Source organism: Bradyrhizobium sp. CB1717 (genome assembly GCF_029714325.1).
Taxonomy (GTDB): domain Bacteria; phylum Pseudomonadota; class Alphaproteobacteria; order Rhizobiales; family Xanthobacteraceae; genus Bradyrhizobium.
This window is the reverse complement of sequence record NZ_CP121666.1, coordinates 4078916-4133331: the sequence shown is the minus strand read 5'-3', so window position 1 is coordinate 4133331 and position 54416 is coordinate 4078916. Positions and strand designations below refer to the sequence as shown.

Sequence of the window (54416 nt, the reverse complement as noted above, 5' to 3'; positions counted from 1 at the left end):
AGGTCGAGCGTGCAGATGTCGGGCTTGAGCAGCTCGATATGCTCGACGCGCTTTTCGGGCGGCAGCAGCGTCGTGCCGGGACCGGCGATGCGGGGATCCTCGACCGAGGGCACGAAGCGGCCGCCGGGACCGGTCGTCAGATTGATGACGAGGCTCTTGTTGCGGGCACGGATTTTTTCGACCACTTCGCGGTAGAGATCGATCGCCATCGAGGGCCGCCCCGTTGAGGGATCACGCACATGGATGTGGGCGATGGCCGCGCCGGCTTCGGCGGCTTCCAGCGCGGATGTGGCGATCTGCTCGGGGGTGATGGGGAGATACGGCGACTGCTCGGGTTTTGTGAGATTGCCCGTGATGGCGCAGGTGATGATGGTTTTGCCGGTCATGCGGTGGTTGTCCCGATCTCGCCGTGACTTTAGGAGCGCAAGCCTATCTTACCCTCCCCTGGAGGGGGAGGGTCGGCGCGAAGCGTCGGGGTGGGTGATCTCCCCACACGGGCACTGTTCAACGCAGAGAGACTGTCACCCCACCCCGCTGCGCATTCCGCTTCGCTGCATGCGCATCGACCCTCCCCCTCCAGGGGAGGGTAAGAGCGCTAGATAATCCCCTGCTGCTTCAGTTCCTCGATCTTCCCGGCATCGTAGCCGAGCTTGCCGCCGAGCACCTCCTGTGTGTGCTCCCCCAGCAGCGGCGGGGCGCGGTAGTTCTTGATCGGGGTCTCCGAGTAGGTCAGCGCATTGCGGATCAGCGACAGCTCCGGCTCGAACTTGTGCTCGGTCTTCACCCGCATGCCGCGCGACTGGACGTGCGGATCGGAGAACACCTGCTCGAAATTGTTGATCGGCCCCGACGGCACGCCGGCCTCCTCCAGCTTGTCCAGCCAGTAGGCCACCGGCTGCTTCAGGAACAGGCCGGCGAAGATCGCCATGATCTCCTTGCCGTGCACAACGCGGTCGTTGTTCTTGACGAAGCGCTTGTCATTGGCGAGCTCAGGCTCGCCGAGCACGGCACAGGTGCGCTGGAACTGACCGTCATTGCCGACCACCAGCATCAGCTCGCCGTCGGTGCAGCGGAATACGCCGGCCGGCATGCCGCCATTGCCCCAGGTGCCGCGGCGCGGCGGCGTCTTGCCGTTGACGAGATAGATCTGCAGCCAGTGCGACAGCGATGCGATCACGGTATCGAACAGGCAGACATCGATGTGCTGTCCCTGCCCGTCATTGGCGTCGCGATGGTAAAGCGCCGAGAGAATCCCGATCGAGGCATTCATGCCGGTCATGTAGTCGACGATCGACGGGCCGACCTTCATCGGGCCCTCGCCCGGCTCGCCGTCGATATGGCCCGTGACGCTCATCAGCCCGCCCATCGCCTGCAGGATCGCGTCATAGCCGGCGCGCGGCGCGTAGGGGCCGGTCTGGCCGAAGCCGGTCACCGAGCAATAGATGATGCCGGGGTTGATCGCCTTGATCGTCTCGTAGTCGAGGCCGTAGCGCTTGAGGTCGCCGACCTTGTAGTTCTCCATGAAGACGTCGACGTCCTTGGCGAGCTCGCGGATGATCGCCTGCCCCTCCGGCTTGGCAATGTTGACCGTGACCGACTTCTTGTTGCGGTTGGCGCAGAGGTAGAACGAGTTGTTGTTGTTGGCCCTGCCGTCGGGATCGGTCAGGTAAGGCGGGCCGAAAGCGCGCGCGTCATCGCCGGTGCCCGGCCGCTCGATCTTGATGACCTCCGCGCCGAGATCGCCCAGCATCTGGGCCGACAGGGGCCCGGCAAGGACGCGCGTGAGATCAAGGATCTTGATGCCTGAGAGCGGCAAGGCCGACATGTCGGTTTCCTCCGGGGAACTGGTGTTGGCGCGGTGGCTCCAGCCAGGCCGCGCTCATTGCGGATACACCATTTTCGCGCCCTGAGCACTGCGCTCCGGGCATAAGGGCATCCGCGCGCCGGCAGCGGGAGCGACCGTGCTGAGAATTTCCGTGTCGCGAATATAGCGTCAGGTCGCTGCTGCGGCCGCCACCTGCGGCCGCCGCCGGCCGAGCAGGACCAGGATCAGTACCGTTGCGCAGGAGCAGACGAAGGTGAGACCGAGCGCACTGCGGCTGCCGTACTGGGTGAGCAGGCCGGCCAGCAGCGGCGGAGACAGCGCGGAGGCGAGATTGAGCGGCAATGCGATCATCGACATCGCCTTGGCGAACTCGGCCTGGTCGTAGAACACCAGCGGGATGGTCGCCCGCGCCACCGCCATCGCGCCGCTGCCGGCACCGTAGAGCAGGATGAAGACCGCGACCGCCCAGGTCGCACCTTCGCTCATCATCAAAAGCAGCATGGCAACGGGAAGCGCCGTGCCGGCCACCAGCCCCGTCGTGATGCCGTCCCACCGCCCGCCGCCGAGGAAGTCGAGCCCGCGGGCGCTGACCTGGATGACGCCGAGCATCGAGCCGAACGCGACCGCCTGCGCCGGCGCCAGCCCCTCCGCCCGCAGCAGCTCGATGAACACGGCGCCGAGGCCGAAATTGACGAAGGCATTGAGGGTGATCGCGGAGACGACGAGTCCGAAGGTGCTGCGCGCAACCGGCGGCGCATCCGCGTGCCTTGCCGGCGCCGGGCCCTCGTCCTTCGCGACGCTCCGGCGCGGCGCGGCCAACGCATAGAGCGGGAGCGAGACCACGATCAGCATGGCGGCGTAGACGAGGCACGTCCAGCGCCAGCCGACGAGACCATTCAGGAACGATGTGGCCGGCCAGAAGATGCTGCTCGAAAGCCCCGTCACCAGCATGAGCGCGCCGATCGCGCTCTTGGCCTGCCGCCCGGCGACCTCGTTCAGCATGATATAGGCGCCGGTCGAGAGCGTGGCGCTGCCGGCAAGGCCGAAGACGATCCAGGCGGCGAAATAGAGGGCCGGGTCGCGCGCAAAGAACAGCAGCACGAATCCGGGCACGCTGACGACGGTGCCGATCATCATGACCTTGCGCGCCCCATGCCGCGCGAAAGCCTTGGCGAGCCAGGGCGCGCAAAGCCCCATGGTGACGTAAAGTGTCGAGGTGCCCGCAAACACCATCGGCAGGCTCATGCCGAGATCGGCGGCAAGGTCACGGCCGATGATGGGCGGAAGGCCTATCGTTCCCCATCCAACCAATTGGGTGATTGCAAGCACCAGCAGGACCCCGATGAGCCTGCCGTCAGATTTCAAGAACCGCATTCCAAACGTCGCCTGCCCCAGCTGCGTGCCTGTGCACAGACCCGTCATAGCGGGAGTCTTGGCGCAGCGGAATGCCGGCCACCGAATGGCAGTCGGCAGCCTTGAGCATGTCAGGGGGAGGCAGTAGCCCCTATCCCGCGAGCCCGAGCAAGGATCGCGCCTCGGCCGGGGTCGCAACGCGCCGGCCGTGGCGCGTGACAGCCTCGGCGGCGACGGTCACCAGCTCTGCGTTGCTGGCGGCGAGGCGCGTCTTGTCGATCCTGATATTGTCCTCGAGCCCGGTGCGAACTGCGTCGGCGCCCCGCGCGAGCGCCCAGCCCATGACCTCGGCTTGGTGGCGCCCGATCCCGGCGGCCGTCCAGGTCGCTTTCGGAATCAGCCGCCTGAGCTCGCCCAGGAGGATGTCGAGGACATGCTCGTCCGCCGGCATCGCGTTCTTCACGCCCATGACGAACTGCACGTGCGGACGTGAATCCATCAGCCCCGCCTCGATCAGGCGACGGGCGCCATGCAGATGTGACAGATCGAAGATCTCGATCTCCGGGCGGATGCCATTCGCCTTCATGCCGGTGGCGAGAGTCTCGACCAGGGCGGCGCCGTTCTCGTAGACGATGGTCGGAAAGTTCACCGACCCCGTGGAGAGCGAGGCCATGTCCGGCTTGAGATAGAGCGATGATCCGCGCGCCGAGGGATCGCGCCCTCGCCCGCCGGTCGAGAACTGAACGATCATCCCCGGACAATGTATCCTGATGCCCTCCTGCACCAGGGCAAAGCGCTCGGGATCCGAGGACGGCGTCTCGTCATCGTTGCGAACATGGATATGGGCAGCGTGGCACCGGCCTCGAAGGCCTGGTGGGTCGATTCGATCTGTTCAGACGGCAGGATCGGCACCGCCGGATTGTCCTTCTTGCGCGGAACGGAGCCGGTGATGGCGACAGCAACGACGACGGGGTTCATCCCTGGACCTCATGATGATCGCGCTCGCGCGCAAAAGCAGGTTCGAGTGGGTTATCACGTAACGCGTCGAGCCTGCCGCTGCAAACATCATTGCTCGCAGCGGCATGGCTCGTTGCGTTTCCGTCAGGTCTGAACTGCGGCCGCTCCGCTCGCAGCTTCCGCACGCTGCCGCTCATAGTCGGCCTGTGGCATCGGAACGGCCTTGGGGTTGCCGAGATCGTCGATGCGGATCCGATAGGTTTCCCGCGCCGAGACGGCCGCCAGCGCCGCGATGACCGTGATGCCGAAGGCGATCGCCCCCACCGTCAACGGGATGTTGTCCGAGCCGGGAGGTGCCACGGTCGCGAACAAGGCGGGAAGCAACGCGGTGATGGTCGTACCGATGTTCTGCGAGATCGCCATCGCCGACACCCGGGTGCGGGTCGGAAACAGCTCCGGGTAGAAGCTCGGGAAGATCGCGTTGTAGCCCTGGTAGACGACGCCCCACATCAGCAGCGACAGCAGGATCGCAAGCGGCACGTTCCTGATGCTGATCGCATAGAGATAGCCGAAGGCGAGCAGGCCGGAGAGCAGCGCACCCACGATGATCGGAGGCTTGCGGCCGACCTTGTCGGAGAGATTGCCGACAAAGGGAATGACGAATATGGCCAGCATGTTTCCGAGCACCGGGATCCACAGATAGACGTCCTTGGCAAAACCGATGCCATAGGCCGGCTGCACCGCATAGGCCGCACCGAAGATGGTCGCAACGACGGGGATGACGTTCATCAGGGCCATGCAGATGACCCTGAGCATGTCGCGCCAGCTCAGCTTGATGGCCTGAACGATGGGCGACCGCGGCGTTTCTCCCCGCTCGCCCTCGCGGGCGAAGGCGGGGGTTTCGTCGACTTCGCGGCGAATGATGTAGCCGGCGACGATGACGAAGAAGCTGAGCAGGAAGGGAATCCGCCAGCCCCAGCTGTTGAAGGCCTCGGTCGGCATGTAGGCGGCCAGCGGCAGGAAGACGGCCGCCGCGAGAATCTGTCCGGCCTGCACGCCCTGAAGCGCGAAGCTCGCATAGAAGCCGCGCCGGCCGAACGGCGCGTGCTCCAGGATCATTGAGCTCGCGCCGGAGATTTCACCGGCAACGGCAAATCCCTGCACGAGCCGCAGGATGACGAGCAGGATCGGGGCGAGGATGCCGACCTGCTGATAGGTCGGCAGAAAACCGACCGCCATGGTCGAGATGCCCATCAGGAACATGCAGACGATGAGCACGGTCTTGCGGCCATGGGTGTCGCCCCAATGTCCGAGCACGAAGGCGCCGATGGGACGGGCCACATAGCCGACGCCATAGGTCGCCAGCGATGCGACGATGGCGACGGTGGGATTTTCCGACGGAAAGAAGATTTGCGGGAAGATCAGCGAAGCGGCAGTCGCGTAGATGAAGAAGTCATAATATTCGAGAGCCGAACCGATCCAGCCGCTCGCAGCAGCCTTCTTGGACTGACTCCTGTCATGGATCGCGCGTGTCGTGGTCATCTCAGAAATTCCTCCTCTGGGTTTCTCGACGTCCCGTTGGCGGGCTTCGTTCGACATCGGACAGCACTCTCCGGGCGCTCTGCGGGGCTTCGCGGAGCGCTTGTCATTGCCGATGGCTGTCTGATTGGTCGCAACAATAGGCTTTCGCCGGGCTAACACAATTACCCAGTTATGCGATAAACCTAACATGATGTTATTTTACGCGGCGGGACGTTTGAAGCCCACCGCGGCTCAAAGCGCCTTCCTCATCGTCACTCGCGTTGCGCTTCGCCCGGTCACTCAGTTTGCGACCGCGCCCTCGGCCGCCGCCCCTTGCGCACGATCCGGCATGGGTCCTTCACCCGCCAAAGCACGAAGCCAGCGGCGATACTCCACGCCGAGAAGATCGCTTCTCAGGTGTATCTCGTCCTTGGGTTGAAGCGGCAAAGTCTTCGGGCGTTGCGACTCGACGATCACGCGATCCTGCTCGTACACCTTGTCCAGGCGCGCCACGATCTGCTCGACGCCGACATCAAAGCCGTAGTTGACGGCGGCGGTCAGATGCAGCACGCAGTTTTCCAGATCGATCGGCGTGACGGCCATGAACGTGCAGAAGCGCTCAACCTCGCCGGTCTTCTTGTCGAAATAGGCCGTCGTGGGGCGGAAGCAGTAGTAATGATAGCCCGCCGTGATGGGAATGCCGCGATGATCGCCGTAGGGCTGAAACAAGGTGATCTCGCTCGTGCGCAAGCCTTCATCCGTCAACACGACATCGTAATCCACGAGTTCGTCGGGATCATCGGGGTTGCCATTGAGGTTGGCGTGCACGAACGGAAAGTGCGCCGGGTCCAGGAAGTTCTCCACGGCACGAAGAGCATTTGCATTGTAGTAGTACGGCCCGGCCTGGACCTTGCGATAGGTCGCATCCTCCCAAACGGGAAACGGAGGAACAGCGGCGACTGGATTGCCCATGCAGACCCAAATGTATCCATACCGCTCGACCGCCTGATGGCGGAATGCCGCGGCTCGGCTCGTCGGGCGGGTCGTCGGATGAGCCGGGTAACGGCGGCAGGCTCCATCGGTGCCGTATTCCCAGCCATGGTAGGGGCAGACGACGCAACCGTCCTTCACCCAGCCGAGCGACAAGCGCGCACCGCGATGACGGCAATAGTCCTTCCAGGCGTGAACCTCGCCGTCGTGGCGCCACAGGATGATGTCCTCGCCAAGCAGGCGCGCCGGCACGATGGCGCCTTCCGCGACCTCCTCGCTCCGGCGGACCACGTGCCATTCGTTGACGATGGCGCGATAATCGGCTCTCTCGGTGTCCCAGGTTGACGCGATCACCATGACCTCACCTCACTCGCCACTGGTCCAGCCGGACAGGCGGTCATCACGCATGCGGTCGCGCGGAGTGACAGGTGGGCTTCCCTCTCCCGCAAATTCATGCTCTGAGGCTCAATACAACCCCTGGATGCGCACACGTCAACCAGAATATCGAGATTGTACGACTGCGAATGAGTTTTGAAGCATACGAGGTCCGGCGTCGTCCCTGCCCGTCGCTTGCGAGCCGCGATAGGCCAGCGATCAAGTGGATGCGGCCGCTGGATTCGTCGATCGTTTAAACAATCGTTGCGGCCGCCACGCCTCAGCGCGGACGGTCGATTGCACCGGGCGGCGGTTGTCAGGTCCTGACCTTGTTCAGGTCACACGACGATGAAGCTAAATTCCCAGCGCATTCTCGCCGGCTTCGCGACCGGGCACGCTGACATGCACCTCATGTCCCTCGCGCAGCGCCAGCGACGCTGCCGCGACCGCCGACTCGAAGGCGGCTTCCTTGGTGGCGTATCTGCTCTTGACGTCGCCGTCATGCAGCACGCCCCATTCGTCCTGCACCGGCACGATCGCGTATTGAGCAAGGCCCATGGTCTCCTCCTCCAGCTCTCCAATATCCAGGCACTTATCGCTGCGTGAGCTGCGGATGCGTCGCGCTCACCCGCCACACCGTGTTGCCGCTGTCGTCGGCGACCAGCAGCGCGCCGGTCTTGTCGATGGCGACGCCGACAGGACGGCCGCGCGCGTGGTTGTCGCTCTTCAGGAAGCCGGTGACGACGTCCTGTGCCGGCCCGCTCGGCTTGCCGTCGCTGAACGGCACGAACACGACCTTGTAGCCGTTCAGGTTCTGCCTGTTCCAGCTGCCATGCTCGCCGACGAAGGCGCCGCCGCGATAGGCGCTCGGCAGGCTTGTGCCGGTGTAGAAAGCCATTCCCAGCGGGGCGACATGCGAGCTCAGGGCGTAGTCGGGCATGATCGCCCTGGCGACGAGGTCGGGCCGCTCCGGCTTGACGCGGGGATCGACATGCTGGCCGTAATAGCTGTAGGGCCAGCCATAGAAGCCGCCGTCCTTCACCGATGTCATATAGTCGGGCACGAGGTCGGGGCCGAGCTCATCGCGCTCGTTCACGACCGTCCACAACGCGCCGGTCTGCGGCTCGAAGCTGAGGCCGTTCGGATTGCGCAGGCCGCTCGCAAAGATGCGCCAGCGGCCGCTGTCGCGGTCGACCTCGAGGATGGCGGCGCGATTGTGCTCGGCTTCCATGCCGTTTTCGGTGATGTTGCTGTTGGAGCCGACGCCGGCATAGAGCTTCGAGCCGTCGGGGCTCGCGACGAGGCTCTTGGTCCAGTGATGATCGATCGGGCCGCCCGGCAGCGGCGTCAGCACCGTGCCCGGCGCGGTGATCTTGGTATCGCCTTCGGTGTAGGGATATTTGACGATGGCGTCGGTGTTGGCGACATAGAGATCGTTGCCGACCAGCGCGACGCCGAAGGGCGAGTTGAGATGGTCGAGGAAGACGCTCTGCGTATCCGGCACGCCGTCGCCGTTGGTATCGCGCAAGAGCGTGATGCGATTGCTCTCGCCGGTATCGCCGCCTGACGTCGCCCAGGCTTCGACGTAGCCGATCACGATTTCCTTGGGCCGCTTGATCGGAGCCCCCTTGGGCGCCTTGGATTCCACCACCAGCACGTCGCCGTTGGGCAACACGTAGAGGAAGCGCGGATGCTGCAAGCCGGTAGCGAAGGCCTTGGCCTGCAGGCCCTGTGCGACCGAGGGCGTCTCGTCCTTCTTCCAGCCGACGATGCGCGCGATATGCATCGGCGGCAGCCAATATTGCTGGATCTCGGGGAGCTTCGGGTTGGCGCCGATCTGCGCCCTGGGATCGCCGCTGCCATCGTCGCAGCCGGCGAGGCACAGCAGCAAGGTGCACACAAGCGCGCGGGCAAGCGTGGACGTCATCGCGCAACTCCTACGCCGTGGCGGTAGACCATGGCCCAGCCGAGCCAGCCGGTGACCGGCAGGATCAGGACGGTGATGATCGACAGGATGAGCCCGGTCGGCCACACCGACGTCCAGCCATCGCGCGTATGGATCAGGGCATTGAGGGTGGCGAGGACCAGCGCCACCGCGTTACCGAGCAGATGCGGCCAGGCCGGCGGCTGCGCGCGCACCAGGCGGTTGCCGAGAAAATCGGTCAGGCCCGCAATCGCCGCCAGCACGCCGAAGATGACGCCGACGAGCAGCAGCCAGGCGGAGAAATTCGCCCACATGATCTCGGCGCTGACGACATAGGCAATGTCGGTCAGCAGCGCCCCGATGAAGCACGCGATCGGAATCGGCACCAGCATCGGATGAATCGGGTGGCCTGCGATTTGCGCGGTGCTGCGCACGCGCATGTCTTCCTGCACGGTCGACCTCGTATGGCTTTCGCCCTGCCCGACCGGCCAACTCGCGCTTGCGGCGAAGGTTCCTACTGCAGCGCGGTCACTGCGCGCCCGCCTGATACGCCGCATAGGCGCGCTTTAAGCCATCGTGAAGCGAGGTCGTCGCGCGCCAGCCGAGTTTTGCCAGACGGCTGACGTCGAGCAGCTTGCGTGGCGTTCCGTCAGGCCGCGACGTATCGAAGCTGATCTCGCCGCCATAGCCGACGATGTCGGCGACGAGGCGCGCGAATTCGGCGATGGCGATGTCCTCGCCGGTGCCGATGTTGACCAGTTCCGCGCTGGAATAGGTCTTCATCAGGTGCACGCAGGCATCTGCCATGTCGTCGACATAGAGGAACTCGCGCCGCGGCGTGCCGGTGCCCCAGACCACGACGCTCTTCGCGCCCGACACCTTGGCCTCGTGGAAGCGGCGGATCAGGGCGGCGACGACGTGGCTCATTTCGGGGTGATAATTGTCGCCGGGGCCGTAGAGATTGGTCGGCATCACGCTGATGAAATCGCAGCCGTATTGGCTGCGATAGGCCTCCACCATCTTGATGCCCGCGATCTTGGCGATCGCATAGGGCTCGTTGGTCGGCTCCAGCGGGCCTGTCAGCACCGAGTCCTCGCGCAGCGGCTGCGGCGCCAGCTTCGGATAGATGCAGGAGGAGCCCAGGAACATCAGCTTCTCCGTGCCGTTCCGATGCGCGGCCTGGATCACGTTCGCGGCGATCGCGATGTTGTCGTAGATGAACTCGGCGCGCAGCGTATCATTGGCGACGATGCCGCCGACTTTTGCGGCGGCAAGGAACACCACCTGCGGCCGCACCCTTGCGAACCAGTCGAACACCGCGGCCTGGTTGCGCAGATCGATCTCGCCCCTGGCGACCGTGACGAGCTGGACATCCTCCGCTCCGAGCCGGCGCACGAGCGCGCTGCCGACCATGCCGCGATGGCCGGCGACGTAGACGCTTTTGCCCTTGAGCTCAAACGGTAGGCTTGCCATGGCCTGCATCCCGCTTCGCCTCGGCCAGATCGCTTCTCATCATCTCCGCGACGAGCTCCGCAAACGTCCGCTTCGGCGTCCAGCCGAGCACCTCGCGCGCCTTGCTGGCATCGCCGATCAGGAGATCGACCTCGGTCGGGCGGAAATAGGTCGGATCGATCTTCACGACCGTCTTGCCGCTCTTCTCGTCGATGCCGGTTTCCTCGACGCCCTTGCCGCGCCAGACGACGCGGCGGCCGACCTGCGCGAACGACAGCTCGACCATCTCGCGCACCGAGTGCATCTCGCCGGTGGCGAGCACGAAGTCGTCAGGCTTGTCGGCCTGCAGGATCTTGTGCATGCCCTCGACGTAATCCCTGGCATGGCCCCAGTCGCGCTTCGCCTCGAGATTGCCGAGATAGAGCGTGTCTTCCAGACCCATCTCGATGCGCGACACGCCGCGCGTGATCTTGCGCGTCACAAACGTCTCGCCGCGGATCGGGCTCTCATGGTTGAACAGGATGCCGTTGGACGCGAACATGCCGTAGGCTTCGCGGTAGTTCACCGTGATCCAGTAGCCGTAGAGCTTGGCGACGCCATAAGGCGAGCGCGGATAGAACGGCGTCGTCTCCTTCTGCGGAATCTCCTGCACGAGACCGTAGAGCTCGGAGGTCGAGGCCTGGTAGAACCGCGTCTCCTTCTCCATGCCGAGGATGCGGATCGCCTCCAGCAGGCGCAGCACGCCGAGGGCGTCGGCGTTCGCAGTGTATTCCGGGCTCTCGAAGCTGACGGCGACGTGGCTTTGCGCGGCGAGATTGTAGATCTCTGTGGGGCGGATCTGCTGCACCAGGCGGATCAGATTGGTCGAATCCGTCATGTCGCCATAGTGCATCAAGAACGGCACGTTGCCGACATGCGGGTCCTGGTAGAGATGGTCGACGCGCGCCGTGTTGAACGAGGACGAGCGCCGCTTGATGCCGTGCACGACATAGCCGAGCGACAGCAGATATTCGGCGAGATAGGCGCCGTCCTGGCCGGTCACGCCGGTGATGAGAGCGATCCGCTCAGCCATATGTGCCACCCACTCCCAACACACCTCGAGGGGCCGCCGGCTTCCCGTTCCGGCCGCTGTCCTTCTCTGACAGATCGGCCGCCGGGGTCAACCCAATATGGGAAAAGGGTTACCGGCTTTGTTGGCCTGATGATGGTCCCGGATCGCCGCTTTCGGCATTTTAGAAGGGCTTCGGCGCGTGAGGGCGACCCGCAGGCTCACTGCGCGCCGCGACAGCCGCCACAGCGGGCGAGATCGCCGCCTTCGATGATGTGATGCTGATATTCGGAGATCGCGCGATTGGCCATCCGGATGCGATTGGTCTGTCCTTCGTCAACCATCGTGGCGACGCGCTGCGCGAGGAATACGCACGCCTCGAATTCATCCCGGATCGCCCCCGTGCGCGCGAGAAAGTCCCACGCGATGTCATATGCCTGTTCGGCGGCCGCATTGCGGTAGTCGCTGAAGATGATATGCGTCATCAAATCACACTGTCATTCGACTGCCTTCGTTGCCGCAACCGCAACCCGGCCCGATCGTTCCTAAAGCTGCCTCCGCCCTCAACCTCCATTGTCCCGCTGCAACCCGTGTGTTCCGAGCGTGGACCCAGCTGACGATTAGGAACGCCTCGCCGGTCCCCGCCGTTCAACTGGATGACGCGATATTCCTTCAAGATCTCGAACGACGGTGACTTCTCTGACAGCGAAGAGCTGCCCAATGCGCTCCGCACCGTGAGGGACATTGAATCCACGCTCAACCCCAACGGAGGCGATTGGTCCCTCGTTGTCCACCGGGAGGGTGATCCGCTCTACCGCATCGATGTGCGTGCCCAAAAGCTCAATTAAGTGCTCGGACTGAGATGCAGATAGGTCGGGTCGAAGCCCGCCAGCTCTTCCATCTCCCTGGGCTTGAGGATGTGAAACTCTGATCTGCTCACCGCTACCAATCCCTCCTTCCGGAGGTTTTGGAGCACCCGGTTGGTATGCACGACCGACAATCCCAGGCAATCTCCAAGGTCGGCCTGAGTAATGGGCAAGCCGAACTCCCCATTTCGCGTATGACCGATTGCCGTGAGCCTCCGATGCAGTTCAATCAACAGGTGGGCCATTCTCGGTGTCGCCTCCCTTCGTCCGACGTTGACGATCCATTCCCTGAAGATCGATCCATCAATCAGCGTTTCGCGCCAGAGGGCCGCTGCCAGGTTTGGGCGTTGCTGATTGATCGCTCTCAGATCGTCGTGAGAGATGAAGCCCAGGTTGCAACGGGTGACGGTGACAAGATCATGATCCATGACCTTGAGATGAAGGCTTTGAAGGTCAGGGATTTCTCCCGGGATGTGGATGGAGAGAACCTGTCGTTCTCCATCCGCCGTCGTCTTCGACCGGAACGCGAATCCATCCGCGATCAGGCAACAGTCAGTGGGCCGCCCTCCGTCGGCCACGATAATCTCGCCAGCGTCGAGATGCCGCTCGCGAATCCGAAGGCCCTGAATGGCGCGGATGTCGTCGGCATCCAGATCGTTGGACACGGTCAGCTTCGTGATTAGCGCGGAAGCGAGGTTTGCCGGCATCGGATGCTCCTTTTTGAGACCCGAATGTACAAACCACTCCGGCCTGTCAGGCGGGAGCGCTACACTCTCAGCACCGGCGCCCGAGAACTGTCTGCCGATGATGTAAGACAACGCAATGTTATAAGATCGTTCCAAAATGCCCCATCGAGCAAGTTTTGGAGCAAAATCATAACTTTGATCTGGTTCTGGCTAGGCCCCACCGAGCGTGTGCATGACCGGCCGAAGCTCGGCACCATCATCGAGATCGAGCGTCGCCAGCGTGATCGGGAGCTTGAAGCGTCTCGGCCCGGCGCTTCCGGGATTTAGATAGAGGACGCCGTCGGCCGTCCTGACGCTTGCGCGATGCGAATGACCGTAGATCACGGCATCGATGCCGTCGGGGGCAGGCTTGCTCTCGAGTTCGTTCAGATCATGCAGGACATAGAATAAGTACCGGCCGAGGCGCACGGTTTCCGTATCCCGATAGTTCCGTGCCCAATCGCCGCTATCGACATTGCCGCGGATGGCCGTGACAGGCGCGATCCTGCGCAGCCCCGCGAGCACATGCTCGGCGCCGATATCGCCGGCATGAATGATATGCGTGACCCCGGCAAAGTAGTACTCGACTTCCGGCCGCAGCAGCCCGTGCGTGTCCGAAATCACCCCGATCGTCGTCACAGCGCTCTCCTGGCGTCCTGCCGATGCCCTGCCCGCGCTTAGGAACCACGACAGCGCGCCCGCATTGCCCGCACATCTAACGGGAGCACGCGGATGGGCAATAGCGGCGTTGGCATGTTTTTGGGAGACGTCTCGGCCACGGCATTGTCGCTTTGGTTCATCGGCGCGTTCGTCCTTGGCGCTGTGATCTGGTACGCGTCAGACGATCGGGACATCTGCGCCGCAGCGAGCGGGCGCAACTGGACCGGAACACGGACGCGGCGCAGCGCCGCGATGATCCACAAAAGCCGATGGCAAGGTGATGGAGCCCCGAAGCCGGGGGCGGTCGATGCGTGAGGACTTGCGCGCGATCAGCCGTTATTTTTTGCGGTCAGCTCCCTCATCGCCGTTCAGTTTTTCGATCTTCGCTGGCAAGTTTGGATATCGGCCAACTCTGTAGGTAGCGTTCTCGCATTTGACGACCCAAACATCGTAGTCCGGCTTCGACAGCTTTTCGTCCCGCGTGGCTTGTTGCGGCTTGTCGCAAGTAAGGCCCTGATTGCGTATCTGGACCGCGATAACATCCGCGTCCGTTTCGGCATAAGCGAGACCGACAAGTCGTTCGCTGGCCGGCACGAGAGCTGCGGCTAGAAGCGCCGGGACCAGAACTGAGCGATTGAAGACGTTCACGGGTCAACCTCCTTCTAGGTGGTAGAATCCGGGGTCCCTCCCTGCGTCAAGAGAATATAGTCCTGCTCTGCCGCGCAGCAACGCGCGCTGCAGAGATGTCATGAGCGATGGAGTGATTGGGTGGGGTCGGCCTCTTTTTTCAAGCAAAGTCAGCTTGTCCGAACCGAAAGCGAGTTGCCCAACAAGTTCTTGAAAACATTGGAGCGGGTGAAGGGAATCGAACCCTCGTATTCAGCTTGGAAGGCTGCTGCTCTACCATTGAGCTACACCCGCGTTGGCGATCCCCTAACACGGCCGGGCGGCGGTCTCAACTGCCTCCGGACGGTCTTTCCCGCGTCGTGAACGCCTCTTGTTCCCGGCCTCTCGCCCCACCCCTTAACGGCCGGGCGATCCCGCCCTATATTGAAATCTCCCGAAACCAACGAAAGGAGGTGATCCAGTGTCTTATCTCAAGCGCTGTCACCTCGCTGGGATCGCCCGCTAGGCTTGAAAAGGGCTTGGCATCGGGGCGTTCTCAGCCCTGGACCAGCGAGCAAGAAATCGGGCGCGACGGGGCCTCCCCGCCGCGCCTTTTTCGTGCGCCGGCGCCGCTCAGGCCGGCGGCTCGCCCGCAAGGACCTCGCGAATCTTCTCCGAGAGCTCCGACTTCCTGTATGGCTTCTGAAGCAGCGCCACGCCGGGATCGAGATGCCCTTCATGAACGATGGTGTCGTCGGTATAGCCGGAGGTGTAGAGCACCTTCACCCCCGGCCGGCGGAGCCGGACGGCCTCGGCCAATTCCCGGCCATTCATGCCGCCGGGCATGATGATGTCCGTGAACAGGAGATCGAATTTGGCGCCCTGGTCGACCAGCGCCAGCGCGGATGCGCCGTCGCCGGCAGCGAGCGTGCGATAGCCGAGGCTGCCGAGCTGGGCGATGACATAGCCCTGCACCAGCGGATCGTCCTCGACCACGAGGATCGTCTCATGCCCGCGCGCTGCGGCGAGCGCGTGAACCGGCGCCGTCCTGGCCGGGGCCTCGCCCTCCGACCGCGGCAGGAACAAGCGCACCACCGTGCCGCGCCCCTCCTCGCTCTCGATCGCGACGGTGCCGCCGGTCTGGCGGGCGAAGCCGTAGACCATGCTGAGCCCGAGGCCGGTGCCGCGGCCGACGCCCTTGGTGGTGAAGAACGGCTCGAACACGCGCTCACGGATGTCGGCCGGAATGCCGTGGCCGGTGTCGCTGACTGCGACCATCACGAAGGCGCCGCGGACGACATCGCCCTGGTCGGCCCCTTCCGTGCCGTCGAGCTCCCGGTTCGCGGTCTCGAGCGTCAGCCTGCCGCCGCCGGGCATCGCGTCACGCGCGTTGACCGCGAGATTGACGATCGCGGAGGAAAGCTGCGACGGATCGACCATCGCCGACCAGGCGTCGTCCGCGAGCCGGGTCACGATCTCGACATGCTCGCCCAGGATCGGCTTCAGCAGCTTCGCGGTCTCCAGCACGAGGGCGTTGACGTCGATCTCGCGCGGCTCGAGCGGCTGGCGGCGCGCGAAGGTCAGGAGCTGCGAGGTGATCTCGGCGCCGCGTGTGGCGGCATCGTCGATGAGCTGCGCGATGGCGGCGAACTGGGGCCTGTCCGCGAGCCCCTCCTGGATGATCTCGATGGTGCCGGTGATGACGGTGAGCACGTTGTTGAAGTCATGCGCGACGCCGCCGGTGAGCTGACCGATCGCGTCCATCTTCTGGGATTGGCGAAGCCGCTCCTCGGTCTCGTGCTGCGCGGTGAGGTCGGTGGCGGAGCCGCGATAGCCCATGAAGCGTCCGTCCGACGCGAACACCGGCTGGCCGTTGACGCTGAAATGACGCATGCGCCCGTTCGCATCGCGACCGCGATATTCGAACTTCCGGAACGGCTCGTGACGATCCAGCGTCGCCACGTGCGTGCGCCATTTCTCCGGCTCGGCGTCATGGTCGAAAGCGGCGTCGATGCGGCGCTTGCCGATCAGCGCCTTGTGGTCCATGCCGAAGGCGCCGGCCCGCTCCGATATATAGGTGAACCGATGATCCGGTCCGGTTTCCCAGAACCAGTCGGACGCGGTCTCGGCATAGTCGCGGAAGCGCTGCTCGCTCGCGCGCGCGTCTTCTTCGGCGCTGCGGCGGATCTTCAGGTCACGCTCGAGATTGGCGTTGGCCTCGCGCAGCTCGCCATAAGCGCGCCCGAGATTGGTGCACATGGCATTGAAGGCAACGACCACCTTGTCGAGCTCGTCGGGATCGTAGGTCGGACGGCGCTCCAGGTGCAAAGCCGGCGGCGGCCGCGCCAGATTGTACTTGCTGACGAAGTCGGCGATGGCAACCAGATGCCGCGTCACCAGCAGATGGAACATGTAGATGATGAACAGCGAGACGAGAAACGTCTTCGCCGCCTGGCTCGCCAGGATGATCAGGGCACGGTTCATCAATTGCTGGTAGACTTCGCTCAGCGTCGCCTCGACGTGAAGCACACCGATGGTGCGCACGCTCCCCTGCATAGTGATGGTCAAAGGATAGTCGCGCGTCACGATCGAACGGGTGTTCGGCTCGCCGACCGCGACACGGATCGGATTGGGACGATCGGCGATCTCGCGCACTTCGGCGGCGCGGATGTCGGGCAGCCGCAGGATACCGTCGAGCAGGAGCCTGAGCTGGTTCTGATCGAGATTCCACAGGCTCTCGCCAAGGCTGCCGGTGGTGCTGCGGCCGATCTCGTCGAGCCGCGTCTCGATGACGCCGACCTCTCGGTTGTAGTCGAGATAGAGCTGAAGCGCGGTCAGCACCAGCGTGACGACCGAGGAGAACAGCAGCACGGCGGCCAGCAGGCGCGGCCCGACGCCGCTGCGTGACCAGTTGAAGATCCGCGACAGCAGCGTTCCGATCATCGCCGGCGCGAGTGCCGCGCCGATCCCGCTCAAATCCTGCTTCGCGGCTGCCGGGGCGACGGCGCGGCTGCGCTTGGAATCCTCGTCGCCTGACTTAACCATGCACCATGTCCCGGGAATGGCGGCACTGCTCCGGCCGGCCGGTCACGGCCGCGAGCAATTCGACAGTTGAGATTCTCTTCACGCGAGGCGCGTGGCGATCCTGTCGGCCCATGGGCGGCTTGAGGTCGGCAGGGTCATATCTTGCGCCCAGCAGCAGGATTCCCGCGCAAGCTACCACTTCGCGTGCTAAAATGACATCGATGAAAGTCCGGTGTCGCCTCACCGCGCAGGCGAGCGTTGGTCGTTACGGCCGGGCTCCCGCGCGACCCCCGGTAGATCGCGCGAGCCTCCGAATCCAGCGGTAGCAAGGCCCGACCAAGGAGAAGCGTGATGTGGCGGATTGCCGTTGCCTGGCTGTCTTTGCTCGCAGCCGCTCCATCGCAGGCGCAAGACCTGATCCGGCTGGCGCGCATCGCCGACATTCCCGATCAATATGTCGGCGGCGAGATGCTGCGGGCTGTCTACGCCAAGCTGAACATCAAGCTCGAATTCGAGGACGTTCCCGGCAAGCGGGCGCTCGCACTGTCGAGCGCGGGCGAGGTGGACGGCGAGATCCAGCGGATCGGGACGCTCTCCCGTGACTATCCGACGCTGGTCCAGGTCACGCCGGCGATCAACTACATCGAGCCCGCGGTATTCACGACGAAGCTCCATTTCGATGTCACCGGTTGGGATTCAATTCGAGACCACAGCATCGGCATCGTCCGCGGCGTCGGCTCATCGGAGGCCGGCACGCGCGGCATGGCCCGCGTCACGGCGACGACCAGTCTGGAGAGCATGATCAAGATGCTCGACGCCGATCGCTTCGACGTAATGGTCACCGACCTCTTCAGCGGGCTCGTCGCCGTGAGGAAGCTCAACCTGCAGGCCAGGATCTACCCGCTCTCGCCACCGCTCGAGCGCATCCACATCTATCACTATTTGCACGAACGCCATCGCGCTCTGGTGCCTGAGGTCGGCAAGGTGATCGCGCAGATGGAGGCGAGCGGCGAACTGGCAACGCTGCGTGAGAGGCTGGTCAAGCAGATCCTGAGCGCACCGTAACGGTGCCGGCTCAGGTTGCGCGAAGCCGTTCGCGAAAGGCGACGGCGGCAATCAGCACGCCGACGCACCAGGCCACCACTGCCCGGTGAGGCTCTTCGCCGAGCAGCACGGTGAATAGGCTGGTGATCAGGCATGGCGCGATCGCGCTACCATTCCGGCTCGCCAGCGAGAGCAGGAACGGCATCGCAGCCATCGAGATTTGCAGGACGCTCATTCGCGAAGCCTGTCTGCTGGAGACTTCAGAAGCCGCAGACATTGCGCGGGTGCTTGCCGCGGCGGCTCTCGACAATGCGCTCGCCACCATTCTCGGCCGAGCTGCCGTAATAGCGGTGGTGACCGCTCTGGTCGTGCAGATCGGCCGGCGCCGATTGGGCCGCCCGCCGCGCGTCGCAGATGATCTTGATGGACTGACCCGACATTGCCGCCTCCAAATTCCTCAGCCTTCTTGGTGGTCATCAGTCGCATCGGCTTCAGGCGGCGTTCACACCGGCCGGTCGCAATCGGGTTTCAGGATGGTTTCGTCGAGGCCTGCACGACGCAATATTTTGTTGAGGGGGATTGTCGGCTACGGGCATGGTGGTACGTCCTTTGGACGCGCGCAGCAAAATCAACGAGGTGACGATGTTTTACGCGATCCTGGCCTATCATGTGGAAGACGAGCTTTTGTCCTGGACGGCGGAGCAGGATGCCGCGGTGGTGGCCAAAGTCATCGAGGTTCAGGCGCCGCTGCGGGCCAGCGGCCACCTTGGGCCCGCCGCCCGCCTGGATGACACAAAAAAGGCTCGCACCTTGCGCGGCCCCGGCGCGGGCATGGTGCTGGACGGCCCGTTTGCCGAGACCAAGGAGCAGCTTCTCGGCTTCCACCTCGTCGAATACGACACGGATGAGGAGGCGATCGCCGCGGCGCGGAAGCTGCGCGAGGTCAACCCGACCGCGGTCTACGAAATCCGCCCGGTCAAGCTTTACGTGCCGTCCGATGGGTTCGGCGCGACAAAGGGGTGAGCCAGCGTCTTACACGTCCGTCCTGGCCGGCGCGGCATAGAAGCGCTGGATCAGCAGCCCGCCGAAAGCGATGAACCATACGAAAGGCGCGACATGCGGCGCGAATGCCGCCACGATCGTGCCCGGGATGAACACGAGCAGCGGAAACAGCGAGGCCATGATCTCGTGGCGCCAGCCGCCGAGAATGGTCCACCACAGCCAGGCATTGAGCCCGGCGATCACAGTCAGATGCAAACCGTAGAGCACGGCGACCGCACTGCTCATGCCGTAATTGGTGTAAAGGCCGTTGGTGACCGGCAGCAGCACGATCGAGAGCAGAAAGAACAGGTTGAGGATCACGCCGCCGCGGCTGCCGACCGGCTGGCGCGCCAGCCGGCGGTGATGGCTGATCCAGAACACGCCGGCGATGATGAAGCTGAGCGCGAGGCCGGCGAGCTTGCCGGAATAGACCTGGGCAAGATCGCTCCAGCCGGGTGCGCTGGTGAACACGGCGGCCTTGGGCAGATCGTAGGCCAGAAGCGTCATGGCGACGCCGAAAATGGTGTTGCTGAGCGACTCCAGCCGTCGCATCTCGAATTGGTCGGGCTTGAGCTCGGACATGCCGGGCATGCTCTTCTCGGGCTGGAACCTTGGGCCGCCTTTCCCCCTAAATCCTAATTCCGGTTCCGTCCAGCCGCATTGCGATTCGCGCCGGGATCGCCGACTCTTGGCCTTTCACCGGGGCGATTCGTGGCAACATATCTGGACACGCTCAATGCGGAGCAACGCCGCGCCGTCGAGCATGGCGTGGCCGATGGCGCGACCGTGGGGAGCCCCCTGCTCGTCATTGCCGGCGCCGGCTCCGGCAAGACCAACACCCTGGCGCACCGGGTCGCACATCTGATCGTTGCGGGTGCCGACCCGCGCCGTATCCTGTTGATGACGTTCTCCCGCCGTGCCGCAGCCGAGATGGCCGGCCGGGTCGAGCGTATCGCCCGCAAGGTGTTAGGGGAAAACAACGCCGCGATCATGCGCGACGCGCTCACCTGGGCCGGCACCTTCCACGGCATCGGCGCGCGGCTCCTGCGCGAATATGCCGAGCGGATCGGTGTCGATCCCGCCTTCACCATCCACGACCGCGAGGATTCCGCCGACCTGATGAACCTGGTCCGGCACGAGCGCGGCCTGTCGAAGACCGAGAGCCGCTTTCCGGCCAAGGGCACCTGCCTGTCGATCTACTCGCGCTGCGTCAACGCCGAGATGGAGATCGAGAAGGTGCTGGGGGTACACTATCCCTGGTGCGCCGGCTGGGCGGCCGAACTGAAGGGCCTGTTCGCGGCTTATGTCGAAGCCAAGCAAGCCCAGCACGTGCTCGATTACGACGATTTGCTGCTGTACTGGTCGCAGATGATGAGCGATGCGCTGATCGCCGACGAGATCGGCGGCCGCTTCGATCACGTGCTGGTCGACGAATATCAGGACACCAACCGCCTGCAATCCTCGATCCTGCTGGCGCTGAAGCCCGACGGCCGCGGCCTCACCGTCGTCGGCGACGACGCGCAGTCGATCTATTCGTTCCGCGCCGCCACCGTGCGCAACATCCTGGAGTTTCCGCAAAGCTTCTCGCCCCGCGCGGAAATGATCACGCTCGACCGCAATTACCGCTCGACGCAAGCGGTGCTGGCGGCAGCCAACGGCGTCATTGGCTTGGCGCGTGAGCGCTTCACAAAAAACCTCTGGACCGACCGCACCGCCGGACAGAAGCCGCAGCTCGTCACGGTGCACGACGAGGCCGACCAGGCCCGCTACATCGTCGAAGCCGTGCTGGCCAACCGCGAGCAAGGCGCGCTGCTCAAGCACCAGGCGGTGCTGTTTCGGACGTCCTCGCATTCCGGCCCGCTCGAGATCGAGCTGACCCGCCGCAACATCCCGTTCGTGAAATTCGGCGGGCTGAAATTTCTCGACGCCGCCCACGTCAAGGACGTGCTCGCGCTGCTGCGTTTTGCCGAAAACCCGCGCGACCGCGTCGCGGGCTTTCGTATCCTGCACCTGTTGCCGGGCATCGGCCCCGCGACGGCGCAACGCGTGCTCGACCAGATGGCGGAAAGCATGGACCCGCTGCACGCACTCGGCCAGCTCCCGGTACCGCCGCGCACAGGCGCGGATTGGACCGACTTCGTCCGCACGGTCGAGAATCTGCGCTATTCGGAATGGCCTGTAGATCTCGAACGCGTCCGGCTCTGGTACGAGCCGCATCTCGATCGCATCCACGAGGATTCCGAGACGCGCCGCTCCGACCTGATGCAGCTCGAGCAGATTGCCAGCGGCTATGCCTCGCGCGAAAAGTTCCTGACCGAGCTCACGCTCGATCCGCCGGATGCGACCAGCGACAAATCCGGTCCACCCTTGCGCGACGAGGATTATCTGATCCTCTCCACCATCCATTCCGCCAAGGGCCAGGAGTGGAAATCGGTGTTCGTGCTCAACGTCGTCGACGGCTGCATGCCATCCGATCTCGGCGCCGGCACCAGTGCCGAGATCGAGGAGGAGCGCCGCCTGCTCTATGTCGCGATGACGCGCGCCAAGGACGACCTCCATCTCGTCGTGCCGCAGCGCTTCTTCGTTCACGGCCAGGCCGCCAAGGGCGACCGCCACGTCTACGCCTCGCGCACCCGCTTCATCCCGGAATCCCTCGTCTATCTGTTCGAGCGCAGCGCCTGGCCGAAGGCCGCCCCGGGCGCGGCGCGCACCGCGGCGCAAGGGCCGAAGATCGACATCGGGGCGAAGATGCGCGGGATGTGGCGGTAGTTGGCGTCTTGTTTTGACGCGTTTTCTTCACGCGAACCGGTATCCACTTCGCTCGAAAACGCTTCAGGCTTTCAGCCTGTCGAACTGGACCTTGCCTGCCTTCATCACCAGCGGGATGTGCTCGCCCTGGCCGAGCAGGCAGGCGACATCGCGCAGCGGGTTGCCGTCGACCACCAGCAGGTCCGCGAGTGCCTCGGGCGCGATGCGGCCGAGCTTGCCCTCCATGCCGAGCACCTCGGCGCCGATCAATGTTGCGCTGGCGATGACGGCGCGCGGGCCGAGGATCTCGGCGCGGATGCGGAATTCGTCGCTCTGCAGGCGCTGCGACGGCCCGAGCAGATCGCTGCCGAACCCCATCTTCACACCGGCGTCGCGATAGATCGCGAGCGAGCGCAGGCCGGCATCGCGGACATCGGCGATCTTGGCCACGCTCTCCGGCGGCAGGCCATATTGGGCGCCCTCATTGGCCAGCGCCTCGTAGGTGACGAGCGTCGGCACCACATAGGCGCCCTTCTCGGCCATCAACCGCGCAGTCGGAGCATCAACCAGATTGCCGTGCTCGATGGTGCGCACGCCGCAGCGGACCGCGCGCTCGATCGCGGCAGCGGTGTAGGCGTGGGCAAGCACATAGGTCTGCCGCCCGCGCGCCTCCTCGACGATGGCACGGATCTCGTCCTCGGAGTAGCCGAAGGCGCCGACCGGATCGGTCGGTGACGCGACGCCGCCGGACGCCATGATCTTGATCTGGTCGGCGCCCATCTGCAGCTCTTCGCGCGCGGCCTTGCGCACACCGTCGACGCCGTCGGCAACCCGCGCCAGCGCGCCGACACGTACGCAGCACGGACATGGGGCGTCGCTCGCAAGGTAATCCGAGCGCGCCCGCATGTCGCCGTGGCCGCCGGTCTGGCTGAGAGCGCGGCCGGAGACGAACAGGCGAGGACCGTCGGTCAGGCCGGTGTCGATCGCCTGCTTCAGCGCGTGGCTGGCGCCGCCGGCATCGCGGACCGTGGTGAAGCCCCGCCGCAACATGCCGCGCAGCAGCAGCGTCGAGCGCAGCGTCACCAGCACGTTCGGCATGTGCACCTGTTGCGCCAGGTTGAGCTCGACCGCAATCGCGTGCACGTGCAGGTCGATCAAGCCGGGCATCAGCGTCTTGCCCTTGACATCGATGGTGCGGTCGGCGGTGACCTGGATCGGCCGGTCCGAGACTTCCTTGATCAGATTGTCTTCGACCAGCACGTGCTGTCCTTCCAGCAAGTCCGGCTGGAGCGGGTCGAGCAGAGCGGCGTTCTTGAAGAGGATGCTGGGCATCGCGACAGTCCTGTCAGAGATCGGCCGGCGCGAGCAGCGCCGGCAAAGTGAGCTGTGCAAAGGGAAGGCACGCGGCGACATCATCTTCGCCGTACCAGCCCGCCTCGTGAAGCAGATTGAGCGAGCCGAGCGTGCGCCCGCGCCAGCGCACGGGCATGTTGAGCACACTCTCGCAGCCCAGCGAAGCGATCAGCTCGTGGTCGGAGAAGACGGTGCGCAGATCGTCCTGGGTTCGGCCGATATAGGCCTCGCCGCGGTCGAGCACGGCTTCCGTCCACGGGCCCGGAGCGAGCCGCTTGCGACCGCCGGTCGGGTACGGCCCGGGGAGATTGGAGTAAATGCGAGCCAGTTCGCTGGTCGCCTCGTCATAGGTCAGGATCGTGAACAGCTTGTGCCCGATCGCCGACTTCACGGCCTGGTCCAGCGCCGCAAACAGCGCATCCGGCTGATCCGCCCTGCCCTGCGCCGCCGCGACGGCGCAGAGCCAGGGATCGGCCTTGGGTTTCGGCCGGGTCATGCCACCTCACCCGCCGCGATCTCTTCCAGCGAACGACCGCGGGTCGGCACGCCCATCAGCACGACGGTCACAGCCCCGAGCAGCAGCACGGTGGTGGTGACGCCGAACACGCCGGCAAAGCCGAAGTTCGGATAGAGATAGCCGACCAGGATCGGCGAGACGATCGCGCCGATACGGCCGATCGCGGACGCAAGTCCTGCGCCCGTGGTTCTCACGGGCGTCGGGAACACCTCGGCGGTATAGGCATAGACGCCCGCATAGGTGCCGTTCATGAACAGCGACAGGAAGATTCCCGCCGCCATGATCTGCTGGTCGCTCTCCGCGAAGGCGAGGCCAAGCGCGCTGATGCCGCCGAGCACCATGTAGGTCGCGATCGTCGCCTGCCGGCCGATGCGCTCGTTGAAATACGCGGCGCTGAAATAGCCGGGAATCTGCGCGCAATAGATCGCGATCGAATAGGCGAAGCTCTTGGTGATGCTCATGCCGTTCTGGACCAGGAGGCCGGGAATCCAGACGAAGAAGGAATAATAGCTGAAGGTGATCGCCAACCACATGATCCAGGTCATGATGGTGATGCGCGCCTGGCGGGCCGCAAGAAGCGCCGCGAAATTGGCAAGCAGCGTTCCACCGGTCCCGGTGGGCGCCGCGGCTTCGACGACCGGCGGCGGCAGCACGCGGCCTTCGCGGGCAAAGCTCGCCTCGATCCGGTCGAGCACGGCCTCGGCTTCCTTCTCCCGTCCCCGGCTTTCAAGCCAGCGCGGCGATTCCGGCAGCGCCCTGCGCCACCACAGCAGCATGACGACCGGCACTGCCGTGATCACCAGCACGATGCGCCAGCCGTTGTCGGTGGTGGGAACGATGAAGTAGCCGAGCAAGGCCGCGGCAACGAAGCCGAAAGAGAAGAAGCCGGCGAGCGCGCCGGTGAAGCTGCCGCGGTAACGCCGCGCCACGAACTCCGCGAGATAAGGTGCGATGATCGCGCTCTCCGCCCCAGTGCCCATGCCGGCCACGACGCGCGCGGCGAAGAAGGACGGCCAGGTGTCGACCATCGCGCTCACGATCGATGCCGCGCAATAGAGCGCCAGCGCCGACATCATCACCGCGCGGCGGCCGATCAGGTCGCCCAGCGTTCCCGCCAGCAACGCCCCGAACAGAAAGCCGATATAGGTGCTGCTGCCGAGCACGCCGATCTGCACGCTCGTCAGATTCCACGCCGTGCGCAGCACCGGCAGGATGAAGGCCAGCACCGCCGCGTCCATCGCGTCGAACATGTAGCCAAGCCCGCCCATCAGCAAGAGGTGCGTGTGGAAGCGTGCGAACGGAAGGCGCTCGATGCGCGCCGATATCATCGACATGAAAGTCCCCCTCTGACGTCACGGGCCCGGCGCGCCGCTCGGGAGGGAACCATAGACAAAGTGACATTATCGTCATAATTTATAATCATGATCTGATATATCACTATGGTGAATGTTCGTGTCGTTCCGCGCGCTCGACCTCAACCTCCTGAAAGTCTTCGAGGCGCTGATGACCGAGGGCAGCGTCACGCGTGCCGCAAATGCGTTGCGGATGACCCAGCCCGCCGTCAGCAACGCGCTCGCGCGGCTGCGCGACGCGCTCGGCGATCCCCTGTTCGTGCGAGCCGGCACCGGCATTCGCCCGACCCAGCGCGCCGTGGTGCTGTGGGAGCCGATCGGCGAGGCCCTGGAAAGCGTCCGCGGTGCGCTCGACGAGCAGGTGTTCGATCCTGCGCGTGCACAGACCGAATTCAGCCTGTCGATGTCCGACTACGTCTCCTCGCTGGTGATGCCGAACCTGCTCGGCCATCTCGGCAAGGTTGCGCCGAAGGCGCGCGTCCACACCGTGCCCAACACCGTCGTCGAGATCGCCGACCAGCTCGAGGACAACAGGGTGGACTGCGTGCTCAGCGTCTATGTCAACGAGGCGCAACAGCCGGCCGCCATTCGCTCGCGCTCGCTGTGGACGGTTGACTATGCCTGCTTCATGCGGCGCGGGCATCCGCTCGCCGCCCAGAAACGGCTGAGCACGCGCACCTTCCTCAACGCGGGACATGTCGACGTGAGCCTCGCCGGCAAGACCATGCCGTCCTACGACCTCTTCCTGGCCTCGCGCGGGCTGTCGCGCAATCTGGTCGCGACCGTCAATCATTACAGCGCCGCCTACGAGGTCGTGCGCCAGTCCGACCTGATCGCCGTGCTGCCGAGCGACCTGCGCTCGCAATCAAGGCATGCGCCGCTCCTGCATGCGATGCCGCTTCCGCTCAAGGCGCCGCCGCGGATCGTCAGCCTGTTCTGGCACCAGCGCAACGACACCGTGCCGGCGCAGCGCTGGCTGCGCGAAACCCTGGTCGAGATGTTCGCCCGATCCGACTGAGCCCGCCGGTTCGATGAAGAATCGGAAACGATGCCTTTCCCGGACCGGCATTGTCGGAGCCGCCTCCCCGCCATAGCTGCACGGCAACTATTTCCCTCCCATGACGGGCCTTTCGCGCCCCGCAGAGACCTCATCGATGACCGCACCGCTCGAATTCGGACTGGACACCTTTGGCGACGTCACCAGGGACGCCTCCGGCGCGATGCTTCCGCATGCACAGGTGATCCGCAACGTCGTCGACGAAGCCGTGCTGGCCGACGAGCTCGGGCTCGACTTCATCGGCCTCGGCGAGCATCACCGCGCCGATTTCGCGATCTCCTCGCCCGAGACCGTGCTCGCGGCGGCCGCGGCGCGCACCAGGCGCATCCATCTCGGCTCGGCCGTGACGGTGCTGAGCTCGGACGACCCGATCCGCGTGTTCCAGCGCTTTTCCACGCTGGATGCGCTCTCCAACGGACGCGCCGAGGTGATCCTTGGCCGTGGCTCCTTCACGGAATCCTTTCCGCTGTTCGGCTTTGACCTGCGCAAGTACGAAGAGCTGTTCGAGGAGAAGCTCGACCTGTTCGTTGCACTCTTGTCGCAGCAGCCGGTGACCTGGCAGGGCAAGCTGCGTCCGCCATTGAAGAACCAGCGCGTCTATCCCCCGGTCGAGAACGGCACCTTGAAGACCTGGATCGGCGTCGGAGGCAGCCCGCAATCGGTCGTGCGCGCGGCGCATTACGACCTGCCTTTGATGCTCGCGATCATCGGCGGCGATCCCGCGCGCTTTGCGCCCTACGTCGATCTCTATCACCGCGCTTTCAAGGAATTCGGCCGCCCGGCGCAGCCGATCGGCGTGCACTCGCCCGGCTACGTCGCCGAGACGGATGAACAGGCGCGCGAAGAGCTGTGGCCCGATTACAAGGCCATGCGCGACCGCATCGGCAAGGAGCGCGGCTGGCCGCCGATGGGCCGCGACGAATTCGTGAGCGAGGCCGAGCACGGCTCGCTCTATGTCGGCTCGCCGGAGACTGTGGCGCGCAAGATCGCGAAGACCGCGAAGGCGCTCGGGATTTCGCGGTTCCAGCTGAAATATTCGGCCGGGCCGTTGCCGCACGAGAAGCTGATGAAGAGCATCGAGCTCTACGGGCGGAAGGTGGTGCCGCTGGTGCGGGAGATGATGGAGTAGCCCTCGAGGCTACTTCATCAGCCCGAGCCGGCTTGCACCGACATAGAGCGAGAGCACGGCGGCGTTGGAGACGTTGAGGCTCTTGATCTCGCCGGGCATGTCGAGCCGCGCCACGACGCTGCAGGTCTCGCGGGTCAATTGCCTGAGGCCCTTGCCCTCGGCGCCGAGAACCAGCGCAAGCGGCTCGCGCAGCGCGACGTCCGAAAGGTTCTCGGTGCCTTCGCTGTCGAGGCCGACGGTCTGGAAGCCGCGCTCGTTGAGCGCGGTGAGCGCGCGGGCGAGGTTTTGCACGGTCACCATTGGCACGAGTTCGAGCGCACCGGAGGCGGCTTTTGCGAGCACGCCGGTGGCTTCCGGGCTGTGGCGCGCCGTGGTGACGATCGCCTTCACCGCGAAAGCTGCGGCCGAGCGCAGGATGGCCCCGACATTGTGCGGATCGGTGATCTGGTCGAGCACCAGCACCATGCCTTCCTGCTTCAGGGTCTCGATGTCGGGCGAAGGCAGCGGATCGGCTTCGGCGAGCAGGCCCTGATGCACGGCGTCGGGCGACAGCAGTCGGTCGATCTCCTGGGGCCGAACGATCTCGGGCGTGACGCCGGTCTCGATGTTCTCCTCCGCCAGCCGCCGGGCGGCGTTCTCGGTCAGCGTCAGCTTGCGGATCCGCCGCGCCGGATTGGCCAGCGCCAAGGTGACGGTGTGCCAGCCATAGAGAATGACGGGCCCCTCGCCGTGCGAATCGCGGTCGCGCCAGGCCGGGCGGCCGGCCGATTTTCCGGGCCTGTTGAAGGGCTTAGCCCCGCCGCGGGAGCCCTTGGGGGCGAATTTTTTGTCCTTCATGGGCTCGCTTGTGTCACGGGCGCCGGAATATGGCAATTTGGGTGCCTTCAGGGGTGATTTTAGCTGTTCGCCTCGGTTGACTTTGCCCCACCGCTTCGCCCATAAACGCGCCCGGTCGCGCCCCCATCCGGGCTGTCGCGGCCTTCACGTTCCATGGCCGTCTTCGGTCCGCCGGCAAGGTCCGGCCCGATTGTGCTGCCGTCGAGCGGGGGAGTGTCCCGAGTGGCAAAGGGAGCTGACTGTAAATCAGCCGCCTCATGGCTTCGCAGGTTCGAGTCCTGCCTCCCCCACCAGCCTTCGCTCGCTTCGCGAGCTTCGGCTTGGCAAGCCACCTCAGAACATCATGGCGCGAAGCTAGCGAAGGCTGCCACGGCGGACTGTCGATAAGCGCTCGCAGAATCAGTTCGCAGCAAAAAACAAAACGCCCGTCCGCATCACGCGAACGGGCGCTTCTGTAAATCTCAACCGATCAGGCGATCAGTAATAGCGGCGCAGCACGCGGTGACCGCCGTAATACGGCGCGTGGCGGTGGGCGTAGCCATAGCGCGGGCCGTAGCCATAGTGCGTGCGCGGCAGATAGCCGGAACGCGGGCCGTAGCCATAGCGATACGGACGGTAGTACGGGCGGTGATAGGGGGCCGCGCGATAGCCATAGCCGTAGCCGTAATTGGCGGGCGCGACGACCGCGTCCTCACGATAGGTCGGATACGGCGCGAAGGCGCCCGGGCCGGTGTAGGTCGGGCCCTGGTTGACGTAATAGTACTGCGTGGTCGGCTCAGCGAGACGCTCATAGGCGCCATAGCCATAGCCGTATCCATAACCATAGCCGCCGCAGCCGGTGTTGCAGCCGGTATAGACCGGTGCAACGGGCGCGCACGTGCTGAAGCCGCAAGCCGCGGCAGGCGCAGCCCCGACGAACATCACGGCAGCCGCCGCGACCAGTCCCGAAATCATTTGACGCATTACTCTCTCCTGTTTGATTTCCGTTTGTTGGATTTTGTCTTGGATGCTTGACGCTTCTTAACCCGGCGGCCTGCCGGGGATTTCTACGTGCGGCCGTGGCCGGGGACGCCGCGGACGGTCGTTGAATTCAGGTGCGTAGATCACCGGCGGCGGATCGACGGGCACGTCCATCTGCGCCGGCAACGGCGCGGACGACGCGCCCCAGCTCTGGTGGTAGCTCTCGGCGGGTTTTGGCAGTTTGCGGTTCGCAGGCGGCTCGACCTCGAGCCGGCCATAGCCCGGCCGCAAGCCGAGCGTCGGATAATAATGACCGACGTCGGAGGGCTGCCGCTCGGCGATATAGCGTCCGCCATAGATCGTCGGCTGCACCTGGATGTTCTTGCCCAGGCCCCAGACACCTTCGACGACGCTGTAGGACGCATCGATATTGTTGATGATGATGGGCACACCGGGTCGGCCGGGCACGACGATGTCGAAGCCGCCGCCGGCCAGCGCCGTCGCGGGCAGTCCGATCAGAAAGGCAGCGAGCGCCACAGCGCGCATGAGAAGGCCCCGGTTATCCGGAACACAACCTAACCGATCGCAACACCGAGAGGGTTAAGGCCTGCTCACCAAATTCCGGTAAGCCTAACGCGTAAGGATCGACAGCTGCTCAAATGCCGGAAGGCGCGCTAGCGAAGCGTTAACGCGGCGCAAACGCGCGGCACATGCCGGAGCGAGCAAGGTTGCGTGGCACAAATCTCACATCCTGGGCGGGCTCACGTCGATGTGACCCTTCGCGCGAGAATCCGCGGAACGACCGCCAGAGGTCGCACTTAGCACAGGTCTCAACAACATGGAGAAAATGCCATGACGAGCCCAAGGCTTCTTGGCTTGGCCGCAATCGTCGCGTCCACGCTGGCAACACCGGCCTTCGCGCAAACGACGGTCGACAATTCGGGCCGCTGCACGGGGCTATTCCAGGATCCCAATTGCCAGAATCTCGGTCCCGCCAATTCCACCACCGACCGCGCATACCGCCGCCGCCACATGGCCCGCAACCAGGTGAATCCGAACGATGGACGCCAATCGGGCTTTTGGCCGCTCGATACGGCGGGCGCAGTGGCTGGCGCAGCCGTCGGAACCGCGGCAACGGTCGCCGCCGCGCCATTCCAGGGCTGGGGCAATTCCTACGCGAGCTACGACCGCGGCGGCCCCGGCTGGAACGGCAATTGGGACGCCTATGCGGCCCGCAACGGCATCGTCTGCAGGCCCGGCACCTGGGTCAAGGGCGAAGACGGCCGGCGGCACCTCTGCCAGTAAGGCCCTCCTCCATCGGGTTGAACGATTTCAGGCGGCCCAATGGGCCGCCTGTTTCATGCCGGTAAGACGCCGCCTTCGGGTTCTGGCACTTTCCACCCAAGTCTGATATTGCGGCGCGCACAGGCGGACGGCCGGCGCATGCCGGCCCTGCCCGCTTCCCAGCGTCGCCGGCTTAGCTCAGCGGTAGAGCAGCGGTTTTGTAAACCGAAGGTCGGGGGTTCAATCCCCTCAGCCGGCACCATTGGTTGAGCCGACACCCCCGTCGTGAGCTGACGCAAGAACCAAATCATCAGTTCGGCGTTATCCCCTCACCATAGAGCCGTCTCGCGGAGGTCTAGCGATGGACCCGAATGATCGAGCAGCCTTAGCCCTATCCGCTGTCGCCTTGGCCATCGCCATTGTGGTTGCATCGACAGTCACGTTAGAGCGCGTCAATACCCGCACCGCCAGCAACGACGCACCTCCCGGAACGGTCGGACTCGCCAGGCCTCACCCGCCGCTGGACCGTGCTCCCGGTGAACCGATACAGACAACAGGAACGCCGTCCAACGCTAGGCAGCGCCCCTGACCGAACACCGGCCGCGCGGCGGCACCAGCGCCCGATGCGGGCGCCTCAGCCTGAACTCTTCCGTGCGCTGCTCTGTTCGAAGTGCTCGACACCCAAGCCGCCGATGTCGACCCAGGCATGTTTCGATTGCTCGAACACCGATTTGACGGGCGCCGGAAAATCCGGGTCCGCGATGGCGCCGACGGCAACGCCGATCATGTCAGGCAGATTGTCGGCCTTCCAACACACCGTCGAGCCGCAGTCCGAGCAAAAATAGAAGCGGACCCCGCCCCCGCTTGCGGCGGCGCGGACGTACTCCTTCGGTGCGCCGGAGATCGTGACGGCTTCGACCGGGTAGAACGCACCGACACCGAACGGTGCCCCGGTTCGCCGCTGGCAGTCGGTGCAATGACAGACCGCGACCAGCCTGGTCGGTCCCGGAAGCGAAAGTGAAACAGCGCCGCAACTGCATCTGGCATCGATCATCGAATTTGTCTCCCATTGCCGAATGCAAATTGAAAGAGCAGCGCCGCTCACCCTCCACCGTCGATGAGGCAAGCTCGAGCCGGGTCCCGGACGCAGCGCAGGGAAAGACTCCGTAACGCCCTCACTCCGTCCCCACCTCGAACGCCAGCAGCACGTTGCCGGCGACGCCGCTCCACTGGCCGTAGCCGGCATTGGTGTAGAGCATGCCGCCAGCGATGACCGGCCCGGGGCCGTCGATCGCGCCACCATGGGCGGGGACGCCGTTCACGGCCTTGAAATCCTGCGCGGTGTCGAACTCCCAAAGCAGCTTGCCGTCGGTGGCGTAGGCGCGCAGGAAGCCGCTGACGCTACCGGAGAACACCACGCCCGGGATCAGGCTCACCGCCGCCGAGAGCGCGGGACTGCATTGACGACGGTCGCCGCAAGCGACCGGTGGCACTTCCATTGCGATCTTCCCGCTGGCGAGGTCGAGGCCGAACAGACCTCCTCCTTGCGTGGAATCGAGTTGCCGCGTTCCGTCGCGGGTAAAGCGCACGTCGGAGTTGGCGACATAGATGCGCTCCCCATCCGCGGCCGAGCCCCACTCGCTGCCACCGAGCGCTCCGCCCTTCCCGATCCGCGTCTGCCACAGGATCTTGCCGCCGTCATCGGGATCCAGCGCGTGCACGACGCCGGATTTCTGCGCGATGGCGAGCACGCGCCTGCCGTCACGCAGGGTCGCAAGGATCGGCGACTGGCCGAAATCGTGATCGGGCCCGTGATCGTCGGGACAATTGGTCTTGTCCGCGCCGTAGCATGCCACGACATAGGCGTCCTTCGGCGTCGCCTGCTGCTTCCAGAGCAGTTTCCCGGTCCCGAGCTCGAATGCCAGGATCGCATCTGCGGTTGCGGCCGGCGGGTTCGAATAGGAATTGCTGGTGGCGACATAGACGGCGTTGCGCTTCGGATCGATCGTCGGCGCCGACCAGATGGCGGCGCCGGACGGACCGAACAGCTGCGTGCCCCTCGCATTCTTGCTCGTCGGATGCGGCACCTCGGGAATCGTATAGGCCTGCCACACCAGCTTGCCGGTCGCGGCCTGCAGCGCCACCACACTGCCGCGGAAGGTGCAGCATTCGTAACTGGGTTGCGAGCCGGCGGCTTCCTCGAGCGAGGACACCGGGACGTAAAGCACGCCGGAATGTAACGTCGGTGCGCCGGTGATGCGCGCGGCGGCATGCTCCTCGACCTTCATTTTCCAGATGAGCGCGCCGGTCAGCGCGTTCACGGCATAGGCGTTGGCGCGCAAATCACCGAAGAAGACCGCGAACTGATCCGAGCCTGGAAGTTGTCCAAAGCTGATCGCGGCGCGCACGGCCCCGTCTGTCGCGAACGTCCAAAGCGTGCAGCCGCTTCGCGCGTCGAGCGCATGTACCTTGCGATCGGTGCCGCCGATGAACAGCACTCCGCCCATGATGGTCGGCGGCGCAAAGGACACCGTGGCGCCGGGAAACGCATAAGCCCATTTCAGCCGCAGTTGAGGCACCTGCTCCGCCGTCAGCCCCGCCATGTCGGCGGGCTGAAAGCGGCTGTTGTTGAGGTCGACGCCCCACCCGTTCCAGTGCGGTCCATCGAGCGCCTGCGGAAAGCCGCTGAGTTGCTGCGCGCAGCGGCCTTCCGCGTCGGCTGCAACGCCACCACCTGCGGTCTTGCCGGTGACGAAGGCGGCAATCGCGCGGCGTTCAGCCTCGCTGCGGTCCTTCGCCATCGCCGCCATGCTGCCGGAGGTCAAGGTCCCCAGCACATGATCGAACGACATCGCCTGCATGGCGCTGCGGCCCGGTACACGGCTCTGCGCATCGCCCTCGTGGCACTGCGCGCAATGCGTGGCGTAGAGCGCGGCCCCATCCTGCTGCTGCGCCAGGGCCGGAGCGCAGCACCAGGTCAACAACGCGGCAAGGACGGCACTTGCTCTCATGGGTGAGCTCCCGCGGGGTCATCGCGATACGGGATCGCGGCACAACCGAAAGTCTATCGCCGGGACGATCACCTGCGCAATGGACGTTCGACCCGCGCCTGTCACACAACCGTGGCAATGCTGGTACGATCGGGCAGTCGATCGAGCTGCCAGAGGCCGAGGCTTTTGTCGCGCCAGCCGCCATTGCCCTCCTCGCAGCGCTCGTTGATCAGCTCGCGCGGCGACGGCCAGTTGAACGGCGCCTTCTCCATGTTCAGGGCGCGCCAGTCGCCGTCCTCGCAATCGCGATTGCCGTTCCATTCGGGAAACGTCGTGAGAAGCAGGAAGCGCGCGCCGCTCGCACGAAAATTCCGCAACGCCCGCGCGACGTTCGCGAAGCTCAAATGCACCAGGCAGTCGCGGCACAGGATCAGGTCGGCAGGCGGCAGCACATCGCGCGTGATATCCCGAACGTGGAAGCGACCGGAAAGCTCGCCGCGTGCCGCGCGCTCGCTGTTGGCCGCGATCAGCGACGACACGATGTCGATGCCGGTGTAGTCGAGATCGAGCTTCATGCGGCCAATCCAGCCCGCATCGCCGCAGGGCGCATCCAGCAGCGAACGCACGCCGAGCCGTTGCAGCAGCGGCGGAAGCGCCTCCTGGATCGCGCTCGTTGCGACATCCTCCGAGCCGAGACCGGACACCGAGCTCGCCGCGCCCCAAAGGTTGGTCCGCTCGATCCGCTCGAACCGCGCGGCGAGATCGAGGCCCGCGAAATTGTCACGGTCGGCGACGAAGCGTTCGTGGGCCAGCACGGGAGGACGATCGGGGATCATGAGAGGATTCCAAATCCAGATTCCATCGCGAGCGCAGTCTACAGATGAAACGCCGCGTCAGAAATCACCAGCCTCGCCACTCAAGCCGGCTTCTGCCACTCCATCATGTGAAAGTAGGGCACGCGACGATGTAAGGCGTTCCTGCCGGGGTCACCGCCTGTCGGCTCCGGCTCGACGAACAGGCGCAGCTGGAGCCCTTGGCCGAGCAGCAGCGTCATGTAGGTGCTGAGCGGACGATGCCAGTTCTGGATCCGGATTCCGCTCCAACTCACCCAGATCGGGCGCTCGTCCATGTAGTGATCGATGGCGAAGCGCATCTCGCCCTCGCGGTCGCGGGTCCAGCCGTCGGGCTGGCCCGCGGTGTTGAAGCTGGTCAGGTTGGCGATCAAGAGCGTGCCGCCCGGCCGCAGCGCTCTCGCCATCTTTGCGATCGCCGCGCCGAGATCGGGCATGTCGATCAGGCTGAGATAGCTGGCGACCAGATCGAAGGACGCTTCGAAATCCATCGTCTCGGCACGGCCGAGCCGATAATCCCCGCCAGGGTCGCGCTCCCTGGCGCGCACAAGCAGCGCCTCGGTCGGATCGATGCCGGTGGTGCGGATGCCGGCGCCCTGCATGATGCGGCAGAAGCGTCCTTCCCCGCAACCGACGTCGAGCGCATTGCGGAAACCGCGTCCCTCGATCCGGGCGCGCATCGGCGCATCCAGCACGAAGCGGCGACCGTAGTCGTCATCTTCGCCCTGCTCGATGATCCAGGCGGCCGCAGACGCGGCCCAGCCGTCGCCAACATCTTCGGTCATGGGCTGCCTTCGAAGGGGCGCGGTGCGTAACGCCGCGGGGACGGCTACTGACCACAGATTGGACCGAAGTTCAACATGAGGTAGCATGCAGGCCGCATGCGTCCCACCGCCCGAGAAAATGCCAGGATCGTCGCCGGCGCTGTGACGGCCGTCATCATGACGGCCGTCCTGTTGGTCATCGCACTTGCATTTCTGCTGGCGCGATAGATTTGGTCAGCGCAGCGGGACGGATGCCGCCGCGCTGAGCTTACGCCGCGCGGACCGTGCGCAGGAATTTTCCGACTTCGTCCTTCAGACGATTGCTGTCGCTCGCCAGCATCTTGGCGGTCGAGAGCACCTGCGAGGAGGCCGAGCCGGTCTCGGCGGCGCCGCGCTGCACATCGGTGATGTTCGAGGAGACCTGCTGGGTGCCGTGGGCGGCCTGCTGCACGTTGCGCGAGATCTCCTGGGTGGCCGCGCCCTGCTCCTCGACGGCCGCAGCGATGGTCGAGGACACTTCCGAGAGCCGCTCGATCGTCGCGGAAATGTCGCGGATCGCGTTCACCGATTCCTGGGTCGCGGTCTGGATGCTGGAAATCTGCTGGCTGATCTCGCCGGTGGCCTTCGCGGTCTGCTCGGCCAGCGTCTTCACTTCGGAGGCAACGACCGCGAAACCGCGGCCGGCCTCACCGGCGCGCGCCGCCTCGATCGTCGCGTTCAGCGCCAGCAGGTTGGTCTGGCCGGCGATGGTGTTGATCAGCTCGACGACGTCGCCGATGCGGGTGGCGGCGACCGAGAGCTCACTGACGCGCTCGGTCGTGGTGCGTGCCTGGGTGACGGCTTCGCCCGCCATCCGCGCCGATTCCTGCACCTGGCGGCTGATCTCGTTCACCGAAGACGACAGTTCTTCCGTCGCGGTCGCAACCGACTGCACGTTGCCGGTGGCTTCGCCCGAAGCGGCGACGACGACCGAGGTCAGCTCCTGCGCGCGATGCGCAGTGGTGGCCAGCGTCGAGGACGATGCCTCGAGCTCGGTGGACGCCGATCCCACCGTCTCGATGATCTCGCCAACCGCCCGCTCGAAACCGTCGGCAAGGCTGATCATGTCGCGGCGCCGCTGCTCGGCCGCCTGCTTCTCGGCTTCGGCCTGCGCCGCCTTGAGCCGCTCGACCTCGAGCCCGTTGGTCTTGAAGATTTCGACGGTCCTGGCCATGTCGCCGATCTCGTCGCGGCGCTCCTTCTCGGGCACCTCGATCTTGAGATCGTTGCGGGCGAGCCCCTCCATGGCGAGCTTGAGGCGAGCGATCGGCTGCGACATCGCCTTGAGGCCGATGAACAGCGCGATGGCAATTCCGAGGATCAGGCCACCGCCGCTGACGCCCATCACGGTCCAGGTCGCAGACCGGGCATCGCGGTTGATGGCTTCCTTGCGCTTGCCCGCCGCCTGCGCAGTGTCGGTCACGAACTGGACGATGCGTGCAAGCGCTGCGTCCAGCACCGGATCGCACTCCTTGTGCGCGCGTTCGGCAGCCTTGGCATTCTCCTCCACGCTGCTCGCCTGCGCGCCGGCCTGGAGCACCGGATCGCAGCTGACGAACGCGGCCTTGAGCTGATCCCCGATGCTCTTGATCTGGCTCGCGCGGGACGGATCATCCTTCTCCGCCGCGTCGAGGTATTGGGCGATCTCGTTGCGGTTCTGGTTCGCGGTCTTCAGGCGGGCGGCATTGCCCGCCTCCGTCGCCTCGGTGAAGACCGCATAGAGCGCCGCATGATAGGTCTCGGCACGGCGCTGGGCGCGGGTCAGGTTGAGGGCGGAGGATTGCGCGGCAGCGAGCTCGCTGAACCCGTCGACGGTCGCGGAGAGCTCGCGCGTGCCGAAGCCCGCGACAGCGATCATCGCGCAGCCCATCACGGCCACGATCAGTGCGACCTTCCACACGATCTTCAGATTGTTCAAAAAGCTCATCTCAGCCGTCCAATGATTTTTCGGGCAGGGCGTAATCCCAGCAACGTGCATTGGAACCCGGCGGACGTTAAAATTTGATACCAAATGGCCGGGTCGTCTTACGGAAAAATAACCTTCCGCTGCCCGCCCGTAAGCTTCGCGTAAGCTTGGGCGCATTTTGCCGGCATCTGGTGGCGCCCGGCCGACCGGAACCAATCCTCAGCGTCGATCGTTTTCGGCCCGATGCGAATCCGGGAAGAAGATCGAAACATGTTTCTGTTGGGAGCGGTGACGCTTTGCTGCGCCGTCGTGGCCGGCACACTTGCGCTGCTCGAGCCCGTCTTTGGACGGGCGCCGGAGAGGCGGGTCGCGGAGAGCAAATCTGCCGATGTCGCTGCGCCGCCGGCGGTCCGGGTGGTCGGCGCGCCCTTCGTGCCGAACGTCAAACCGCGCGACCGATAGCGCTCACCTCGCCGGCGTGCCTTCGGCCTCCTCGGCCTCGGCATGAATACGGGCCAGCTCCTCGACGAGTGCGATCACCTCCGCCCGCTTGTCGGGCGGCAGCGAGAGGAAGGCACGCACAAGCCTCAAGCCCTCCACTTCGAGCGACTCTTCTTCTTTCCCGGCATCCATCCGCCCACTGTCGGGCGACCGGGAAAAATATGCAATCCCCTTGCTGGATTACCTCCTTGATTCGACCCTCGAGCTTTGATGGAATGGCTCGACAGGGGTCGCCCATGAAGTGGATCGCGGAGCGCGACGCACTAATCGCGCAGACACTGGCCTTCGTCCAATCGGTAACCGGCAAGAGGGATGAGCTCCATCCGCCGGAGCGCCCGCCTGCTGCATTCGCGGTTACCACGGAGATCGTGACCGTGCAGGCTGTTGCGATCGAAACCGACCTGCCACCGGCCGTAGCTCCACCCGCCCCCAACCTCAGCCCGTCCAGATCCCGCCGCCCCGCCCCGGTGGCGATTTCCGCACCGAGATGCAGGCCAGGATCGCGAATTTCCGCAAGCATCAGGAGCGGTTCGAGCGCGAACGCGAGGAATATTGCGCGGCGACCCTGACAAAGCTTCGCGCCGCCCTCCGCGACGTCGGCCCTTCTCCGCCGGCCGAAAAGTAGGGCAGCGGCCGTCCTTCAGGGACTTACAGCCAGGACCACACCAGGCAGAGATTGGCTGCACAGGCGCCGAACAACGCCAGCGTCAACGGCAGGAGCATGTGCCCGCAGGAGGTTTTGAGGTCGCTCGTCATGGCCGAAACATCCGCTGATTCCGGCCGGAGAGTCCCAGGGATTCTTTTTTTGGGGATTCAGGACTCGTTTACGACTCAGGGCCTGACCGCCCCGATCACGGCTCCGTGATCGCGTTACCGGCCGGAACACCTCGCCGGGGAATTCGTTAATGCGCTTTCCGGGAGCGGAAAGAGAAATGCCCTACGCCCTGTTCTGCAACGACGCCCAAATCAGCAAGGCCTATCCCGACGAGTCCGACGTCTGGGGGTTGGCGCAGCGGAGTGGTCTGGTCGTGGATGTCAGCGCAGATGACGAGCGCGCCGGACCGCGCCGGGTGCTCGACAACGACTACGAGATCAAGCCCTGCCGCGCCGCCCAAGGAGAGGACCCCGCCAGGAACAAGGCCGAGGCCGAGCGCGAGTCCAGGATGGAGCTCGAGCTGAATTCCTGAGGTCGGGCGGAAGGCGGGAGGGATCAGGGCGTCGCGGTCGCGAGGGAGGCCTGCTCGCCAGCCAGCACCACGCAGGCCTTGCGGCGGTGCAGCCCGCGGATTGCGCCGGTGACCTTCAGCACCTTGCCGGACGGACAGGAGGCGTCCTTGACGAAGGCCACCTCATAGGGTGCCAACATCAGAGGCTCGGATTTGAGGATTGTTTGAGCAGAGCACGGCAAGGCGACGAAGCACGCAAGCCCTACTACCGACATCAAGATACGCATGACCGTCGTCCCACCAGCCCGGGAAGTCCCATAATAACGCGTTCCGGAGCGCGAGTTCCGTAAGCGGCAAAAATTATTTTTGCTTTACGCCAGCCCCATGACACGCATGAGAAAGCGCGTGCCGGAATGTTTGCTTGCAAATGACGCGCCAGATGGTTCACGCAAGGCAAACAGCGGACCGGCAAGCGGGAGCTGGCAAACGAAAGGCCGGCGGGAAGCCGGCCTTTGTCAGATCTGGGGATCGCCTTTGGCGGGTCAGTAACGCGTGGCTGCCGGACCGCCCCAGCCGAAGCGGTAGTTCACACCGACCTTGACGGTATGCTCGTCTTCCCGGCCGCGGACGCCGACGACGTCGGCCGGCCCGGAGGTGAAGGTCGTGCTGCCAAAGTTGTAGTACTGGTACTCGGCCTTGGCCGACCAGTTCGGCGCGAACATGTATTCGAGGCCGGCGCCGACGGTGTAGCCGTCCTTGTTGTTGCCGGTCGCGGTGAAGGTCTGCGGGACACCGGCGACGTTGACGCCAAGGCCGCCGTTGCGCCAGGCGTAACCGCCCTTGGCGTAGAGCAGCGTCGGGCCCCAGGTGTAGCCGATCCGGCCGGTCACCGACCCGAGCTGGTCGGTGTTGGATGTCACCTGCGTGCCCAGCGGGAACGTGACACCGTTGTTGTTGGTCGGCAGCCAGGAGTACTGGGCCTCGACACCCACGACCCAGTTGGGCGCGAACTGGTAGTCGAAGCCGCCCTGCACGCCGCCCAGGAAGCGGGCGTCGCTCGACTGGAAGCTGCTGTCGCCGGCAAACGCGCCGCCGACGTGGCCGCCAATGTAGAAACCGGTCCAGTTGTAGATCACCTGCGGCGGCGTGGGGGCCGGAGCCTTGGTATAGGGGCGCGGCTGCATGTCGGCCGCTGCGGCCGGCGCTGCCAGCGCAAGCAAGGCGACTGCGCCCAGCAAAATCGTCTTCATGTCCATCCCCGTTCTTTCAAAATCGACCCTCAGCAAACAACGTGGCGTGAATTTGGTTGCTTCGCGGCGATGCCGGAACGTTGATCGTTCGCAAACTGTGACGGGGTGGCAACATCGCGATTTTGTTCCGACGCCGCCTTGCACCGACCGATTTTGTCGTTTGCGCAAGGCCTGCCGTAACAATTAGTCGCAAGGCAAATCCGCCTCGTTCAAAGCTCGCCGAAATGTGATCCAGCGGCTCCGGCCACCCTCGTTCTAGCACCCGGCGATGAAGGCGGGCTTTGCGCTACCGCGTCATCTTTTCCAGTTCCGGAAAGGGTGCGTAAACCGCACCGGCGCAGAGCTCGCTGGCTTTGTCGACGACGCGATCAGCTCGTCCATTGACGAAAATCACCGCGCGCTCGCGTGCGCCCTTGTAGCTGCCGTCGGTCTCACGCGGGTTGAAGCGCAGGCAACTAATGTAGAACTGCCGGCCGCCGACCGGCCGTTGCACCGGCTCGGCCATGCTGGCCTCGCGCACGCCGACCGGATTGTTGAGATAGGTGCGCATCAAGGCGAGCGTGTCGCTGCGGAAATTGTCGGGAAAGGGCTGCGGTCCTCCGGCCTGGGTCCCATCCATCAGGCTTGGACGGTCCCCGTCGCTGCCAAAACACGCCGCGAGCACCAGCGGCAATGCCAGGACCAATGCCGCGCTCAGTGCACGTCTCGCCAATCGCCCCACAGGTCACGTTCTCCGCTCGCCCAGACTCGGAAAGACGTTCTAGCCCCAAGGTCGCGCGAAGGGAATTCGCCTGCAGGCGCACCGGCCCGCTGCCGGAGCCTTGCGCTATCACGCAAGACGCCGAACGGCGGGCCGGGCCTGAATTCCGCACGCGGCAGCAGGGCAATGCCAGGGATGCCGCCGCGCGGGATCAGTCGTTAGCTGCGCTTCTCGGTCGTCGCCGGCTTGGTGACGTCCGGCTGCGTCTTCAGCGACTTCTTCGCCGACAGATGCTTGTGGTGATGACGATGCTTCCGCACGGTCTTGTGCTCGTCGGGCGTGACCGCGGCGTTCGCATTCATCGCCTTCGACTTGGTGTCGACCTTGGCATCCGCCTTGACGTCGGCCTTCGCATCGGGAGCCTTGGCATTGGGAGCCTTCGCGTCGGAAGCCTTCGCGTCGGAAGCCTTGGCACCCGAAGTCTTGACGTCCGAGGTCTTGGCATCGGCCTTGATGCTGGCATCCGGTTTCACGGTGGACGATGCCTTGGTCTGGCTCTGGTCCGCCTTGATCACCGGCGCGGTCGTGGTGGTCTTGGCGGTTTCGGCGGCGAAGGCCGGGGCTGCGATCACGGAGGCGGCAAGCAAGGCTGCGGAAATGGTCTTCAACATGGTGTGTCTCCTCTTGGAAGGATCTTGAGGCGGCGCCCTCTCGCCGACCCTTCGATCGTAGGTGGGAGCCTAGGCGCCGCGCGCTGAACCCATTCTGAAGCCGATCGCAGGCTTCCGTTCATCTGGATGACAAGTTTGTCATCTGCGCCGGGGCGATTAGATCGTGCGAAGCTGGAATGTTTTCCCCTCCCGGGTGTTCCGGTCTTCGGGCAATCGTGTAGGATCGCCACGTTCCATACGGGAGAACTTAGATGCGCAAACTCTCAATGCTTGTTTTGCCGGGCCTCGTCGCCATGACGCTGGCGGCCGCGCCGGTGCTGTCCAGCGCCTACGCCGCTGGCAGCGACGAGCCGTCCTCGCCGCCGAAATCGGACTCCTCGTCCAAGAAGGGCAAGAAGAAGAGCTCCTCCGTCAGCGATCCCAAATTCCTCGCGGCCTATCGCACCGCCTACACCACGATCTACGACAATCACGACTACACCGGCGCGATCGACCAGCTGAAGTCGCTCAAGCGCGACGACGTCGCCGACGTCGCAAACCTGATCGGCTATTCCTATCGCAAGCTCGGCGACTATCAGTCGTCGAAGATCTATTACGAGCTGGCGCTGAAGGACGACCCGAACCACGTCCGCACCTGGCAGTATTACGGGCTCTGGCAGCTCGAGCAGGGCAATCGCGAGCAGGCGCAGTATCACCTCAACAAGATCGCATCGCTCGCCGGCACCGACAGCTCCGAATATCGCTCGCTCGCCGCAGCGCTCGACAAGCCGACCGGCGCGACGCTGGTCTACTGAAGACATCGCATCTTCGAACGAACGGGCACAACCCAGGGGTTGTGCCCGTTCTGCTTTCTCGGCTAGCCTTCGCGCACGAATCCTCCCTCACAATTGGTGCGCAATGGATACGTGGCTGCGATCCGCGATCGACTACATCGGCTCCTGGATCGAATTCCAGCAGACGACAATCCAGCAGCCCGGCGTCATCGTCGCCTTCGCCCATCGCGGCGAAATCGTCGCCGAGCACGCATTCGGCCTCGCCAATCTCGACACCGGCGAGAAGCTGACCCCGCGCCATCGCTGCCGCATCGCCTCGCACTCAAAGAGCTTCACCTCCGCCGGCATCATGAAGCTGCGTGAGCAGCGCAAGCTCCGGCTCGATGATGCGGTCGGCCAATATGTCGGCGGCCTGCACCCGCGCGTCGCCGAGACGACGATCGCACAGGTGCTCTCGCACAGCGCGGGGCTGACCCGCGACGGCGCCGATTCCGGCCAGTTCATCGACAGCCGCTCCTATCTCAATGCCAAAGAGCTGCTCGCTGAGCTGAAGCTGCCGACCGCGATCGAGCCTGGCACGCGCTTCAAATATTCCAATCACGGCTTTGCCCTGATCGGTCTCGTCATCGAAGCGGTGACGAAGGAGCCCTACCCGGTGTGGATCAAGCGCGAGATCATCGAGCCCGCGGGACTGCGCGAGACCGAGCCGAATGCGCCGCTGCCCAAGGGGGCGCTGTTTGCGCGCGGCCATACGCGAAAACTGCCATTCGGCGAGCGCTGCGTGATCCCCGGCGACAATCCCGCATACGCCATGGCCTCGGCCGCAGGCTTCGTCGCGACCGCCGCCGACACCGCCCGCTTCTTCGCGCAGCTTGCACCCAACGCGAAAAAGAGCGTGCTCTCGGTCGCAAGCCGCCGCGAGATGACGCGGCATCATTGGCGCATCCCGCAAAGCCTCGAGGCCTATTACGGTCTCGGCGTCAATGCCGGCAAGACCGACAGCTGGGACTGGTTCGGCCATAGCGGCGGCTTCCAGGGCTATATCTCGCGGACATGCGCGATTCCAGCCTGTGGGCTCGCGATCAGCATCCTCAGCAACTCCCTCGATGGCGCCGCGCCGTTATGGATGGATGGCGCGATGCAGATCCTCCGCGTCTTCAGGACCCGCGGTGCGCCCGACCGCCGCGTGCGCGACTGGCGCGGGCGATGGTGGACGATGTGGGGCGCGACCGATCTGGTGCCGATGGGCAACCGCGTGCTGCTCGCCAATCCGCAGTTCAACATTCCGTTCATGGATGCCGGCGAGATCGAGGTCACCGGCCGCGATACCGGCAAGCTCGCCTGGGCTGCCGGCTATTCGAGTCACGGCGAGCCGGTGCGCCGCGTGCGCGACAGGCGTGGCAAGGTCAGCGACATCTGGCTTGCAGGCGCCAACGTCAAGCCGGAAAAGGTCGTGGCACGCGAGATTGCGCACCGCTATCCGCCGCGCAAGCGGCGGCCTATTCCCGAATGAGCGCCTCGACCTCACCGCGCAAGGCCTGCCGCGAGCCGTCGCGCGAATAGAACATGTGACCGCCGGGATAGACGGCGAATTTCACGCGCCGGGTCGCGAATCCAGGCAATTGGTCAAGCACCCGCTTCGTTCCGAAATAGGGCGTGGCGAGATCGAAAAGGCCGTGTGCGACCAGCACGTTCAGCTTGGCGTCGGTGGCGAGGATTTGCCTGAGTTCAGACACCGATTGCGGCGGGTTGATGCCGCGGCCGAAATCCCAGCTGCCCTCGACGCTACCGTTCAGGACCTCGTAGGAGCCATCGGGCCGCCAGTTGAGCTTGCGCGTGAGGACATCGACCGCGGCGCTCGTCAGCGGCGCCTGGAGCGCATCGCCGGAAGGGTCGCCGAAACGGGAATTGCCCGAATCCGGATAGGGATCGTAGCCGCGCACCGAGCCGTCGTAACGTCCCGTCACCTTACCGTTCTTGCGGTCGAACTCGCGGCGGAATTCGCCGACGTCGAAGCGGCCGGCGAGCCTGCGGCTCACTGCCTGGTCGATGCCGGTGAGCTCGGCGACCTTGTCGGCCAGGCGCGTGGTTGCTTCCTTGTCGGCCTCGCCCTTGACGAGGTCAGCCAGGAATTCGCCGCGCGCGTAAGCCTCGACATCGGCGAGATCGGCGCGCTTGACCGGGCCTCTGGCTTCGCGCGCCACCGCGACATAGCTCGGCAGCGTCGCGACATATTGCAGGAGGCTCGTGCCGGTGAACTCGCGGAAGTCGAGCAGCGGCGACACCAGGATCAAACCCCTGACGCCGACGCCGTGCTGGAGCTGCAACTGGCGCACGACCTTCGGCCCGCGAATGCCGCCATAGCTTTCACCGGCGACGTATTTCGGCGAGATCAGCCGGTCGTGTTTCTCGAGCCAGCGGCGGATCACGAGCGCGATCGAATTGACGTCGCCGTCGACCGAGTAGAACGACTTGCGCGCATCCTCGCCGCTCGCAACGAACCGGCTGTAGCCGGTGCTGACGGGGTCGATGAAGACGAGATCGGTGAAGTCGAGCCAGGTTTCCGCGTTCGGCTTCACCTCGGGCGAGGCCGACGGCGACAGCGCTTCGCCCTCGAGCGGCAGCCGCCATGGACCCGCGGCGCCGAACTGGAGCCAGGCCGAGGACGCGCCGGGTCCGCCGTTGAACAGGAAGGTCACCGGGCGCGTCGCGCGGTCGGCCCCGTCGAGCTCGTAGGACGTGTAGGCGATGTCGGCCAGCGGCTCGCCCTTGCCGTCGAACACGCGGATCGAGCCCGCCGTCGCGGCGAAGTTGAGGGCACGGCCGGGCAGATCGAGCGTTTGCTTCGTGGTCGAATCCGGCGGCAGACGGTGCGGCTCGGCGGACGGCGAACTCTGCGACGCGCCTGGCGCGCCACCACCGCGCCCACCCTTCTGTCCGGCTGGCGCCGTCGTCTCGGAGCGCGGCTGCGGCGGATCATCCGCGCGCGCAAATCCTGCGAGTGCGAAAGCCGACACCGCCAGCACCAAGACCGCGCAACGCAGCGCCGGCAAGCTCGTGACCATGATCGTTCTCCTGCTCGGCTGTGAGAGCCGGTGGGGCCGCAAGGCTAGCGCGGAATTGCGACGGTTTGGGGAATCATTGACGCTGCCCCCCTTGAGAGGCCGATCGGGCTCGAAACGACCCGGTTTGCCCCGAATCCGGCAGTGCCGTTTGCCTTGGAGGGTGGTCATCCTCGACAATGGAGCCCCACCTCGTATAGACGAACCCGGCGGAACTTTCTCGAGCCAGCGAGCCTGCCCGAAAAGCCATGACCAAGCCATCGCGATACGACCGGATCGCCTTCGTCGCCAGTCCGAGCAGCGAGGCCCAGGCCGCTTTCGGCCAGCTCGCCGCGCAATATGGCAATTGCGATCCTGACGAGGCCGACGTCGTGGTCGCGCTGGGCGGCGACGGGCTGATGCTGCAGACGCTGCACCACCACATGCGCACGGGAAAGCCGATCTACGGCATGCACCGCGGCACGGTCGGCTTCCTGATGAACGAGTACTCGACGCATGATCTGCGCCAACGGCTCGAGACGGCGCATGAATCCGAGATCAATCCGCTCTTGATGCGCGCGACCGACGTCAACGACCGCGTTCACCTGCACCACGCCATCAACGAGGTCTACCTGTTCCGCCAGACCTCCCAGGCGGCGCGCTTGCGGATCCTGATCGACGAGCGCGAGCGCATGCCGGAGCTGATCGCCGACGGCATCATCGTGGCGACGCCGGCAGGCTCGACCGCATACAACCTCTCCGCCCAAGGCCCGATCCTGCCGATCAACGCCGCCCTGCTGGCATTGACACCGATCAGCGCCTTCCGGCCGCGGCGCTGGCGCGGCGCCCTGCTGCCCAACACGGCCTATGTCGTGATCGAGGTGCTGGAAGACGACAAGCGCCCCGTCGCGGCCGTCGCCGACCACGAAGAGGTGCGCAGGGTCCGGCGCGTCGAGGTGCTCTCGGACAAGAGCATCTCGATGCGGATGCTGTTCGACCCCGGCCACAGCCTGGAAGAGCGCATATTACGCGAGCAGTTCGGCTATTGAATCCGAGCGCGCATCACGCCCCGCAAGGCTGAAGCGACTCCAGGCCTCCCGCCATCGCGGGATCGCTCAGCAGGTCGAAATCCTTGGCGACGGGGATGAAGCTCTTCGTCTCCGATGTCATCAGATAGATCGTCACGAGCAGCAAGGCTTGCGGGCCTGCGTTCGCGCGACAGAACTCCCTCGCGGCCACGCCGAGCCCCATCGATCCGCGCTTGCCGTTCTTCCCCTGCTCGACCATCGAGGCGCGCAGCGCCTCGAAGCGCACGGCATCTTCCGGCGACAAGCGATAGGCAAAGATGGAGGAGCTCTGCGGCGGGGCCGGCAGGCCGCCCCGCTCGCGCGCACTCAGCTCCATCATGGCAAAGCTCGTCTTGGCCTCCGCCTCCCCCGCCACTTTGGTGACGACGTCTAGCTTGACCCCGCCCGAACGCGGCCGCAGAGCGTCGGGCAATTGCACCGCGACGCGCAGCATCGACAGGTCCGTCGTCTTGGCGTCGATGCGGGCCAGCGGCGGGATCGACGTCAGCGGCACCGAGCTGCATCCGGCAAGCATGAGCGCAGCCGCGCTCGCAAGAACGCGCGCATGGCGGTTCATCGTAGCGTCTCCAAGCTGGAGTTGAAACGGAGTTGGCTAAGCCGACTTTCGACCGGCGGCGCGCGGCTCCAGCGCGTCGTCCGCGTTGTCAGGCACATATTCCAGGATGTCGCCGGGCTGGCAGTCGAGCACGGCGCAGATCCGCTCCAACGTGTCGAAACGGATGCCCCTCACCTTCCCCGACTTCAGCAGCGAGACGTTCGCTTCCGTGAGCTCGATGCGCGCCGCGAGCTCGCGCGACCTGATCTTGCGCCTGGCGAGCATGACGTCGAGATTGACGATGATCGGCATGGTCAGATGATCTCGCTGTTCTCGTGCCAGAGGCGAACGGCATCGGCCATCACGGTCGCGAAGGCGATCAGCGCAAGGCCGCTCAGCACCGACAGCACGTGCGACTGCTCGATGCCGAACATCACGACGATCTGGCCAGGCTGGTTGGCCCGCGTCAGGTTGACCGTGGTCAGCATCTGCACCAGCGGCGAAATCAGCGCGTTGACGATCAGCGCGAGACCCATGCGGCGAATGCGCCAGGCATTGTCGGTTGCGAAGACCTCACCGCGCGCAAAACGGGAGAACAGCATCGAGAGCTGGAGCAATGCGTAGATGACGGGCGCAAGCCCGACCAGGCTGATCAGCGCGCCGACCAAGCGCGTATCGAGATTGAGCGTGAACGGCCGCGCGCCGAGCGGAGACTGGCTAGCGATCCAGTGCCTGAGCACCTCGTCGCTCGACCAGAGCAGCGGCACCGCAAGCACCGCGCCCGCGACGCAGAGAAGCGCACCGACGGCCACGATCCGCCCGATGCGCCGGAGCCGCGGTTCGGCCGGGACAGGATAAGGAAACGCGATCACACTCATCGGATTAGCTCCTGCTCGACCGAATATTTTTATTGTTTTACGATAAAAAATGGCAGAATTACGATATAAGCCAATGCCCTCCTCCGAGGCCCCGCCAGACGCAGCGGCAACCCTTCATTAACTCCCGGCGCGATATGGTTAACGAAGGTTGACCGCTCTGGCCCAGGCGTCATGTTTCGCATCGATTTCAACAAGCTGCGCTTCCTCGTCTGCGACGACAATCCGCACATGCGCCGCATCCTGCGCACGCTGCTGCATTCGTTCGGCGCGCGCGAAGTCTATGAAGCCGAAGACGGCGCCACGGCGCTGGAAATGTACAGCCATTACGTGCCCGACATCGTCATCACCGACTGGGCGATGCCGATCTTCGACGGGCTCGAGCTCGCGCAGATGATCCGGCAGCCGGAATCCAAGGGCAACCCTTACGCGCCGATCATCATGCTGACCGGCCATTCCGAGAAGCGCCGCGTCACGGTCGCGCGCGATGCCGGCGTCACCGAATTCCTGGCCAAGCCGATCTCGGCCAAGGGGCTCTACCAGCGCATCCTCAACGTCGTCGCCAATCCCCGCCCCTTCATCAAGACCAAGACCTATTTCGGCCCGGACCGGCGCCGCAACACCAACTCCGCCTATATGGGCCCCGAGCGCCGCGTCGGCGAAAAGCACGAGGTGCTCCAGCAGCCCTCGCTGCTCGACAAGGCCCGCTCCTCCATCTAGCGCAACGTCTTCAGACGAGGCAGGCATCATGGCGAAGAACAGCGCAAAGGACATCGAGGTCAAAGCCTTCGCCACGCATCAATTGATCACGCAGCCCAATCCGCTGCGCAAGGTTCTGCGCCGCGTCGAAGAGAAGGACATGGACGACCCGGTCAGCCGCGCCGAGCAGGCGCTCGCAGGTCTCTCCGGCGAGTTCAAGGACTGGATGGCAACCGAGGTCAACCGCCTGTCGGCCGCCTACGTCGCCATCCGCAATGAGGGGTTCAGCAAGGAGCGGCGCGACGAGCTGTTCCGCGCGGCGCACGACATCAAGGGCGATGCCGCGACGTTCGGCTTCCCGGCGGCAGCGGGAATCGCCGAGAGCCTGTGCCGCGTCATCGAGCACGCGCCGGATCTGGAGAAGGTACCGGCCGAGCTGTTCACGCACCACATCAATGCCATCCTGGCCATCGTGCACGAGAACACTAGGCTCGACAGCATCAGCGTCTCCGCCGAGCTCAGCCGGCGCCTGCGCAAGGTCGCCGACGACTATCTCACCCAGGTCAACCGCGACCGCCCCGAGCATCTCGAAGCGATCCTGGCGCCCAGCATCGTGCCGGCGGAGTAAGGGCCGAGCTCTCTCCTCTCGTCATCGCGAGCGCAGCGAAACAATCCAGACTGTTCCCGCGGCGGGATTCTGGATTGCTTCGCTGCGCTCGCAATGACGAAGTGCTCTAGCCGTACGATAAGTATCGTAGGGTGGGCAAAGCGGAGCGTGCCCACCATCTGTTGCTATCGTTGATGGATGGTGGGCACGGCGCTTTGCGCCTTTGCCCGCCCTACGGCATCTCGCTAGGCCGCGATCAGATCGTCGTAAACCGGATCGATCGCATCATCCGCAACGATCTCGTCGCAGAACAACCTTGCCTCTTCGCGCGCCGACTCGGTGGCGAAGCGGCGGAGCAGGACCATCAGCGGCTCGGTGACGCCGCGGTCGGTCTCGCAATGGGTGAGCACGCGCTCGACCATGCGACGGCGCAGCCGCGCCGCGCCGTCGTCGCTGTCGACAAAACCCTGCTCGTGGCAGGCATCGAGTGCCACCTGGAACGCCGCAAACGTCGCCTCGGGAAGGCCGGCGCGGCGCAGCAGTGCGTGCAGGCTGTTGCCGCCGCGGTCGTGCAGCAGCGCGGTGACGCGCGCCAGCGGCATGTCGGCGAGCTCGGCCAGCGCCGCATCGAACAGGTCGAGATTGCTCGACAGCAGCGCGCGCAGAATGAGACCGGCGGTCAGTTGGCCGGTGACGCGCAAATGATGCACCAGGCCCTGCATGTCGTCGCCGCGCGAGCGTGCCGCGATGTTGATGGTGGAGCGGTCGCGCGCCTCGATCGTCACGCGCTCGGCGCGGTCGGCGCTCAGCCAGTTCCGTGCCACGACGAACTGGGCCAGCGTCTCCGAGAGCTTTGCCACCAGCGCGGCGCGCGTTGCGGCCGGCAGATCGTCCAGCACCAGCATCGCCTCGCGGATCGCGGCGAGATGGCCGTGGCGTTCGACGATGCGATTCCAGGAGAACGGCGCGAGCTCGGCATGCGGATTTTCGATCAGCTCGAGCGCCGACGCTGCGCAGCCGACTTCGGCGATGGCGGCGCAGACCGACACCGGCAGCGCGATGCGGCGGGCGACCGCGCACTGCACCTCGTCATTGCCGGTCGCGACGATGTCGACGAGATCGGCATCGATCAGCAGCGGAGAATGTTCGAGCACGGGCAGCGCGACGGTCGGCTGGTCCGCCGACAGTGCCCGCACGATCGACGCCGGCGCATCAGGGCTGCGCGCAAACGCCTCGGCCATCGCCCGCCGCACCAGCGGCGAGGGATCGTCGAGCAGCATCAGAAGCGCGCCTTCGGCGGCGATGCGGTCGTCCGTGGAAAGATCCGAGATCAGCCAGGCCCGGGCCAACGCCCGTGTCGCCTCGGCCCGCTCCCCGGCGGGCGCGGTCCTGATCCAATTGATAAACTGCCGAACAATCATGCTGCTTCCGGCTTACACAACAAACGAAAATGGTGACGGCTCGTCACCTGCAACACAAAATAAACCACGACGCTTAACAAAGCGTTCACCATAACTGGCTGGTTTTATTGACGTTTTGTTAAGGGAACCGAGACGCCCTGCTCGCGTGCCCCGGACGCGGCGCAGCACGCAAGTGGTGCGCTGCTGAGCCGGGGCCCAGATGGTTCGAGAGCAGTCCTTGTTGCTGGGTCCCGGCTCTGCGCAGCAGCGCTTGCGCGCCGCGGCGCGTCCGGGACACGAGAGCGCGCGTTAGCTGCTGAACGTGCCGCTGCGATCGCTGAAGAGATCGAGCGGCTGCGGCGGACGTACGTCCGGCGTCGCCGAGGCGACCGAGGTGAGCGAGGCGTTGTTGCCCCACAATTTCTGCACCGTCGCCGAGACCGGTTGCGTGACATCGCCGGGCTGATAGATCGAGCGAAACACTGGCGTCGACGGCGCATTGTCGGCGACCGTCGTTGACGACGTCGCGCTGACAGGCGTCACGGCGCGCGTGTTCGGGAAGGTCTGGAGATAGGCCGCGTTATCGACCACAGGCACTGTAGGCTGCACGCCATTGGCGCTGGCAACCTCAGTGGTCGAGGGCGTGCCGCCATACATCGCCATTGCACTGCGCGTCAATTTCGAATTGGCCGCGCTGGCATAGCGCGCATCGAGCACCGAATAGACCTCGGAGACACTGCGGGCGCGGCCGTCCTTGGCATAGAAGATCGAGCGATTGGCGGATGCCGCGTTGGGAAACAGCCGCGCGCCGACGGCTTGCGGATTGTCCTCGGCATTGGCGATGAGTTTTGCAGCCCCGCCGACGCCCATGAAGTGCGCCATGTAGAGCTCGCTGTCGCTCGGCCTGCGCCCAAGCAGGCCGGTGAGCTTGAAGCTGTTCGACTGCGTCAGCGCAGCGGCCATGCTGGATGCAGCCTCCGGATCGTCGCGCAGCTTCATGATCGACCGCTTCATGAAGGGGTCGTCAACGGTATAGGTGCCGGACGACGTCCTGGTGATGGCGTCAGCATAGTTGCCGTAGCCGAGCTGGCTCCCCGCCTCTTTCACGGTGCCGAGCCAGGTCTGGTCGATGAACTGGTAGAGCCCGTGCGCGGACGAGGTGGTGGCGCCCGCCGTGGGATCGAAATCCGATTCCATCTTGGCGGTGGTCAGCATGTACTGGAAGCTGACGCCGGAGACGTTCGAGGCCTGCTTGATCGCGCCGGCGACGCGCGCCCGCGACGGATCGAGAACCGCCGTCTGCGAGGCACTGGAATTGTCGACCGACATGATGGAGTGCCCGCCCCGCGCGGCGTTGAGCGACGCCGGCAATTCGGCGCCCTGTCGTCTCACCGTGGGACAGGTATGGTTAATGCGGGGTTAATTCGGCTCGCCGCCCGCCCCGAGTCATTCCGGGGCGCACCGCAGGTGCGAGGCACGGAATGACGGGCTCTTACTTCTTATAAACAGCATCCGGATCGAACAGCCTGTCCGCGTCGGTGAACACCAGCCTGGCTCCCCCGCCCTCGGCCTCGACCTTGCGGTAGAAGCACGACCGGCGGCCGGTGTGGCAGGCTGCACCGATCTGCTCGACACGGATCCAGACCGCGTCCTGGTCGCAATCGGTGCGCATCTCGACCACGCGCTGGGTCTGACCTGACGTCTCACCTTTTCGCCACAAGGCATTGCGCGAGCGGCTGAAGTACCAGGCTTCACCGGTCGCGATGGTCTTGCGCAGCGCCTCGTCGTTCATGTGCGCGACCATGAGCACGTCGCCGGTGGCGACGTCGGTAGCAACGACCGTCACGAGGCCGGCAGCGTCGAAGCGCGGCTGGAAGGAAAGACCTTCCTCGATCTCATGGGAGTGAGCGGACACGGGACCCTCGCGAGTTGATTTGCGAGGTCAGCGCTGCAGGCCTCGCACCATGGACAGGAAACGGGCCTGCTCCGCCGGATTGTCGCGGAACATGCCGGTGTAGCGGCTGGTGAAGGTGGAGGCGCCGTGCTTGGCGACGCCGCGCACCGACATGCAGGTATGCTCCGCCTCGATCAGCACGGCAACGCCGCGCGGCTTGAGGATCTCGTCGATCGCGGCTGCGATCTGCGCCGTCAGATGTTCCTGGGTCTGAAGCCGCCGGGCGAAAATGTCGGTCAGGCGGGCAAGCTTGGACAGGCCGACGACGCGTTCCACCGGGGTGTAGGCGATGTGCGCCTTGCCGTAGAACGGCATCATGTGATGCTCGCACTGCGAGGTGAACTCGATGTCGCGCACCAGCACGAAATCATCATAGCCGGCGGTCTCGCCGAAGGTGCGGTCGAGCACCTCGGCCGGGCATTGGTGATAGCCCTGATAGAGTTCGTCGAAGGCCTCGACCACGCGACGCGGCGTGTCCAGGAGGCCCTCGCGCTGGGTGTTCTCGCCGATATAGGCGAGCAGCGTCTTCACCGCCTGTTCGGCTTCGGCGCGCGCGGGGCGAGGCTGGTCGGCGCGGACGGCGGCCGCGAGGAATTCGGCAGGATCGAGCTCGGCCGGGCGGCTCTCGAGCTGCTTATTGGGGCGGATCGGCTTGATTGTAGCGTCCATGTCTACTCCGTTCGACGGCCTTGTGGCCGGAGTGTCACCGGCAGACGGGGCGGCAAGCCGCCGGACGCCTGAAGAGAACAGTTTTGGCGAAAAGGCCCTTCGGTCACAACGTCAATAGCGCAGATCGGGATCACCGCCGCCGCACCGCTGGACTGTTTTTCCACCAGTTCCGACCCTATATAGGACCGTGGACGGCGCCCGCCAAGGCCGATCCGGCCCGGAAGTGGGTGTGGACGTGTTGGACTCCATCACATGCTGAACGACATTTATAACAAGCGGATCATCGAGCTGGCCGGGAATATTCCGCGCCTCGGGCGGCTGTCGGCCCCCGATGCCAGCGCGACCGCCCACTCCAAGCTGTGCGGCTCGACCGTGAAGGTCGACCTCAAGATGGATGGCGACACCGTCACCGACTTCGCCCATGACGTGAAGGCCTGCGCGCTGGGACAGGCCTCTTCATCCATCATGGCAAGTCACGTGGTCGGCTCGACTGCGAGCGAACTCCGTGAGTTACGCGAAACCGTTCGCAAGATGCTCAAGGAGAACGGCACGCCTCCTCAAGGCAAATGGGAGGAGATCAAGTTCCTTGAGCCTGTCCGTGACTACAAGGCACGGCACGCCTCGACGCTGCTGACCTTCGATGCGGTGGTCGACGCGATCGGTCAGATCGAGGCCAAGGCCAAGCAGCCGGCCGCGGCACAGGGCTGAAACCCTTGTTCGTCATTCCGGGGCGATGCGCAGCATCGAACCCGGAATCCCGAGATTGCAGCGCGAGATTCTCAGGTGCGCAATTGCGCACCATAGTTCGCGCTGACGCGCGCCCCGGAATGACTGTGTGGGGAGCTTACTTCTGCGCCGCGGTAGCCGGCGCCGCCGCGCTGCCCGTGGGCACCACGGCTTCCGCCGTCTTGGTCGACTTGGCCGGCTGCTCCGGTTCCGCACCGAACCTCGCCTGCGTCTTCGGCGCGAGCTCCGCCATCGCCGGCGCCGTGAGGTCCACATGCGGCAGCACGTCGGCGACGAGATCCGTCGTCACCAGATTGGTGAGCTTCAGTTCGCCTGCATCGAGCTCGTGCAGATCTTCCCAGGGGGGAACGCTGAGCGCGAGCGACAGCAGGTCGCCGGCGCCGCCCATGTCGAAGGTGTATTTGGCGAGGCGGCCGATGTCGCGTTCCACGATCATCAGGTCCTGTGCGCTGTAGCTCGCGGCCTTGGCATCGTCGGCGCGGTCGCCCATCCAGATCTGGTGGACCCGGACATGCGCCGCTTCCGGCACGTAGCGCTTCTTG

58 protein-coding genes, 3 tRNA genes and 1 pseudogene (2 of these 62 running past the window's edge) are annotated in these 54416 nt (G+C 65.0%); 17 read left to right on the top strand and 45 right to left on the bottom strand.

What is annotated here, in order from left to right; all coding sequences use genetic code 11:
• The 14 genes and pseudogenes from QA649_RS19560 to QA649_RS19495 form a co-directional block, all read right to left on the bottom strand.
• Nucleotides 1–386 carry the 5' portion of a 3-keto-5-aminohexanoate cleavage protein gene (locus tag QA649_RS19560; RefSeq protein WP_283025610.1) on the bottom strand. Its footprint begins 490 nt before the window's first position, so 386 of the gene's 876 nt are visible here — the first part of the coding sequence; its start codon is at nt 384–386; its stop codon lies beyond the left edge, outside the window.
• A 209-nt stretch (nt 387–595) separates the two neighbouring features.
• The gene (locus tag QA649_RS19555; protein WP_283025609.1) at nt 596–1825 is read right to left on the bottom strand and encodes a CaiB/BaiF CoA-transferase family protein; all 1230 of its coding nucleotides are present in this window, start codon (nt 1823–1825) and stop codon (nt 596–598) included.
• A 168-nt stretch (nt 1826–1993) separates the two neighbouring features.
• Nucleotides 1994–3199 (bottom strand): MFS transporter, encoded by a 1206-nt coding sequence (locus tag QA649_RS19550; protein WP_283025608.1) that lies wholly within the window; start codon nt 3197–3199, stop codon nt 1994–1996.
• 130 nt (nt 3200–3329) lie between these two features.
• Nucleotides 3330–4156: pseudogene (locus tag QA649_RS19545) on the bottom strand (3-keto-5-aminohexanoate cleavage protein).
• Nucleotides 4157–4279: 123 nt separating this feature from the next.
• Complete coding sequence (locus tag QA649_RS19540) at nt 4280–5677, bottom strand: MFS transporter (RefSeq protein WP_283025607.1); 1398 nt, start codon at nt 5675–5677, stop codon at nt 4280–4282.
• A gap of 279 nt (nt 5678–5956) precedes the next feature.
• On the bottom strand, nt 5957–6937 hold the full coding sequence (locus tag QA649_RS19535; protein ID WP_283025606.1) for an aromatic ring-hydroxylating dioxygenase subunit alpha: 981 nt from the start codon (nt 6935–6937) through the stop codon (nt 5957–5959).
• A 438-nt stretch (nt 6938–7375) separates the two neighbouring features.
• Nucleotides 7376–7579, bottom strand: a complete 204-nt coding sequence (locus QA649_RS19530; RefSeq protein ID WP_063682698.1) for a hypothetical protein — start codon at nt 7577–7579, stop codon at nt 7376–7378.
• Between the two features lie 34 nt (nt 7580–7613).
• Nucleotides 7614–8948, bottom strand: a complete 1335-nt coding sequence (locus QA649_RS19525; RefSeq protein WP_283025605.1) for a sorbosone dehydrogenase family protein — start codon at nt 8946–8948, stop codon at nt 7614–7616.
• Nucleotides 8945–9397 carry a DUF2231 domain-containing protein gene (locus QA649_RS19520; protein ID WP_283025604.1) on the bottom strand — a complete coding sequence of 151 codons (453 nt, stop codon included), beginning with the start codon at nt 9395–9397 and terminating at the stop codon, nt 8945–8947. Before QA649_RS19520 ends, QA649_RS19525 begins: the two co-directional genes overlap by 4 nt.
• Nucleotides 9398–9473: 76 nt before the next feature.
• Nucleotides 9474–10427 carry a GDP-L-fucose synthase gene (locus tag QA649_RS19515; RefSeq protein ID WP_283025603.1) on the bottom strand — a complete coding sequence of 318 codons (954 nt, stop codon included), beginning with the start codon at nt 10425–10427 and terminating at the stop codon, nt 9474–9476.
• Entirely contained in the window at nt 10399–11469 is a 1071-nt protein-coding gene (gmd, locus tag QA649_RS19510) for a GDP-mannose 4,6-dehydratase (RefSeq protein ID WP_283025602.1), read from the bottom strand. The genes QA649_RS19515 and gmd overlap by 29 nt, the downstream gene beginning before the upstream one ends.
• Nucleotides 11470–11666: 197 nt before the next feature.
• Complete coding sequence (locus tag QA649_RS19505) at nt 11667–11930, bottom strand: hypothetical protein (RefSeq protein ID WP_283025601.1); 264 nt, start codon at nt 11928–11930, stop codon at nt 11667–11669.
• Between the two features lie 359 nt (nt 11931–12289).
• Nucleotides 12290–13018 carry a Crp/Fnr family transcriptional regulator gene (locus QA649_RS19500; protein ID WP_283025600.1) on the bottom strand — a complete coding sequence of 243 codons (729 nt, stop codon included), beginning with the start codon at nt 13016–13018 and terminating at the stop codon, nt 12290–12292.
• A 189-nt stretch (nt 13019–13207) separates the two neighbouring features.
• Nucleotides 13208–13675: a metallophosphoesterase family protein gene (locus QA649_RS19495; RefSeq protein ID WP_283025599.1), complete on the bottom strand. Its 468-nt coding sequence runs from the start codon at nt 13673–13675 to the stop codon at nt 13208–13210.
• Between the two features lie 93 nt (nt 13676–13768).
• Here QA649_RS19495 and QA649_RS19490 point away from each other — a divergent pair, with 93 nt between their 5' ends.
• Nucleotides 13769–14011 carry a hypothetical protein gene (locus tag QA649_RS19490; RefSeq protein ID WP_283025598.1) on the top strand — a complete coding sequence of 81 codons (243 nt, stop codon included), beginning with the start codon at nt 13769–13771 and terminating at the stop codon, nt 14009–14011.
• 21 nt (nt 14012–14032) lie between these two features.
• On the opposite strand, the gene QA649_RS19485 is transcribed toward QA649_RS19490, so the two are convergent.
• The 3 genes from QA649_RS19485 to QA649_RS19475 form a co-directional block, all read right to left on the bottom strand.
• Nucleotides 14033–14344, bottom strand: coding sequence for a hypothetical protein (locus QA649_RS19485; RefSeq protein ID WP_283025597.1), 312 nt, complete (start codon nt 14342–14344; stop codon nt 14033–14035).
• A gap of 199 nt (nt 14345–14543) precedes the next feature.
• Nucleotides 14544–14617 (bottom strand) — tRNA-Gly (locus tag QA649_RS19480).
• A gap of 318 nt (nt 14618–14935) precedes the next feature.
• The gene (locus tag QA649_RS19475; protein WP_283025596.1) at nt 14936–17347 is read right to left on the bottom strand and encodes an ATP-binding protein; all 2412 of its coding nucleotides are present in this window, start codon (nt 17345–17347) and stop codon (nt 14936–14938) included.
• Between the two features lie 330 nt (nt 17348–17677).
• Here QA649_RS19475 and QA649_RS19470 point away from each other — a divergent pair, with 330 nt between their 5' ends.
• A complete protein-coding gene (locus tag QA649_RS19470; protein ID WP_283025595.1) occupies nt 17678–18391 on the top strand; it encodes a transporter substrate-binding domain-containing protein in 714 nt (237 codons plus the stop codon).
• Between the two features lie 10 nt (nt 18392–18401).
• On the opposite strand, the gene QA649_RS19465 is transcribed toward QA649_RS19470, so the two are convergent.
• Nucleotides 18402–18605, bottom strand: coding sequence for a hypothetical protein (locus tag QA649_RS19465; protein ID WP_283025594.1), 204 nt, complete (start codon nt 18603–18605; stop codon nt 18402–18404).
• Between the two features lie 25 nt (nt 18606–18630).
• On the bottom strand, nt 18631–18810 hold the full coding sequence (locus QA649_RS19460) for a hypothetical protein (protein WP_260389801.1): 180 nt from the start codon (nt 18808–18810) through the stop codon (nt 18631–18633).
• 202 nt (nt 18811–19012) lie between these two features.
• Here QA649_RS19460 and QA649_RS19455 point away from each other — a divergent pair, with 202 nt between their 5' ends.
• A complete protein-coding gene (locus QA649_RS19455) occupies nt 19013–19393 on the top strand; it encodes a YciI family protein (protein WP_283026056.1) in 381 nt (126 codons plus the stop codon).
• 9 nt (nt 19394–19402) lie between these two features.
• Here QA649_RS19455 and QA649_RS19450 read toward each other — a convergent pair whose 3' ends face one another.
• Nucleotides 19403–19993, bottom strand: coding sequence for a TMEM175 family protein (locus tag QA649_RS19450; protein ID WP_283026055.1), 591 nt, complete (start codon nt 19991–19993; stop codon nt 19403–19405).
• 129 nt (nt 19994–20122) lie between these two features.
• On the opposite strand from QA649_RS19450, the gene QA649_RS19445 reads away from it, so the two are divergent.
• Nucleotides 20123–22180, top strand: coding sequence for an ATP-dependent helicase (locus QA649_RS19445; protein WP_283025593.1), 2058 nt, complete (start codon nt 20123–20125; stop codon nt 22178–22180).
• A 63-nt stretch (nt 22181–22243) separates the two neighbouring features.
• Here QA649_RS19445 and QA649_RS19440 read toward each other — a convergent pair whose 3' ends face one another.
• From QA649_RS19440 to QA649_RS19430, 3 genes are read right to left on the bottom strand one after another with little or no spacing between them, the layout of a single operon-like run.
• Nucleotides 22244–23491, bottom strand: a complete 1248-nt coding sequence (locus tag QA649_RS19440; RefSeq protein WP_283025592.1) for an amidohydrolase family protein — start codon at nt 23489–23491, stop codon at nt 22244–22246.
• Nucleotides 23492–23504: 13 nt separating this feature from the next.
• Nucleotides 23505–24008 (bottom strand): GAF domain-containing protein, encoded by a 504-nt coding sequence (locus QA649_RS19435; protein WP_283025591.1) that lies wholly within the window; start codon nt 24006–24008, stop codon nt 23505–23507.
• Nucleotides 24005–25363, bottom strand: a complete 1359-nt coding sequence (locus QA649_RS19430) for an MFS transporter (protein ID WP_283025590.1) — start codon at nt 25361–25363, stop codon at nt 24005–24007. Before QA649_RS19430 ends, QA649_RS19435 begins: the two co-directional genes overlap by 4 nt.
• 112 nt (nt 25364–25475) lie before the next feature.
• Here QA649_RS19430 and QA649_RS19425 point away from each other — a divergent pair, with 112 nt between their 5' ends.
• A complete protein-coding gene (locus QA649_RS19425) occupies nt 25476–26399 on the top strand; it encodes a LysR family transcriptional regulator (protein ID WP_283025589.1) in 924 nt (307 codons plus the stop codon).
• 136 nt (nt 26400–26535) lie between these two features.
• Nucleotides 26536–27567 carry an LLM class flavin-dependent oxidoreductase gene (locus tag QA649_RS19420; RefSeq protein WP_283025588.1) on the top strand — a complete coding sequence of 344 codons (1032 nt, stop codon included), beginning with the start codon at nt 26536–26538 and terminating at the stop codon, nt 27565–27567.
• A 9-nt stretch (nt 27568–27576) separates the two neighbouring features.
• Here the strand turns inward: QA649_RS19420 and rlmB are convergent, their stop codons facing one another.
• Nucleotides 27577–28404 carry a 23S rRNA (guanosine(2251)-2'-O)-methyltransferase RlmB gene (gene rlmB / locus QA649_RS19415; RefSeq protein WP_283025587.1) on the bottom strand — a complete coding sequence of 276 codons (828 nt, stop codon included), beginning with the start codon at nt 28402–28404 and terminating at the stop codon, nt 27577–27579.
• Nucleotides 28405–28611: 207 nt separating this feature from the next.
• Here rlmB and QA649_RS19410 point away from each other — a divergent pair.
• Nucleotides 28612–28697 (top strand) — tRNA-Tyr (locus tag QA649_RS19410).
• Between the two features lie 184 nt (nt 28698–28881).
• Here QA649_RS19410 and QA649_RS19405 read toward each other — a convergent pair.
• Together QA649_RS19405 and QA649_RS19400 are read right to left on the bottom strand one after the other, a co-directional pair.
• Nucleotides 28882–29367 (bottom strand): hypothetical protein, encoded by a 486-nt coding sequence (locus QA649_RS19405; protein ID WP_283025586.1) that lies wholly within the window; start codon nt 29365–29367, stop codon nt 28882–28884.
• Between the two features lie 57 nt (nt 29368–29424).
• Complete coding sequence (locus QA649_RS19400) at nt 29425–29910, bottom strand: hypothetical protein (protein WP_283025585.1); 486 nt, start codon at nt 29908–29910, stop codon at nt 29425–29427.
• Between the two features lie 306 nt (nt 29911–30216).
• Here QA649_RS19400 and QA649_RS19395 point away from each other — a divergent pair, with 306 nt between their 5' ends.
• Nucleotides 30217–30669 carry a hypothetical protein gene (locus tag QA649_RS19395; protein WP_283025584.1) on the top strand — a complete coding sequence of 151 codons (453 nt, stop codon included), beginning with the start codon at nt 30217–30219 and terminating at the stop codon, nt 30667–30669.
• 166 nt (nt 30670–30835) lie between these two features.
• Nucleotides 30836–30910: transfer RNA gene (locus QA649_RS19390), tRNA-Thr, on the top strand.
• A 372-nt stretch (nt 30911–31282) separates the two neighbouring features.
• Here QA649_RS19390 and QA649_RS19385 read toward each other — a convergent pair.
• The 5 genes from QA649_RS19385 to QA649_RS19365 form a co-directional block, all read right to left on the bottom strand.
• On the bottom strand, nt 31283–31702 hold the full coding sequence (locus QA649_RS19385) for a GFA family protein (protein WP_283025583.1): 420 nt from the start codon (nt 31700–31702) through the stop codon (nt 31283–31285).
• Nucleotides 31703–31823: 121 nt separating this feature from the next.
• Nucleotides 31824–33659 carry a PQQ-binding-like beta-propeller repeat protein gene (locus QA649_RS19380; protein WP_283025582.1) on the bottom strand — a complete coding sequence of 612 codons (1836 nt, stop codon included), beginning with the start codon at nt 33657–33659 and terminating at the stop codon, nt 31824–31826.
• A gap of 101 nt (nt 33660–33760) precedes the next feature.
• A complete protein-coding gene (locus QA649_RS19375) occupies nt 33761–34474 on the bottom strand; it encodes a class I SAM-dependent methyltransferase (protein WP_283025581.1) in 714 nt (237 codons plus the stop codon).
• 80 nt (nt 34475–34554) lie between these two features.
• Entirely contained in the window at nt 34555–35274 is a 720-nt protein-coding gene (locus tag QA649_RS19370) for a class I SAM-dependent methyltransferase (RefSeq protein ID WP_283025580.1), read from the bottom strand.
• Between the two features lie 247 nt (nt 35275–35521).
• On the bottom strand, nt 35522–37219 hold the full coding sequence (locus tag QA649_RS19365) for a HAMP domain-containing methyl-accepting chemotaxis protein (RefSeq protein WP_283025579.1): 1698 nt from the start codon (nt 37217–37219) through the stop codon (nt 35522–35524).
• 249 nt (nt 37220–37468) lie between these two features.
• Between QA649_RS19365 and QA649_RS19360 the strand changes: the two genes are divergently transcribed.
• Nucleotides 37469–37660, top strand: a complete 192-nt coding sequence (locus QA649_RS19360) for a hypothetical protein (protein WP_283025578.1) — start codon at nt 37469–37471, stop codon at nt 37658–37660.
• A 3-nt stretch (nt 37661–37663) separates the two neighbouring features.
• Here QA649_RS19360 and QA649_RS19355 read toward each other — a convergent pair whose 3' ends face one another.
• Nucleotides 37664–37831 (bottom strand): hypothetical protein, encoded by a 168-nt coding sequence (locus QA649_RS19355; RefSeq protein WP_283025577.1) that lies wholly within the window; start codon nt 37829–37831, stop codon nt 37664–37666.
• Between the two features lie 800 nt (nt 37832–38631).
• On the opposite strand from QA649_RS19355, the gene QA649_RS19345 reads away from it, so the two are divergent.
• Nucleotides 38632–38886 (top strand): hypothetical protein, encoded by a 255-nt coding sequence (locus QA649_RS19345; RefSeq protein ID WP_283025576.1) that lies wholly within the window; start codon nt 38632–38634, stop codon nt 38884–38886.
• A 23-nt stretch (nt 38887–38909) separates the two neighbouring features.
• Here QA649_RS19345 and QA649_RS42960 read toward each other — a convergent pair whose 3' ends face one another.
• The 4 genes from QA649_RS42960 to QA649_RS19325 form a co-directional block, all read right to left on the bottom strand.
• Complete coding sequence (locus QA649_RS42960) at nt 38910–39152, bottom strand: DUF6719 family protein (protein ID WP_018647149.1); 243 nt, start codon at nt 39150–39152, stop codon at nt 38910–38912.
• A 255-nt stretch (nt 39153–39407) separates the two neighbouring features.
• Entirely contained in the window at nt 39408–40115 is a 708-nt protein-coding gene (locus QA649_RS19335; RefSeq protein ID WP_283025575.1) for an outer membrane protein, read from the bottom strand.
• Nucleotides 40116–40401: 286 nt separating this feature from the next.
• Complete coding sequence (locus QA649_RS19330) at nt 40402–40836, bottom strand: hypothetical protein (RefSeq protein ID WP_283025574.1); 435 nt, start codon at nt 40834–40836, stop codon at nt 40402–40404.
• Nucleotides 40837–41033: 197 nt separating this feature from the next.
• Nucleotides 41034–41486: a hypothetical protein gene (locus QA649_RS19325; protein WP_283025573.1), complete on the bottom strand. Its 453-nt coding sequence runs from the start codon at nt 41484–41486 to the stop codon at nt 41034–41036.
• 251 nt (nt 41487–41737) lie between these two features.
• Between QA649_RS19325 and QA649_RS19320 the strand changes: the two genes are divergently transcribed.
• Both QA649_RS19320 and QA649_RS19315 read left to right on the top strand, forming a co-directional pair.
• Nucleotides 41738–42280, top strand: coding sequence for a tetratricopeptide repeat protein (locus QA649_RS19320; protein ID WP_283025572.1), 543 nt, complete (start codon nt 41738–41740; stop codon nt 42278–42280).
• Nucleotides 42281–42383: 103 nt separating this feature from the next.
• Nucleotides 42384–43772 (top strand): serine hydrolase domain-containing protein, encoded by a 1389-nt coding sequence (locus QA649_RS19315; protein WP_283025571.1) that lies wholly within the window; start codon nt 42384–42386, stop codon nt 43770–43772.
• On the opposite strand, the gene QA649_RS19310 is transcribed toward QA649_RS19315, so the two are convergent.
• Nucleotides 43759–45324 (bottom strand): peptidase S10, encoded by a 1566-nt coding sequence (locus tag QA649_RS19310; protein ID WP_283025570.1) that lies wholly within the window; start codon nt 45322–45324, stop codon nt 43759–43761. The genes QA649_RS19315 and QA649_RS19310 overlap by 14 nt on opposite strands.
• Before the next feature lie 245 nt (nt 45325–45569).
• On the opposite strand from QA649_RS19310, the gene QA649_RS19305 reads away from it, so the two are divergent.
• A complete protein-coding gene (locus QA649_RS19305) occupies nt 45570–46349 on the top strand; it encodes an NAD kinase (protein ID WP_283025569.1) in 780 nt (259 codons plus the stop codon).
• Between the two features lie 13 nt (nt 46350–46362).
• Here QA649_RS19305 and QA649_RS19300 read toward each other — a convergent pair whose 3' ends face one another.
• The 3 genes from QA649_RS19300 to QA649_RS19290 are packed head-to-tail and all read right to left on the bottom strand — an operon-like array spanning nt 46363 to nt 47801.
• On the bottom strand, nt 46363–46944 hold the full coding sequence (locus QA649_RS19300) for a hypothetical protein (protein WP_283025568.1): 582 nt from the start codon (nt 46942–46944) through the stop codon (nt 46363–46365).
• Nucleotides 46945–46980: 36 nt separating this feature from the next.
• Entirely contained in the window at nt 46981–47235 is a 255-nt protein-coding gene (locus tag QA649_RS19295; RefSeq protein ID WP_283025567.1) for a helix-turn-helix transcriptional regulator, read from the bottom strand.
• 2 nt (nt 47236–47237) lie between these two features.
• Nucleotides 47238–47801 carry a DUF2975 domain-containing protein gene (locus QA649_RS19290; protein WP_283025566.1) on the bottom strand — a complete coding sequence of 188 codons (564 nt, stop codon included), beginning with the start codon at nt 47799–47801 and terminating at the stop codon, nt 47238–47240.
• 171 nt (nt 47802–47972) lie between these two features.
• On the opposite strand from QA649_RS19290, the gene QA649_RS19285 reads away from it, so the two are divergent.
• Together QA649_RS19285 and QA649_RS19280 are read left to right on the top strand one after the other, a co-directional pair.
• Nucleotides 47973–48518, top strand: a complete 546-nt coding sequence (locus tag QA649_RS19285) for a response regulator (RefSeq protein ID WP_008549760.1) — start codon at nt 47973–47975, stop codon at nt 48516–48518.
• A gap of 28 nt (nt 48519–48546) precedes the next feature.
• Nucleotides 48547–49125, top strand: coding sequence for an Hpt domain-containing protein (locus tag QA649_RS19280; RefSeq protein WP_283025565.1), 579 nt, complete (start codon nt 48547–48549; stop codon nt 49123–49125).
• Between the two features lie 224 nt (nt 49126–49349).
• Here the strand turns inward: QA649_RS19280 and QA649_RS19275 are convergent, their stop codons facing one another.
• From QA649_RS19275 to folE, 4 genes are all read right to left on the bottom strand, one after another.
• The gene (locus QA649_RS19275) at nt 49350–50525 is read right to left on the bottom strand and encodes a DUF2336 domain-containing protein (protein ID WP_283025564.1); all 1176 of its coding nucleotides are present in this window, start codon (nt 50523–50525) and stop codon (nt 49350–49352) included.
• Nucleotides 50526–50813: 288 nt separating this feature from the next.
• Nucleotides 50814–51875, bottom strand: a complete 1062-nt coding sequence (locus QA649_RS19270) for a lytic transglycosylase domain-containing protein (RefSeq protein ID WP_283026054.1) — start codon at nt 51873–51875, stop codon at nt 50814–50816.
• Nucleotides 51876–51996: 121 nt separating this feature from the next.
• A complete protein-coding gene (hisI, locus tag QA649_RS19265; RefSeq protein WP_283025563.1) occupies nt 51997–52419 on the bottom strand; it encodes a phosphoribosyl-AMP cyclohydrolase in 423 nt (140 codons plus the stop codon).
• Nucleotides 52420–52446: 27 nt separating this feature from the next.
• Nucleotides 52447–53127 (bottom strand): GTP cyclohydrolase I FolE, encoded by a 681-nt coding sequence (folE, locus tag QA649_RS19260; RefSeq protein ID WP_283025562.1) that lies wholly within the window; start codon nt 53125–53127, stop codon nt 52447–52449.
• 252 nt (nt 53128–53379) lie between these two features.
• Here folE and QA649_RS19255 point away from each other — a divergent pair, with 252 nt between their 5' ends.
• Nucleotides 53380–53835: an iron-sulfur cluster assembly scaffold protein gene (locus QA649_RS19255; protein ID WP_283025561.1), complete on the top strand. Its 456-nt coding sequence runs from the start codon at nt 53380–53382 to the stop codon at nt 53833–53835.
• Between the two features lie 136 nt (nt 53836–53971).
• On the opposite strand, the gene QA649_RS19250 is transcribed toward QA649_RS19255, so the two are convergent.
• A protein-coding gene (locus QA649_RS19250; RefSeq protein WP_283025560.1) for a hypothetical protein crosses the window boundary here: on the bottom strand, nt 53972–54416 show its 3' portion. 455 nt of this gene lie beyond the right edge of the window; 445 of the gene's 900 nt are visible here — the last part of the coding sequence; its start codon lies off the right edge, out of view — the gene reads right to left on this strand; it ends in the stop codon at nt 53972–53974.

What these genes read in the sequence shown, in the direction of transcription:
- QA649_RS19430 (WP_283025590.1), bottom strand. Translation starts at nt 25,363, where the DNA reads ATGTCGATGATATCGGCGCGCATCGAGCGCCTTCCGTTCGCACGCTTC.
- QA649_RS19540 (WP_283025607.1), bottom strand. Translation starts at nt 5,677, where the DNA reads ATGACCACGACACGCGCGATCCATGACAGGAGTCAGTCCAAGAAGGCT.
- QA649_RS19280 (WP_283025565.1), top strand. Translation starts at nt 48,547, where the DNA reads ATGGCGAAGAACAGCGCAAAGGACATCGAGGTCAAAGCCTTCGCCACG.
- QA649_RS19315 (WP_283025571.1), top strand. Translation starts at nt 42,384, where the DNA reads ATGGATACGTGGCTGCGATCCGCGATCGACTACATCGGCTCCTGGATC.
- QA649_RS19375 (WP_283025581.1), bottom strand. Translation starts at nt 34,474, where the DNA reads ATGATCCCCGATCGTCCTCCCGTGCTGGCCCACGAACGCTTCGTCGCC.
- QA649_RS19255 (WP_283025561.1), top strand. Translation starts at nt 53,380, where the DNA reads ATGCTGAACGACATTTATAACAAGCGGATCATCGAGCTGGCCGGGAAT.
- QA649_RS42960 (WP_018647149.1), bottom strand. Translation starts at nt 39,152, where the DNA reads ATGCGTATCTTGATGTCGGTAGTAGGGCTTGCGTGCTTCGTCGCCTTG.
- QA649_RS19400 (WP_283025585.1), bottom strand. Translation starts at nt 29,910, where the DNA reads ATGCGCGCTGTGGCGCTCGCTGCCTTTCTGATCGGACTGCCCGCGACG.
- QA649_RS19325 (WP_283025573.1), bottom strand. Translation starts at nt 41,486, where the DNA reads ATGTTGAAGACCATTTCCGCAGCCTTGCTTGCCGCCTCCGTGATCGCA.
- QA649_RS19405 (WP_283025586.1), bottom strand. Translation starts at nt 29,367, where the DNA reads ATGCGTCAAATGATTTCGGGACTGGTCGCGGCGGCTGCCGTGATGTTC.
- QA649_RS19385 (WP_283025583.1), bottom strand. Translation starts at nt 31,702, where the DNA reads ATGATCGATGCCAGATGCAGTTGCGGCGCTGTTTCACTTTCGCTTCCG.
- QA649_RS19550 (WP_283025608.1), bottom strand. Translation starts at nt 3,199, where the DNA reads ATGCGGTTCTTGAAATCTGACGGCAGGCTCATCGGGGTCCTGCTGGTG.
- QA649_RS19450 (WP_283026055.1), bottom strand. Translation starts at nt 19,993, where the DNA reads ATGTCCGAGCTCAAGCCCGACCAATTCGAGATGCGACGGCTGGAGTCG.
- QA649_RS19435 (WP_283025591.1), bottom strand. Translation starts at nt 24,008, where the DNA reads ATGACCCGGCCGAAACCCAAGGCCGATCCCTGGCTCTGCGCCGTCGCG.
- QA649_RS19440 (WP_283025592.1), bottom strand. Translation starts at nt 23,491, where the DNA reads ATGCCCAGCATCCTCTTCAAGAACGCCGCTCTGCTCGACCCGCTCCAG.
- QA649_RS19310 (WP_283025570.1), bottom strand. Translation starts at nt 45,324, where the DNA reads ATGGTCACGAGCTTGCCGGCGCTGCGTTGCGCGGTCTTGGTGCTGGCG.
- QA649_RS19555 (WP_283025609.1), bottom strand. Translation starts at nt 1,825, where the DNA reads ATGTCGGCCTTGCCGCTCTCAGGCATCAAGATCCTTGATCTCACGCGC.
- folE (WP_283025562.1), bottom strand. Translation starts at nt 53,127, where the DNA reads ATGGACGCTACAATCAAGCCGATCCGCCCCAATAAGCAGCTCGAGAGC.
- QA649_RS19355 (WP_283025577.1), bottom strand. Translation starts at nt 37,831, where the DNA reads ATGGATGCCGGGAAAGAAGAAGAGTCGCTCGAAGTGGAGGGCTTGAGG.
- QA649_RS19490 (WP_283025598.1), top strand. Translation starts at nt 13,769, where the DNA reads ATGGGCAATAGCGGCGTTGGCATGTTTTTGGGAGACGTCTCGGCCACG.
- QA649_RS19285 (WP_008549760.1), top strand. Translation starts at nt 47,973, where the DNA reads ATGTTTCGCATCGATTTCAACAAGCTGCGCTTCCTCGTCTGCGACGAC.
- gmd (WP_283025602.1), bottom strand. Translation starts at nt 11,469, where the DNA reads ATGGCTGAGCGGATCGCTCTCATCACCGGCGTGACCGGCCAGGACGGC.
- QA649_RS19345 (WP_283025576.1), top strand. Translation starts at nt 38,632, where the DNA reads ATGCCCTACGCCCTGTTCTGCAACGACGCCCAAATCAGCAAGGCCTAT.
- QA649_RS19360 (WP_283025578.1), top strand. Translation starts at nt 37,469, where the DNA reads ATGTTTCTGTTGGGAGCGGTGACGCTTTGCTGCGCCGTCGTGGCCGGC.
- QA649_RS19370 (WP_283025580.1), bottom strand. Translation starts at nt 35,274, where the DNA reads ATGACCGAAGATGTTGGCGACGGCTGGGCCGCGTCTGCGGCCGCCTGG.
- QA649_RS19425 (WP_283025589.1), top strand. Translation starts at nt 25,476, where the DNA reads ATGTTCGTGTCGTTCCGCGCGCTCGACCTCAACCTCCTGAAAGTCTTC.
- rlmB (WP_283025587.1), bottom strand. Translation starts at nt 28,404, where the DNA reads ATGAAGGACAAAAAATTCGCCCCCAAGGGCTCCCGCGGCGGGGCTAAG.
- QA649_RS19295 (WP_283025567.1), bottom strand. Translation starts at nt 47,235, where the DNA reads ATGCCGATCATCGTCAATCTCGACGTCATGCTCGCCAGGCGCAAGATC.
- QA649_RS19275 (WP_283025564.1), bottom strand. Translation starts at nt 50,525, where the DNA reads ATGATTGTTCGGCAGTTTATCAATTGGATCAGGACCGCGCCCGCCGGG.
- QA649_RS19305 (WP_283025569.1), top strand. Translation starts at nt 45,570, where the DNA reads ATGACCAAGCCATCGCGATACGACCGGATCGCCTTCGTCGCCAGTCCG.
- QA649_RS19395 (WP_283025584.1), top strand. Translation starts at nt 30,217, where the DNA reads ATGACGAGCCCAAGGCTTCTTGGCTTGGCCGCAATCGTCGCGTCCACG.
- QA649_RS19420 (WP_283025588.1), top strand. Translation starts at nt 26,536, where the DNA reads ATGACCGCACCGCTCGAATTCGGACTGGACACCTTTGGCGACGTCACC.
- QA649_RS19365 (WP_283025579.1), bottom strand. Translation starts at nt 37,219, where the DNA reads ATGAGCTTTTTGAACAATCTGAAGATCGTGTGGAAGGTCGCACTGATC.
- QA649_RS19460 (WP_260389801.1), bottom strand. Translation starts at nt 18,810, where the DNA reads ATGTCGGGTCAGTCCATCAAGATCATCTGCGACGCGCGGCGGGCGGCC.
- QA649_RS19525 (WP_283025605.1), bottom strand. Translation starts at nt 8,948, where the DNA reads ATGACGTCCACGCTTGCCCGCGCGCTTGTGTGCACCTTGCTGCTGTGC.
- QA649_RS19500 (WP_283025600.1), bottom strand. Translation starts at nt 13,018, where the DNA reads ATGCCGGCAAACCTCGCTTCCGCGCTAATCACGAAGCTGACCGTGTCC.
- QA649_RS19505 (WP_283025601.1), bottom strand. Translation starts at nt 11,930, where the DNA reads ATGACGCATATCATCTTCAGCGACTACCGCAATGCGGCCGCCGAACAG.
- QA649_RS19335 (WP_283025575.1), bottom strand. Translation starts at nt 40,115, where the DNA reads ATGAAGACGATTTTGCTGGGCGCAGTCGCCTTGCTTGCGCTGGCAGCG.
- QA649_RS19515 (WP_283025603.1), bottom strand. Translation starts at nt 10,427, where the DNA reads ATGCAGGCCATGGCAAGCCTACCGTTTGAGCTCAAGGGCAAAAGCGTC.
- QA649_RS19380 (WP_283025582.1), bottom strand. Translation starts at nt 33,659, where the DNA reads ATGAGAGCAAGTGCCGTCCTTGCCGCGTTGTTGACCTGGTGCTGCGCT.
- QA649_RS19300 (WP_283025568.1), bottom strand. Translation starts at nt 46,944, where the DNA reads ATGAACCGCCATGCGCGCGTTCTTGCGAGCGCGGCTGCGCTCATGCTT.
- QA649_RS19530 (WP_063682698.1), bottom strand. Translation starts at nt 7,579, where the DNA reads ATGGGCCTTGCTCAATACGCGATCGTGCCGGTGCAGGACGAATGGGGC.
- QA649_RS19455 (WP_283026056.1), top strand. Translation starts at nt 19,013, where the DNA reads ATGTTTTACGCGATCCTGGCCTATCATGTGGAAGACGAGCTTTTGTCC.
- QA649_RS19465 (WP_283025594.1), bottom strand. Translation starts at nt 18,605, where the DNA reads ATGAGCGTCCTGCAAATCTCGATGGCTGCGATGCCGTTCCTGCTCTCG.
- QA649_RS19320 (WP_283025572.1), top strand. Translation starts at nt 41,738, where the DNA reads ATGCGCAAACTCTCAATGCTTGTTTTGCCGGGCCTCGTCGCCATGACG.
- QA649_RS19290 (WP_283025566.1), bottom strand. Translation starts at nt 47,801, where the DNA reads ATGAGTGTGATCGCGTTTCCTTATCCTGTCCCGGCCGAACCGCGGCTC.
- QA649_RS19470 (WP_283025595.1), top strand. Translation starts at nt 17,678, where the DNA reads ATGTGGCGGATTGCCGTTGCCTGGCTGTCTTTGCTCGCAGCCGCTCCA.
- QA649_RS19475 (WP_283025596.1), bottom strand. Translation starts at nt 17,347, where the DNA reads ATGGTTAAGTCAGGCGACGAGGATTCCAAGCGCAGCCGCGCCGTCGCC.